The following is a 55,548-nucleotide window of genomic DNA, read 5'->3' as shown; positions in this document are numbered from 1 at the left end:
ATCATTGGCTCAACTGTGCCCTCAAAACACTCTGACCGGGGTTCATCTGCCCAGATCAGGCTTGGCTGCAGGCGTAGAAAAGTGAAGCAATGCTGCCAGGCATCGTCCGCTACGGTGGCACTCCATACCGCTTTGCCTTCCGGAGTAGCATCCACCAAACCGTGTGATTGCAGCTCATCGAACAACGAGATATTGGAGAAAGGGATACCGTCGACTCCCTGAGCCAGCAGGTAGGACCGAAGCTTGTCACTGGCGGTCTTGCTGACCAACCACAGATGGTCCTCTGTAAGCCAGCCGGCGGCCCCGGGCTGGTTGAGCTTGAACTCGTTTTTAACCAGGTGGCGTAAGCCAGTCAGCAGGTGGTGCTGCAGCGAGTGTTTAGGTGCCTGTAAGGCCTTGGCAGGGTTGGTGCCGATGTTCTGCGCGGTGGACACCCGGTCAGCTTGCAGCACCAGCTCCCCGAGGGTGCCGGCGTGCTCGTAGTGATTGGAAAGCAAAAAGAGCAGAGGGCCCCACAAGGCTGGATAGCTGCTGAGCCAGTCGAGGAGTGGGGGCGTCAAGATTTGCGTGTACAGCAGCCCCGCAGCGGCGCCGTGTAGCTTGTAGTTGCGACCTACCACATAGCGAAAGCGATAGGGCTTGTTCAGGGGGCCGTGCCAGGGGTGCCAGACCTCACCATTCTGGTATTCCACCTGGAGGTCGACGGCAATCTTGCCAATGTCATGGAGCATGGCTCCATAGGCGATGGCGGCGCTCCAAGCGTCGGTCTGCGCGGCCTGGTCTTCGGGCGCGGCGCCGCTGGGCAGCAGGTGCGATTGGCGCAGCTTCAGGCTGCAGGCCATCAGCTCCAAACCGTGGTCCAGCATGCCTCCCGGATAGGCGTGATGATGGCTTTCACTAGCAGGTAGTTGCTGTACATATCTGGCGTAGCGGTGGATCGGATCGAGATAGAGCTGATCAAACTGAGGCTGGGAAAGGGCGGTGCCTTGCCAGATGCGCTCGAGCAGCCTCTTCCGGTGGTCGGCGGCAAGGAGCGATTCTGATGACTCAGGCAAGAGGTAACCTTCGGCGACAAGCTCTGACGCGGGGCTGGCAGTGTTGCCTTTTTCATGTTTGAGCCACCAGCGCATCATCGCATTACCTGCTTTGCATCTGGGAGGTCCTTTTGCCTTTTCGGATAAGCCTCTTACCTTTGCAATCCCTTCCATTGGCGCTATTACCCTTTACTGCTTTTGTCCTTTTCGCGAACGCGAAAATCCGAAGGCGGGCGCGTCAGGTTAGTCGGTCGACCAGGATAGCGGACCCCTTTTACAGGGGTTAAACTGGCCGGCATCATCTTTGGAAGCAGGGGCGTTGATGACGCTTACCGATGCAGTGTTGATCGTGTTACTGGTCGACCGGATTCATGGGACTGACGTTGCCATTCGCTCAGCTGCTAAGCGCTGCGCGAAACAGCTGCCACGTAGTCAGCGCGATATCTTGTTAAAAATTGGGAATAGCCCTGCACCTCGGCAACTTGTTGGCCACCTGTGCCAATACTTGGCAGAGTGAATAGATCGAACAGATCTGTTAAAGCTGGTCACCAGACGAGCCGCAGTGAGGATCAGGACCTCGGCTAAAGTGCGGGTCTGAGCTACTATTCCCACACTTGTCTCATACCTAGGAAAACCCATGTCTAAGCTTGCCGAATTCAAAGCGCTGGAAGCGCAACTGGCCGCGCAACTCCAACAGCTGGATGCGATGAAAAACGATTCCGGGCTGAAGCAGGAAATCGAGTTTGAACAAAAGCTCAAGGCCTTGCTGGAAGAGTACGGCATGAACCTGCGCCAGGTGATCACCATTCTTGATCCATCCAAGGGGGGGAGCGTAGGTACCGCCGGCGCCTCCAGTAACGTCCAGCGCAAGCCTCGTGAGATCAAGCGCTACAAGAACCCGCACAGCGGTGAAGTCGTGGAAACTAAAGGCGGCAACCACAAAGTCCTCAAGCAGTGGAAGCTGGAGCACGGCTCCGACATTGTCGAGAGTTGGTTGCAGTAATCGGTCGTCCAGTCGCAAGGGAGGCTGATCGGCGCTGCAGGCAAAACAAAGGCCCCTTTTGGGGCCTTTTTGCTGCTTGAGTGAAGTCATGCCGTTAGCCGTTCTATCATCTCGGTGCCTTGATCCGGCTGCAGTGCTAGCAGGTATTCGGAGGCCTCTCGTGCTAGGCCGCTGGCGCGGAAGATTGCACGCTTATCCTCCTTGAGTATCTTCAGCCAGGACGCCAGATACTCTTCGTGACGTAACTCACCTTGGGTTCCCGTCAGAGCACAGAGGAACGCTGCACCCATTTCCGCTACCAGCTCCTCGAAGGCGTATTCCGCGGAACCAAATGCGTGACCGCCAGTAATACCATCGCGGTTGAGGCGCGAAAGGTGACCCGACCAATGTGTCAGCTCATGAAGGGCCGTCGCGTAGTAGCTGCCGACGTCTTCGAATTGACCCTTGGTGGGCAGCTGGATGAGATCCCGCACCGGCTGATAAAACGCATGATCTCCGTAGCGATGCTCGATGCGTGCCCCGCTCGCGACCAGCAGTTGCTCGGCTGGGGCATGATCAATGAAGGCCGGCTGATCGTGACACTCATCGTGTTTTTGCTCTTCGGCAGGCAAGTCTTTGGTCTGCTCGATGTTGAACAGGCAATGCGTCCGCAGTAGCGCGAATTGCACCAATTTGATACTGCCCTGTTCATCACGAACGACCTGACCGTCCTCATCGAGCGCCTCCTTGCTCATCGGTTTGTACAGCACCGCGAGGGTTGATTGCTCACCCTTGCGAACATGGCCACCAGCTTTACGCGCCTGATTGAACGTGAGCCAGCGATCCTGGCGGAAGCCACGCAGGCGCGCCTCGGCCCACAGTAGCGGAATGTTGATGCCGGCGTAGGGACGTCGGGTGATGGCGTTGATTGGGAAAGGGGAGTCAGCACTCGAGCTGGTGGTTGTCCAAGGCTTGATCCAAGGGATAACCCCTTGACTCAGGGCACTGACAATCTTGTTGGTGACGTCCAGGTAGATATCGGACATGACGTTCTCCGGTTGTGGAGGGGGAACGCTGCCCGGCCGGGAAGGGTTCCCGGTGGGGTAAAGGGGCATTCGATGTGTTGGCGGTGTCAGATGGCGGCAATGTCTACAACGATCTCACTTGACAGCCGGATGAGTAGAAAAGCCGGGCCACTGCGTGGAGTGATGCGAGCCAGCTGTAATGGAGATGAGTGAGCGACTACTGATGTGTCATCACTCTGCGGGTGATCGAACGGCAGATCGACTGGGAACTGCAGGACATGAGGGGCGAAAGTCAGGGCGCTGTTGAGCAGCGCTGCCAAGCGCTGTGCCGAACGTCCAACGGGGGCGTTGCCTGCGTCAGGGGAAATGACGTGTCGCCACGCACCAGGGCTCAGCACAACAGCAGTGGAAAAAAGCTTCTTCCTGGACATCGGAGCCTCCGGGTAGTTGATCCCACGACACCTCTGTCGAGGATTTTGTGCGGGCATATCACTCAGCGAGACATGAAGTGTCTGTGTATTAAAACGCGCTCGAACGTGGGGGCAATCTCCCATTCAGACCACATGCAAGCACGTCTATCCAGCGCGTTCCAAGGAAGATTATTGGCCTCAGGTTCCAGATAAACGGCGATCTCCAATCGGTTAGGAAGTGCCGCGAAAAATGTTCCAGAAAGGCTCGGATAGGGAGCCCCTCTGGAAATTTGACTGACAAACAGAGGCGTTCAGGATTTTGTCGTTGGGGCAACCTCGGCAGCTAGATACAGGTGGGTGGAAGTTGCCTCAACCACCAGCGACCCTGCTGTCCCGCGAAGACTAGCCAGGACTGGATCGTCGATGTCGAAGTACTCGGCAAAATCATCGCCCCCCAATTCATCTTGTGCGCGATTCCACCAAGAATCGAAGTCGTCGACGTTTGGGTCGCAGCCGGCGGCGTAGACCACGTGTTGTCGGTCGCCTCCATCCGGTTTGTTCTCGCCGATCTCGGACATAAGGTAGACACCATGGTCCTTGACCAACATCACTCTACAGCCATTGATACCGGCCTCGGCCAACACAGCGTGGAGTGCAGAGCCTGTGAAGTGCAGCATAATGAGATCCTCCAGAGGGTGCGGAGGATTGCCACCTGTGCGGGGGAATTCCCAGCACTGGAATGAATGAGAAGGGTTGCATCGAAGACGCAGGCTCAGTGAGCCTAGATATTAGAAGGCGTTCATCACCGCGGGAGCGATGACCGTGCGAGCTGCCGAACGCGAATCGCATTTGGGGAGAACCATCACGAGAGTGACGTAGCCTTGAAGGTTATGACTACCTGGGGTGCTGGAAACCAGCAATTGCACAGTCGGTTTATCAAGCGGAACGACGTAGTGTCAATGGTGTTTTTAGGGGGGAAGGAGCTGCTTCGATCCATGCAGTCCCACTGACGATCATCAGCGCAGTCCAGGTGATCAACGGTCATGGGAATCAGCGGAAGAGGAGTAAGCTAAAGCTTGGATCCAAATTCGTGGTAACTCTTTGGCCGTGAGTGCAGAGAAGGAAGGGAGGCACTCAAATGATTACTTCAGCTTCTTCTACATCCAGCCGTACCCCATTCGGTAAGTCTTCAGTTCGTGCAGCAGTCCGTGCGGGTCGACTGGTGAATCAGCTTGAAACGGGAATTTTGCACTCCCGTGTTTTGGCTGCCGTGCCCTTTAAGTATCGGCAAATCGGCTTTCAGAGTCTTAAGGTAATGTTTGTGATTGCCGCTGCGTCTGTTGCGATTCTCTTGGCGATCGGAATGATTGCTGTGTGGGTTATCACGGCACTGCCCGATCCGGTTGATGAGGAGGAACCTGGTATTCATGAGGTGAGCCACCCTCAGCATCAAATTAAGTATCCCGAGCTGTACGACGATAATGGAACGCTCAGGTAACACGCTATTTTAACCTCCGGGCTCCAGACATGAGCTGAGAGGAACCCTTCCCGGCCTGTGTCTGAGCAGCTTCTGTTCCTCGCGTGAGGAGCGTTTGGACACCACTACCGACGTTGTATCCCGTCCAGCTCATTGCGCCGAGAAAAAACATCGGCAGCACCACAAACATCGCGCCCATCACATACTCAATGACCTGCGCGGTTACTGTCCCATCCATGAAGCCAGATGTCGGCAATGACAAGAGTGTCTGGTCCGTCGCAGACACCTGGTTGTACAACGTGTCCAGCATGCTTGAGTCGATCCAGCGTGCCAGCTCCCACCAGAACGTCAGCATGTGCAGGGTGAACAGTGCGAACGTGACGGTCATGAGTGCCTTGAGCTGGTAGGTGCTGATCAGCAATACCAGCGGCAGGCTGATGATCGTGCCCATGATCAGAAAGGCCTGGACCATCGGTAGTGCTGCGCGCAATGCATTCATCGCCGGGAAATTGCTGAACGAACCCAGGGCCAGCCCGGTGTTCGTCGCCAGGTTGTTGAGTCCTTGCGTCAGTGATCCGCCCCGGGCGCTGCTCCCGTAATCCTGGAATACCTGTCCTGGTGCCATGCTCAACGATTGTTGCCGCGGGCTCACCAATTCGCGAAGGGTGGCGTCTTCGATCTCGGTAGTCGTACGCCCCGTCAGCCAGCCTCGCAGACGTGAAATCAGCGACGGATCGACCTCGGCGACCAAACGATCACGCAGCCCGACCGTTGCATCGCTCCACCATTCCTTGCAGGTGGGAAAGCCCGCGCCGTTATCGAGCTGGGGCAGGGAGGTATCCCGGGTCTCGTCGTACGGCCAATCAACCCTGGGCGTTCGCGAGCGATCGGTGTCGTAATAGCCTGGAGTGTTAAGCATGTACGTCGAGCCAATCCAGGACGCGTCGTAGCTCTGCGACTCGTCCAGTTCGGGGCGATTGGTGAACAGCCGCGAGCGCGAGAAGCCGTAACAATCCCGGGTAAAATCGGCGACTTCCTGCAGAAGCACCTGGTCGTTGATACGCGAGCTGTCGATCTCCATGCGCATCGCACGGATGTCGGGCGCGCACGGAATCGACGCGGTCGCAGCAGCTGTGATGCCTTTGCTCATGGCATGCACGAGAAACCACCACACCGGCACATTCGCTGATTTTTCGCCGATGGTGTTGAAGGTTGTGCCCCAGGCCGTTTCGGCGGGCTTGGCCATGGAAACGCCGCAGCGTTGGCTCGCCGTATCGTCGAAGGTCACGGAGGACAGATTCAAGGGGAAGAGCGGCATGCAGCCAAACAGGATGACCACGTAACTCATCCACAGCCGGTTCTCGACGCGAGGGATCGACAGCAAGCCCTTGTTGCCCTCGTCAGCGCCTTGTTGGCGAGCGGACAGCCATTCCTGCAGGATGATCGCACCAAAGGGCGCGGCGAACAGCCCGGTGTCTGCCAGTGTGTTCCAGATGCCGTTGTTGATGATCCAGGCCAACAGCGACAGGTAGTACTCGAGGTAGCTGCTGGTACTCATGCTCATGATTTGCACCTCACGCGCGCGACAGTTCGACCAAGATGATTGTGCTGAAGCCGATTAGTCCGAGGCGCTTGAGCCGTTGCTGGTCCGCAGGCGCCGGCCGCAAGCGCAACGCCGCAGTCCAACCTGCAATGATCAGGGCATACAGTAGGGCGCGCCAGGAGGCGAGGTAGGGTGTAGCCCTGTGCGCCTGTCCGAACCAATCAAGCTGGGCACCTGTCAGCTGCAGCGCCATCCAGGCAATCAGGAGCATCAAGGCCATGGCGCTGAGGATTAGCAGCACATGGGCAAGAGTGGACTTCACAGTAAACAGCTTCATGGTGTGCTCCTCCCCTGGTCCGCGCGGTGCAGTCGGTCCGACTCCGGATCGCGCTGATCGATGCTCCGGGAGGCGTCGGCGCCGCCGGCGTGGCGATCGAGGACCAGGCTGGCGGTGTTGGTGGCCAGCGACTGGCGTACCTGCAGCTCCGTTTGCAGCAGGCGTATCTCGCGCTCCAGCATTTCGACGTTACCGTTGAGGGCGTGGGTGGCGGGCTGCGCCGACGCGACATTAGGTTCATGACTGCCGGCAAGAAGTGTGCGCTGCAGCAGCATCGTCTTGTAGATAACGCTCGACAGCGCGGTCTCGCTGGCCAGGCGCCGGGCCAGCAGGTTCTGGTCGGGATCGTCGCGCAGGCCCTCGATGACGCCTCGTGAGACCTGCAGCAAGGGACTGGAGACTTTGTCAAGGTTCTCCGGCGTGGGTTGCTCGGCGCCCGACAACATTCGTTGCAGACCCTCGAGGTGTTCTGTGTAGGTTTCCTGGATCAGCGGCGAGAGGCCTGTCCCGGCGGTAACGCGCAGCGTCTCGCAGTCGTCGCAGGTCGCCACCTCGGTTTCACCAAGCACGCGGGTGGCCCATGCGGAGGCCTCTTCGGGGCTCGACCAAGCCTGGCAAATGGCACCATTCTGGCAACCGGAACCGACGGCCGATGCGTCCTCGACCGTTCGGTTGTGCAGTAGGTTGTAGCCTGCCTTAACGACGTCCGAGGTCACCCGTATGGGTTCCTGACCGTTACCCCCCGCTTTCTGCCCACCGACCCAGCTGACACCGTTGTTGCCGTTGTTCGATTCGGTATCCTTCACCGCCACCACAGCATCACCGTCGGACTGCTCGAGGTTTTTCTGCATCTCCTGGTTCTGCGCCAGTGCGCCCCAACCGGCCTGGTCCACCTTGTCGGCCATTTTGGCCGCCATCGCCTGGCAGGTGAGCTTCGAGCGGTCAAAGTCGATGCGCCCCTGCAGTACGCCGTTGCTCAGCAGCTCATACAGACCGGGATTGGCGCGCTGAATGATCATCGCCGGCAGAGACATCACGGCCTGTGTGGCATTCTCGATCACATTGCCCATGATCTGCTGGAAGCCTTGGGTGGCGCCATTGAGCTGATTCTGCAAAGTGTTGGAGAGGTTCATGTTTCCGCACATCATGTTCGCGCGCCAGGACATGCCCACGCCAAGGCCATTGGGGCGGTAGAGCGAGGAGGGGGACCCCGTCGCCGATCCGCCGCCAATGGTGTACATAACGCGGTCATCCAGGACCTGGGCCTGGTCACCAAGGTGGTAGCCGTTTTCTGCGGCATGGCCGACGGCACTTACGAGGGCGCACACCAACCCGAGCGAGAGGGTATTCATCATTGGCCTCCATCAAAGTCGATGCTGAACAGGAAGGTCTGGCCCATCCGCTGGCAGCAGCGGTAAGGGCGCCAAAGCGACCAGGCATAGGCGCCGTCGGCGCTCTGGATCGTCGGGCTGGGGAAGATGGCGCAGGTGGTCTGGATCACCGGGGCGAGCAATTGCCAGCGGTGGTTGTTGATGTTGTTCTCCATCACCGGCTGCGGCGGCCAATAGCCGGGAGATGGCATCGGCTGCAGCGGCAGGTAGACATGCGGCTGGCCGACGCGCGTGATGAAGTCGCTGGCACGCTGGGCCATGACGGCGGATGCTTTGAAGTCGTCAGGCTGCACCAGAAATCCGTGCCGCGGATAGACACTGCCCCACATGTTCCCAAGTGCCTGGCTGCCAATCTCGCGCAGGCCCGGAATGAGCGCTTGTGGGTAGATGGATTCGGGAACGGCCTGACGCCAGGCCAGCGGGTCGAGCGTGCTGAGGTAGTATGGCGCAAGGGGAGTCGCCCCACTTGGGCACGCATAGCCGAAGCCATGCGCAAGGGCTGTCAACGCCGAACCGCCGGGATGCCCGATGCCGTCGACATTCTTGAACCGGGGCAGATTATCGCGCTGCGACGAAGGCGTGATCAGGTTGCCACCCCCTTGTGACGCCGGCGTGGGCATCGACAGTGCGGACATCTCGCCCCAAGGATTGCCGCCGGTGTCGGAATAGCTCGAAACCACCAACTCGGGAATGAAGTGGCGGACCTTGGGCGAGGTCCTCACCGTGCAGCCAAACGGCGTGCAGAGCAGCCAGTAGCAGATCCCGACAACCCGGTACTCCAGGCATTGCAGCGAAGTGACGGAGGCGATGATGGTGGGGGTGGTCAGTGCCAGGCACTGCTCGGCCGCGACGAGCAGAACGGCCGCGGTGAAGGCACGGCCACGGCCAGTTTTCCAGGGCTTTAAAGATCTGCATCGGGTGATGGCGGTCAGGTTCATGGGCAGCGCTCGGCATGTGGCAGCGGTGTGCATCCGTGCGCCAAGCTTCAGCATCCCGGATCCGGCCGAGGAGGAGGACGGACAAACCGAGGTCTGGGTGATCGGTTTCATCAGGTGCCGGGTTGAGGGCCGCGAATTGTGCAAAATCGCCGAAGGAGTACAAATGTACTCATGTCGATTTTTGTTGATTGAAAGGTCTTTGAAGATCGCCACTGCTGGGGTGTTCACGACATGCCGCGGAACCGATCGATCTCCGCCGCGACTTGGAGGGCGGCGTCCAGCTCGGACTGTTGGTGCTCTTCCATCAGTCGCCAGCGCTGAGCTTTTTCCTCGGGCTCGGTCATGGCCAGGGCGAGGTACAGGCTCGGTGGCACCGCGCGAAACAGCGTTTCCAGGTTCTTCGACAGGACCACGCCCTCGGTGTATTTGCCCGAGGCCTTACTCGCGGAAAGCAGCAGGGCCTTCTGTGCCGGCGTGAGCTTTTTGAAGCGGGCGATCTCTTCGATTTCTGCCGGCGGCATGTTCAGGCAGATCCACCACTCGATCATGTTGAGCATGGTTCGCGCCGCATCGGGGAAGTCGGCCAGATTCTGCGTCGCCATCCAGAACCACGCGCCGAGCTTGCGCCACATCTTGGTGCCCTTGACCACAAAGGGTGCCAGCAGTGGGTTCTTGGTGATGATGTGGCCTTCGTCGGTGACCATGATGATCGGACGACCCAGGTACTGGTCGCGTTCGGCGAGGTTGTTCACCGTGTTCATCAGGCTGATGTAGCTGATCGACATCTGCGCCTCGTAGCCCTCACGGGCATAGGTGGCGAGGTCGACGATCGTCACATCGCTTTCTGGCCAGGGCGTGCCTGGCCGGTCGAAGAGAGCGCCCTCGAAACCCTGACAGAACAGGTCGATGGACTCGGCCATTTCCTGCGCCCGCTCGCGGCGCTTGTCGGGCAGATGGGTATCGCTGGCGACCTGGCGTAGCGCGTCGCGAACGTGGCGCGTCATGACCTGCTGTTCGGTGGCCGCGCAGTGTCTGGCGGCATCCAAGATGCACTCGCGAATCAGGCTGCGGTCTGCCCGGGTCAGCCGCGCTTCTTCCTTGGCTTCGCCGCCGGTGATCATTAGGCGGGCAGTGATTTCCAGCTCGCCCAGCACGTCGCGTTGCTCATCACTGTCCGTCACGGTTTCATCCAGGTCCTCGGTCGACAGGCTGGCCACCTGATCTGGCTGTTCGATCAGACGACGAGCATCGGCGAAAGGCGCCAAGCTCAAGCCACTGCCGGGTTTGAGCTGAACCTTGTTGACGGACAGCCCTAGGGTGGCGAAGTAATCGCCCTGCAGGCCAAAGGAGTTGCCTGCTTCGACGATAAACAGCCGCGGTCGATACACGGCCATGACCTGCATCAATATCGAAACCAAGGTGGCCGACTTGCCGGCGCCGGTCGGTCCGAATAACAGCAGGTGGCCATTCATGGAGCGGTCGAAACGCGACAGCGGGTCGAACGACAGGGGCGCACCACCACGGTTGAAAAAAGTGATGCCCGGATTGCCGGTGCCGATGCTGCGTCCCCACAGGGGCAACAGGTTGGCGACATGCTGGGCAAATAACAGTCGGGTGTACCAGTTGCGCGTGTCTCGAGCCGGGTTGTAGACCATCGGCAACCAGCGCAGGTAGCTGTTGCACGCCGCGACTTCGTCGCCCTCGCGCACCGGCTGCAGGCCGGCGCCGAGCAGCACGTTGGCGGCCTGGGTCGAGCGCTGGCGCAGTTGCTGTTCATCGGCACCGCGCAGGTACAGCGCCAAGGTGCCGCGGTACAGCTTGTGCTGGCGGCCGATCAGCGCGCGGGCCTCTTCCACGTCCTGGCGGGTTTGGGTCGAGGCGAGGTTCTCGCCGATGGCTTTGCGCGCCAATCGATTGAGCTGCTCCTCGAGCACATCCTGAGGCGTGATTACCAAGGTCAGGCTCATGACTGCCTGCTCGGGCAACTGATCGAACAAGGCGTTCAAGGCCTCGCCCTTGCGGGTTTCGCCGGTGAGCTGACCGATATGGGGCGGCTTGCGCAGCTTGTCGACCACCATCACCGTGTGCGGTTGCTGATCGAAATACCACAGACCCTGGTCGCTATCCGAGCGCGGCTCCTGGAAGAACAGTCGCTCCACAAAGTCGTGGTCGAACGGCAGCGGGAGACCATCGCCGTCATCTTCCTCCGGGTAGGGCACGCGTCGATAGAACGCTGCGGGCGATTCGCCGGTGAGGGCAGGGGCCGGGTTGAACCAGGGCAGCATCCAGGTGTAAAAGTCGCGCCCGGTCACTCGCCGAGGGCTAACCCCGCAGGCCTGCAATGAGGCCACCAGGCGGTCACACGTCCTGCTCAAAAGCTGAACCGGGCTCTGCGTGTCGTCGTCGCTTTGGTCTCCCAGCCAGCGATAGACCACTAGCCGAATTCGCCGATTGCTGCCGCGCCAGGGCAGGTGAGACACGACATGGTCGTCGAACAACCCGCCCGGTTTGGCGATGGCATCGAGGTGGCGCTGCATCGACGTGAGGAAGGACTCGGTGAACGGCGTGCCTTGAGCCCGCGGCGCGATATAGCGCTCCAGGCGTTCGAGGTACGGGGAAAAGTCACTGTCGTCCTGGCAGAAGAACTGCACCACCCAGGGCGCCTGGTCGAGCTCGTCGAAGCTGTCCTGCAGTGCGTCTTCCAGGGCGTCGCGCGCCGCCATCAGCCACTCGGGCTCACGGCCCTCAGTGCCGATCGGCTGCAGCTCAAACACGGCGCCCACCGAGCGATTGTCGTCGAGGAGAAAACACTGCTCGTCCTCAAGGTATTCGACCCAGGGCAAGTGGTCGGTGAAACTGGGATTGTTAGCGTACTGAGCGGCCTCATCGGCAAGGGTGGTGCGCCGATGCTGCGCTGCGCGCCAGGGTTTCCAGGGCAGCGGGTCGCGACTAGCGTCATCAGCCATCACAGATCTTCCAGGCGCTCGCCGGGCAGCGCGTACTGGACCTTCTCGTACAGCGGGAACACGGTCGAGTAGCCGGGTACCGGCGTCTGCTGAGTGCCGGCCAGGTGCGGATAGACGTACATCACCAGGTCGGGGTTGGGCAGGCGCGGGAACTGGGTGCGGATCTCGTTGGCGGCCGTGCGCGTGTAGGCACTCTGGTCGCTGATCAACCGCTCCGGATCGAGCACCGGCCTGCGCAGTTCGCCGCGGGCCTCCTGCAGCTGTTGCTGTGTGCCGACCGAACCACTGCCATTCCAGATGTCCAGCATGGTTTGATCGCCATGAGGCAGCATTTCATCTTTGCTGGTGGAGCAACCGGCCAGGTGCAGGCTGAGCAGCAGGCTAATCCAGATCCAGTACCGAAATGGATGGGTTTTCATGATTCACTCTCCGGCCTTTGGGTTCGTAGTCGATGCTGATTTCATGGTCCAGGTGCAAGGCCACCTTGGCCCCGGGTGGGACGTAAATGGCCGCAAAGGCTTCACCGTAGAGCTTGTTGATCCAGTCACGGATGTCGCCAATGCCACCGCTGATGACTGAGTTCAACGCGCTGTTGCCGCTGTTCTGGGTCACGCCCAGGCTGCCGCTGGCCGAGTTGATGAAGGAGGTGTTGGTCTGCTCACTGCCCAGAGCCGCGGCGAAGCCGGCACCGGCCGCAGTGATCAGGCTCTGGCTCCCCAGGTACTGCTGGGCGTTGGAGCGGCGTTCGCCGGAGATGCACGGGATGCCGTAGGGATCGGAGATGTAGCCTAAGCCGCCCCGGATCTTCTCGGTGTCCGATGTCTGGGCGCTGCTGCGATTACGGCTGACGACTTTCTGCGGCTGCGGCACCGTGCGAACGGTGCCGTCGCTGAAGACAAAGGTGATCGACTCGACCTGTCCGCGCACGCAGGACAAGGTCCAGTCGCCCGCGGCGGTGCCACTCATGACCGCACCGACCACGTCGGGTAGGTCGATGCCGTTGGCGGTGAGGTTGTCCGGCCCCACCAGCACCTTGAACGGATAAGGATCGTGCACCGTGCCGTCCACCGGTACCCGGCCAATCAGGGCGGTCATGGCGATGGAACCCATTAAGGTCGAGTTTTCGGGGATGGTGTATACGGGCCTGGCCCCTTCAGTGCGATCCTGGTCGTTTTCCAGGTCGCGCTCGCCCTTGGTAACGGCACGCAAGTGGTCCTGGCCACGGTCGATCGCGTTGTTGTCCAGACCGTGCAGGTCCTTGAATTTCGAGGTGAGTGTCGACAGCGGACCGTCGGCTTTCGTGGCATCCTCTTGCCTGGCGCGCGCATTCGACGGTTCGATCCACTGCACCGCGTCAGCCGGTGCCTGAGCGCCTGAAAATTGCTGCTCGTCACCTGGCTCGAGACCAAAGCCCGCGGGCACGTCGGACTTTGCTGCGGGCTTGCCGGTGAGCTGGTCCTTGAGCCTGGACAGCAGCCCCTGGGTCTCGCGGTGCTGCTGCTCGGCCTTCTGCCGGGCATCATTGGTCTGCTGGCGCTGTTCGGTGACCTGCTGGGTGACGCTGCTCAACGTGCTCTGGATGCGGGTGTCGATATTGCCTTCACGCGTGCGCAGCCGGGTGTTCTCGGTCTTCAGCCCATCGTTACCCTTCTTCAACGACAGCATCTCGCTGCGCATCGCCTTGACCTGTCCGATCAGCGTGGCCACGGTGTCGCGCGGGGTGTCGCCGGCGATGCCAAGGGCCTTTGCCTGTTCCGGGCTGAGCGTTGCCTTGTCGGGATCGTGAGCAGGCTGGAGATCAGGCGCGACCACCCAGGATCTGCCGATGATTAGGACGATCCCCAGCAGGACGCCGGGTACCAGCCACTTCAGCAGGCTGTTAGCTTTCATGATCGGCAGCCTCCGGCGTCGGCGGGGGCAGCAGCAACGCGTGCTTCAGGTCGCCACTGCGGGTGACGAGGTAGGCCACGGTGGTGTCTTCAGGCGTGCCGGCGTGGCCGAGGTACGCGTGCTGGAACGTAGCGGCGTACAACGTGGCCTGCAGATGACGTGGGTCAAGCGAGACTTTGCCGGGCCCGCGATTCACGATCTTCACCGCCGTCACCCAGTAGTCGCCCAGGCGCCAGGCCGCCAGCCCCTTGATCGAAACCCGTTCGGTAGGCAATAGCGTGCTGAAGGCGATGGAGTCGCTCAGCGGCACCCGACGTACACCGGGCAGTGGCGCCACCGTACGCAAGGGTGCATACAGGTTTTGCGCTGCATAGCGGGTGAGCACGACCGGTACCGGGGTCGCAGCAGGTGCTGAACCCTGTGCTGTCTCTACCTCTGGCGCCTGGGCCTGAGCGACAATCTTGATCGGTTCCAACGACTCGCTGCCGTCACGTGCTTCGATGTCGATCAGAATGATATCCCCCGACTTCAACGACTGCAGCTGCAGTCGGGTAGGGGGAAGGGATTCCGCTGCGCGCAAGTACACCGTCCCGCCGACGGACTGCACGCGCAGTTTGCTGGCGATCGCACTCGGCAGCCCGACCCGGACATCCTCATCCAGCATCAGGATGCGCTCTTGGTCAACCGTGAGCGGGACGGCCAGCGGTAGGCGGTCCCAGTACTTGACCTCGATGGCGCTTGCGGTTGAGCACCAGCCGGCGACCGACAGCAGGATCAGGATCAAGACACGCATCATCACGCACCTCCAGGCAGCGTCAGCTTCTGCGGTGTGCCTTCGTAGCAGTCCAGGGCCAGGCCCCACTTGTTGTGCTCGGGGTCGACATCGAAACGCACCACCCGCAGCGGATAGCGCACCACCACGCGTTTCACCGGCTCAGCGGTGTAGTACTCGTCGGCGTTGAGGTCGAGCTTGACCAGCCAGCTGTGCTTATCCAACTGCTTTACTCGCAGGTTGGGATCGTCGCTGTAGCCGCGGCCCAGTACCTCGTACACACCGCGCACTCGGCCGCGCAGTTCGCCTGCCGCCTTGCGGTACTCGAAGTCGCCGTCGAAGAAGGACTTGCACGCCGGGGTGAGGTAGGGCTGCAAGGCGAAGATGGCGCGGTGGTAGTCGACTTCGCCATCGGTGGGCCAGCGGTTGAGTTGGCCGAAGATGTACAGGGCGAAGGCATAGATATTTTCGGGCGGTACGTCCCACCATTTGCGCGTACTGCCGGAGCGCAGGTCGGGCGGCACGTGTATGGTCAGCACAGAGGGGGCAGTCTGCCAGCCGTACCAGAACCCCGTGCACAATAACGCCAGGATCGCCACGGCCAGACGCAGGCTGAGGATATGCGCCTGCTGCGCGTCCACCTTGTTGCGGAAGCGGCTCATGTGGCGGCCCTCACATGCCGGCGCGTACGCCGGACGGTCCAGGGGCCGGAATGCAGGATCAGATGGCTGGTTCCGATGCCCCAGTGCATTGCCAGATACCACTGCAGACGCCGGTACAGCCAAGTTTCAGGGCGGGCACGCTTGGCCTGGCGCAGCAGCTTGCCACCACTGAGCAACACCAACGCCATGCACAGGAACATGCAAGTGGGGAGGGTGGCGATGGAGGCGGTGGCTACCGCCAGCGGCGCTCCGAGGATCACGCCCAGCGTGGCGCCGACGATCAGCGCGACCCACATCTCGTCGTTGGTGAGGCCACGGAGGACGGCCGGGTCACGGTTGAGGCGCTCCGGCAGGAAGGTTAGCGTGCCGTCAGGCAGGGTGGCAGGGGTGTCGGACATGGTGACCTCACAGAATCGTGGCGGCTTTGGTCAGGAACCACAGGATCACCACCACCAGCAGTGCGCCGACACCGACCACGGCACCGAGGTCTTTCCAGGTCTTGCGCTGGTTTTGCACGTCGGCGTAGACAGTGAGCGAATGCCAAGCCACGCCCAAGAACGCGAGGGTGGCGATCAGCAGCCCAAGCAGAATGCCGCCGTCGTAGGCGTAGTTCTTGATGGTATCGATCAGCCCCGAACCTTCGCCGCGGGAGGGCGCTTCCATGGTCGGTAGGTCAGCCCAGGCGAGCGTCGTGCTCAGCAGAACCAGGCCGCCGAGCAGGGCTTTCGAACACGTATCCCGCAGCATGGCGAGCGGGCGGTGGCAACCACGGGAGAAGTTCATGGCAAGGTCTCCTGATTTACGACAGCATGAAAAACATCAGCACGATCAAGGCGAGGGCGAGACGCAAAGTGCTGCCGCCAAGCGCGCCGAAATTAGTGTTGCCGGCCGCCCAGCCGCGGTAGCCGGTCCACAGCGCCCAGGCGCACCAGAGCAGCGCCAGCACCAGAACCGAGGAGCGCCACAGCACCGAACTGAGCTGCGGGGTAAATCCGGCCACTGCAGAGAACGCGGTGAGTTGCGCGTCAGTCATGCTCATCGGGCGAACTCGGGTGAGGCGCGTCAGCGCGATAGTCACTGGTCAGCTCGACTAGATCGGTCGGCTGCGCTCGGGAGGGCGACAGGTACTTGCTGATGCCGCGGCGCATATGCTCGAGGTCTGCTACGAACCTCGGGTAGTCGAAGTGATACCGAGACGTTTCGACATCGACCTGGCTAATGCGCGCGCGATCGGCCAACTGCTCGATGACAGTGATCTGCCGCTGCATAAGGCCTAGGTCCGAACGCTCGCGAGCATCCTGTGCGCCGGCAGATAGCGTCACAAAGCAAGCAAGCAGCAGCGGATAGCGTGAAGAGATCATGGTGAAATCCAGCCGAGAATCTGGCATTCACCTTGATGTATTAGGCAGGTGTTGACATGACCTTAATGGATTGGCGGGACATCGATTTACAGGGGGTTTGATAGATAGGTTTCGCGGCAAACCGGTGTGCAGGAGATTAGTAAACAGGCCAGCTAATTGACCGGAATGCGAATTTTTCTGTGCGTAACTGTGCGCTGGACACTGCAAACCTCAGATGCACTATTTCGTCAGCTTTTTGAGGTAAAAGGTGAGTGATCAGAGATATTTTTTGAAAGTCGCAGCAGTAATGGCGACCATGCAGCCGAGTAGCGTAGCGCATGGGAGCAGCACCCAGTTTGGATTGAGCGACCAAGGTAGAGAAAGATAGATTACCCAGGGGCTCACCGTCAGCGGCAGTAATGTCCGCTTCGCCCTGTGGTAAACAAAGCTGCTCTCCCGGTCGGCTCCGAACCTGCGAAGGTCGCGTCGCATCAAGCCATCGACGGCACCGGTGATCACGGCGAGCAGGAACAGGGGCATGGCCAGGGTGAGGACGGCTAGGCGAACCACGAAAGTGAAGACCGTGAACAAGGCTGCCAGCAAGTAGTCCTGCAGCACGACGTATGCTTGGGCAAACTGCCCCTGCAGTGACGCCTCTCGACTGAGCAGCTTCAGTTGGGCGTCGGATTGTGCCCACCCGGAGCGGACCACGACCCACTCGTTAAGGTGTTGAAGTACTTTGGCGGTTGCCTGCGCCGGTTCTTGCACGAGCAGGGAACTCTTGAAATGGCCGCTCAACCAGCCCAGTTCACTCAGCCACATGGCATGGCTGTGATGCCAGCCCTGTTCCGGCCAGAACCACAACAGGCCCACGAACTCCAGCACGACGGAGAACAGCAGCGAGGCGAACAGCAGGCCGAGCAGCCGCAAGCAGAGTTCGACCGTGCCGAATATGAGCCCCGGGCGCCGTTGTGCAGGCGGCGGGCTGGCTGGGGTGGTGGGCATATGGGCTCCACACTACTCGGTTAACGCCGGGGCGCTTACGATGCGCGTCTACACCCAGGCGGTGGCATCTCGGGATCGAAGTCGACAGTCGGCGCACCTCCCGCGCTGGTCCACCAGTTAGCCGCATTGGTGTTGTACGAGTCGCGCATGCACGCAACCAGGGTCTGCAGATCCGCCGGCATTGCATCGTCGCTGGCCGGTGTGGGCAGCGGCATACGCACCTTCCACAGTTGCCCGCCCTCTTGGAACGAAAACATCTGTCCCTTGGGCAGGGCGATGATGTGTGCGGGTTCGATCAGCGGCACCGCGGAGGTGGTGACACGGTCCTGCGAAGAGGAGGTGAAGTCCGTACGGGCCTCGGGATCCGCGGTGTCCGTCGCGCCAGAGACCAAATTCCGCGTCTGCACGTTGACCTTGGGCAGTTGATTGGTCAGCAGTTCTGCGGTTGCGGTTTCCCGTACACGGAGCATCTGCAGGGTGTTAAAGTTGCCGATGACCTGGCCGGCTTTGGCCCGGCTGCCGATGCGCGCTTCAATGTCGCTCAAGGTCTGGGTGTACGCGGTGACCTGTATACCTGCGCCGCCGCCCTTGTTGATCAGCGGAATGAACTCATCGCCCATCAGCTCGTTGAACTCGTCGGCGTGCAGGTTGATGGGCACCTTGTCCGCCACGCTGGAGGAACCGGGCAGGCCGTGGTCGATGCCGTGTTTGTAGATGTGGCCGGCGACGGAGACCAGGTCGGCAAACATCGAGTTGCCAACGGCGGCGGCGACTTCGGCATCCGACAATGCATCCAGACCGACGTAGACGATGCCACGCTTGCGGATGATCTGCAGCCAATCGAAGATCGGCCGCGGATCGTCCAGGTCGGCGTAGTTGGGGGCCAACAGTTGCGCCGTCTTGCCGCTGGTGAGCTTTTCCAACAGGGGCAGTAACGAGGCGACGATCTTGTCGAAGTAGGTGCGGTCATAACGCACGGCCGAGCGCAGACCATCCATCACCGGGTCAAAGATGCGCTTCGCAGCCAGGTACTGCTCGATGGCGACCACGCGCTTTTCCCGGCCAATCATGTGCCTTGGCACATTTTTCTCGTTGAGGCGACCTTCGATTTGCACGATCGTTTCCCAGGCCTGCGCGTCGTGGTGGGCGAAGAAATGTTGAGCGTATTCGATGAACAGCGCGTCGATGTTCACCACATGGCGCTGGATCTGCAGGTAGTCCGGACGCCGGCCCAGTTCGATCAGAGCCCGGGCAATGATGTTCACAAAACGCCAAGCGAACTCGCGAAACGCTGCGGAGTTGCCTTCGCCGCTTAGTTGGCCGGCGATACGGGTAGCAACTTCCGAGATGCGACCGAAGCGGCCGATGGCGTTGTAGCGTGCGGAGATTTCCGGCCACCCGAGGTGAAAGACGTAGAATTCGTGCTCGCGGCCGGCGCGCCGTGCCTCCACGTACATGCGCTTGAGCAGGTCGGCGTCGCCCTTGGGGTCGAAGACAATCACCACCTCTTGGGTTGGCCGGTGGATGTCCTGGGTGATGTAGACCTCCGCCAGGCGCGTCTTGCCGACCCGGGTGGTGCCCAGCACCAGGGTGTGCCCAACACGCTCACCCAGCGGCAAGGTGGCTTCCTGCTCACTCGGCTCGACGCCGTGCAGCAGCGGCGAGCCCCCGACCGGTGGCAGCGGACGTACCGGATTGAACGGGTTGTCCCAGGCGGTGAGGCGGGGCAACAGCGAGAGCCCTGGAGGTGCCTTTTCCAGCAGACACTCCAGGCGCCGGGCCCACTGATACGCAACCGATTGGTTCACATAGCAGGCCAGCGCCGGGTCCTGAGCCTCGAGCAGGCGCTGGGTGTGCAGGCGAGTCCAGCGGAAGCCACGCCCCATGAACAGACGCTTGCAGCTCACCGGAATCTGTCGGCTGGTCAGCGAGTAGCGCGGCAGGCGACGAATGTTGCGCCGATAGCGCAGGACAATCCGGGCCTCGTTGAGCCGCTTGATGCCGAATGCGGTGAAAGCCAGGGCCATGCCCATACCCACCTCAGGCGACAGCGCCACCGCCCAAGGCGAGTGCAGGCACAGGACGCCGGCACCGGCGCAGATACCCACGGTGTACAGCTCCACTGCAGGGCGCAGCAGAGACTCCATCGCATGATCGCCCATGAAGGCACCTCACTGTTCCAGGCCGGTGGGCATGATGAGCACCGGGTAGTGCTCTAGCTCCAACCGCTTGGCAATGTCATCGCCACTCACCGGCCAGATGCTCAACCCAGGGGCTGCCGCCTGGATGCGATGCAAGGCCTGGGCGTCGGCGACCTCAACGGCCAGACCGCTAGCGCTCAGGTCCTGCAGGGCCTGCGCATGCTGCGACAACCAGGCCAGCGAGGTTGCGTCCTGTCCGATCAGGAACAGTGGCGTGATGCCCGACAGGTCCAACGTTCTACGCGGCACTGCGCCCGGCGTGAGGCGCGCGCTGTGCACCGGCAGCACCCAGTTCAGCACGCGTGGATCTGGGGCCTTGTCGGGGGCGGGTGACTCGAAGGCGGCATCGGGCAGGGGATTGGCGGAGGCATCGAACGCGGCGAGGGACAGCCACTGAGAGATGGCCAGCGCCGCCAAGCGCGAGAGACTCATGGCTGTGACCCTCCGCGAAGGGACGCGATCGCTTGGATGCGCTGCCAGTGCCGACTGAACTGTGTGCGGTAGCGCGCCGCGGGCGCACCGCCGGCCGGACGGTGATAGCGGCCAGCAGCCACGACCCAGTCACCCACGTCGGCATAATGCGCGCGCAGTAGCTCGGCGGTGACGGCCAAGTTCGTCCGTGGATCGAGTGCATTGCAGGCGCTGGGGTAGCGGTCCGGGTGGTAGCCGAGGTTGGTCTGTCCCAGACCGACATCGATGCGCTTGGGGTCATGGCGTGTGAGTTCTAGCCTGAGCGCAGCACAGGCCTCATCGCGACTGGCAAAACGCTGCGGTGTGCCGGCGACATTCAAGGTCCAAGGCCAGGGCATGAGACGACCGCGTAGCGGAGTGCCACTCTCCTGTAGGGCGATGGCGAACAGTACCGAGGCGGGAATGCCGGCCCGCGCGGCGGCCAACTGGTACGCGGGCGGAGGCAGGGCGTCCGCCTGGACGACGCTCACGCCGGTCAAGGCCAGCGTGAGGATCAGTCGATGCGCTGCCATTTACCATCCACCTGCTGAAAGCGCGCCGGCAACGGGCGGGTGGCGCCCAGGGCGAACCACCGGCCGCGGTCGTGGTTTAGGGTGACCTGACCGCTGCTAACCTGGGCTGGAGTAATGCCTGCGCCACGCGCCCAGTTTCTGAGATTCGCGTCGTCACCCTGGCTGCCGACCAGGTACACGTCCAGGCGGGCGCCGGCACGGAGCCACTGCTGGGTGTTGGTCGCGCAGGCCGGGCAGCGTTCTTCCACGAACAGGGCATAGCGGGTGTTGCTCGACGTTGCGGACTCATCGGCCAGACCCTGCACCGGCAGCATTCCCGGGAATAGTCGTGCCCAGGCGGCGGTGTAGGCCTTCTGGTAAGCCAGCTCGCGTTCTGCGCGTTTGGCTTCGAGGCGAACCTGCAGTTCGGCGTAGCGTTGCCGCCCTTGCTCAGATTCGGCCTCCACGCCCAGGGTGGTGAGAGGGTCGAGCTGCGGCGACCAGTAGTGGCGGGGCCCGGCCTGCAGTTGCTTGAACTTGGTCCATTCGTCATCCGTTAGCCCCCAAACTTTGGCCTGCGTCGCGACCGAAGGCTGCCGATCCAGCGGCGCCTGCTCGCTGTACTGCTGGTCTGAGCCGAGCATGTTCGGTGCACTCCATCTTGGCTCTGCCAGCAGGCAGGTGGGGAGCAGGATCAGCGAGAGGACGGAGAGTCGAAGCATAAGCACCTCTTCACGGCAGGGGCAGTGTGCGATCGCCATGGCCGGGGACGTGGAACACGGCCTCGTCCTCGCGGATCGTGCGCAGCTGCCAACCGTTCAGGCTGTCGCCGGGCTGCAGCAGGTGCACGGTCGACAGCGAGTGGGCACCGGTGGGCAGGGCAGCAACGAACCTCACCACGCCTCGGGTCTCGATACCCAGCAGGGTCAACGGAGGCGCCGGGGCTTTGGCCTTGGCTTTCTGGCCCACGGGCGCCGCCGGTCGTGTGTCGGCCGCTGGCACGGAGGCTCGTGCCGACAGGGTCTCAAGCGCAATTTCTGTCCTGCCAAGCCTCTGTTCCAGTGCACTGAAGTCGGCGCTGCTCGGCCCACTCGGTGCCGCTTGAACGGCCTTAAGCGACGCGGCCATCTCATCCAACTGCTGGCTGAGCGTCGTCTGCGCCGAAGCGTGCTGACCTTGCGCGTCTCCCAGCGCCGCCACCTGCGGTTGCAGTGTCGCGAGGGTATTGCCGAGCGCATCGACGTCGCGCCGCAACGCGGGAGCGGGGTCGGCAGGGGCACTGCGGGCTGCGGCCTGGAGTTCGGCCAATTGCTGGTGTTGGTTGTACGTTTCGCCAGCAAGCACGGCGGCGCCCAGGCACAGGCCGCCGATCAACAGGGCCTGAAAGCGGTGGACCTTCATGGCGCGATCTCCGATGTCGAGAGTGGCGGTTGGGGCTGTGGCGAGCGAAGGGTATAGCAGACGGTCCGGTCGACCGGGTCGATGTTGATCCTCCAGGCCGGTCCGCCGATGATGGTCAAGGCGTCCAGCAGCGAAATCGGTCCGAGTTGGTGGTGCACGGCGGGCAGAGGGCGGCTGAACAACCGATCCACCGCTGTGCTGTCGGGGCAGAGTGAGTAGCCCGACCGTTGCAGCACGTGTCGCAGTGCCTCACCGACATTCGCGTGCAGAGCAGGAGCGATCTGCACGTTGATGAGCTGATACAACGGCTGGCGCTGCTCCAGGGTCGGCTGTGTATTAGCCAGGGTGTATCGGTCCTGGCGGACCCATTTAGGTAGCGTGGGTTTCTGCTTCTGCAGTGAGGCCGGCGATATTGATGGCGCTGCTGGGGCGGGCGCCGGTGGCGACGTGTTGCAGCCGGCCAGCGCGATCATCAGTCCGAGGGTGGAGAGTGTGGGGGTATGCATGTCCGGGTCTCGACAGAAGTTGCCGATACCTTGGCGAAAGTGCGAGCCGCGCTCCTACCGAAAAACCGAATCTGGCCGTCCGGATTACCGTGAAGCACTCATGAAAAAGGCGCCCTGTGGGGCGCCTTGGGTCAGTCTTCAGTGAATAGGGACAACTCCGGGAGTGGCGCTGCGTCGGGGTCAAAGATCAGCAAGCGGGTGTCGGCGTGACCTGCCAGGAGCAACAGCTGTACAACACGGGCGGGACATCGTCATCGCGCATGCGGGTGCTGACTTCGCTGGCGCTGCAGCCGCAGTGCCCTTCGGCCTGCATGCTCCAGGGGGTCGAGTACAGCTTGCACCCCACGGCATGGCTGCTGCTGAGTTCGAAGCACTCGAAGAAGCCTGTCGGTGAAGGGTGCCAAGCGCGCTCTTGCAGGTACTCGAATTCCGTCGTTGGCAGGTGGGCAGAGCTGATCTCCCAACTGTGGCTGTAGTGTCCCGTGGAAAAGGACAACAAGTCGATCAGGGTCCGTGCTGCCTCTTCGCTGGGGAGGTCGCCAAGATGCATCGGGCATCCAAGGTGATGGCCGATGGTTTGGTAGATCACGCTACTCCCCAGGCTGGCGCTCGGGCAGCGCATGCGGACAAATCTGGGCAGGCTTCGGCCGTCGGTGATGACCGCGCAGTTGTCATCGAACAGGCAGGGTTGGAAATTGATGGCCTCATTGGGCAGTTGGATTTGCGCCGGTGCCGAGGGCGGTAGCAGGGTGGACAATTGTCGGCCTAGCTGATTTGGACGACGCGTTCGTAGCTCAGGTCGCGGAAACCGCGAAGGAAGGGATTACGAAAGGATGGGGGCATGATGGTTCTCCAGAGGCGCAGAGGCCACCCCGAACTGGCGGTGACCTCCTGGGCAGGGATGGGCTGTCAGATCCAGCCATTTTCGGCGAGCGAAAGCGGGGTGCCTGCGCCGACGATGATGTGGTCCAGGACGCGCACCTCAACCAGGGCCAGGGCCTCGGTCAGGCGTCCTGTGAGCACTCGGTCGGCGGAGCTCGGTTCCGGGCAACCGGAAGGGTGGTTATGACAAAAGATCACGGCGGCGGCGTTGTGCTCCAGCGCCTTGATCACGACCTCGCGTGGATAGACGGAGGCGCCGTCGATGCTGCCGGTGAACAGTTCGTCAAAGCTCAGCACGCGATGGCGTGAGTCCAGGCAAAGCAGCGCGAACACCTCGTGTTGGTAAGGGGCGAGTCGCAGTTTCAGGTAGGCTGCAGCGTCGGAGGGGGTCAACAGCAGTTCGCCGCGCTGGAAGTAACGTTGATCCAGCAACTGCAGGGCTTCGGTGATCAGTGCATCCTCATGGGCGCGTTGGGCCAATGCCGGGTCGAGCGCGTCGACCAGGTTCAGGGCAGTGTTCATGGGCAATTCCTCGTGGGAGATGGAGCGCCCCCTGGGGGGAGTGCCCCAGGCTGGTGAAGTGCATGATTCACAGACGCGTGAAGCGATGACGCGCACCGTGTAGCGGGCTTTGGCATCCCTCGCACGCTCGGGTGGAAAAGGACTCGATGCCGGCGCCGGTCTGCGGATCGAAATCGGCGCTCAGTGGCATCAGGGCCTGCAGTTCGGTGCGCAGGTGCGCGATGCGTTGCTCGATTTCAGCCTCGCTGTAATACAGCGAAAGCGCGCTGAAATCGTCGTACGCGACCGCTTGCAGGCAGTCCTCGCAGAGCCAGAAACTTTCCATGACGGCCTCCGACGTGAGTGGATAACAGGCGCTCGTGGGAGCGCCTGTTGGTGGCGGTCAATGTGCCTCAGGCAGACTGACGTGCTGCGGTGGAATTGCGCGCGGGGGCAGAGGCGGATTGGTGCTGTTCGGCGACGGTGTCGGCTTGGTCCGATTCCGCTGCAGCGTCGATAGCGGCGGGGGAGTCGGTGCGAGCAGGTGCTCGGTAGCTGAACTGGCCATCGACCTTGATCCACTCGATGAAGATCAGCCGGCCTTTGAGGCTGGCACCGGGTTGGCCTTTACGCTCGCCTTTTTCGTAAAGAAAGGGGTCAACCCAAAGGTCGCCAATGCGAAACGCGATCAGGACCTTACGTTCAGCACGGACGTCTTCCAGGTGTTCACGGATCAGCCGTTCGGCTTCACCGCTGGCGACCTTGCAGTCGAAGCGGGTGTACTCGACGTCGTCCGAGGCCCCGTGCAAGGCGGCAATGTCGCAGGCCATGAACGGTTGCCCGCGACGTACAGGGACTTCGCGAACGCGGTTCAAGTAACCAATGCCTTGGGTGTGCAGGTTGAAGTAAGTGGTGGGAGCATTATGGCTTGCAGTCGTCATGGTGGAACTCCTGTTCAGCAGAAACGCGGATATCCACCGGCCCTGGCGGCTGGTGAGTTCCGCAAGGGGGAGGTGCAAAGAAAGCGTGGTCGGTAGAAGGGCGCTCATCACCGACAGGTGACCGTGCGAGCTGCCGAGCGCTGATCGCACTGAGGGAGAACCACCCGAAGCGGGCGTAGCCTTGAAGGTTCCGGCTACCTGAACGCTGTCAGCGACAACGGTGTGCAGTTCATCTATAAGACTACGCCAACGGCTCGTCAACAGTGGATTAGGGGCGGCTCGGGCGGGCGGAAGTGGGTGGCACTCAGTGGATTCTGGGTGACGAAAAAATAGCCCGACGGTCATCAGGCTAGGAAGAGCTAGACCACCCTTGACCCGGTAACGTGACACCGGAGTCCATCGCAAAACCTCCGCTGTCGATCCACCTGGATCAACCGACCCTTGTCGTGGCCTGGGCCGAATTCAACTGGCGCGCATCCGCGCACAAAAGGTGCCCAGTGTTTCGCCGGCGGGCACCGGTGCTGAGCATCGTCGCCGAAGCGGATGACCCCTGAGACCTGACACAAGCCGCACGGGTCATCCACCTTGGGGACCTGAAACGCTGGGGAGAAATCCGAAGAAAAAGTGAAATGCGGCTCCGAACTCTTCGAGTCTGACCGAGCTGCCCGGAGCGAATCGGTCTGGGTACGCCAAGCGGCGACGGACCTGATCACTACACCAGTGCTGCCGTACGCCGTCAAGTCACACATGCCCGCTCAGAAGGCGCCTGGCTGCTTGGTGCGCTTGGGTTTGGCGACCGGCTTGGTGCCCTTGCACTCCGGATAGCGGGTGCACGACCAGAAGCTGCCGGTGCGGCCTTTGCGCTGGCGCATGGCGCTGCGGCACACGGGGCAGCGCGGGCCTTTGGTAGCCGGTGGCTGCAAGGTGAGCGAGGCGTGGCCACGCACCAACCGGGTCAGCCATTCCGCCTGCCTGGCGAGAAAGGTTTCGACGCTCAGCTGTCCCGTCTCAATACGATCAAGCGCCTGCTCCCAGAGTGCGGTCAGCGCCGGATCGGCGACCTCCGCTGGCACGGCCTCGATCAAGGTGTGTGCCGCCGCCGAGGCGACCAGGCTGCGTTTTTTCTTGGTCAGGTACCCGTGATCGATCAGGCCCTGGATGATCGCCGCTCGGGTGGCCTCGGTCCCGAGGCCGCAGCTGTCCTTGAGTTTCTGTTTGAGTCGTGAGTCCTCCACCTGGTTGGCGATGGTTTTCATGGCCTTGACCAGTGTGCCTTCCGTGTAGGGCTTGGGGGGCTGTGTGCGCTGCGCGTTGATCGTGGTGTCGGTCAATGCCACCGCTGCCGATTCGCGCAGTGTGGGCAAGCGTTGGGTGTGCTCTACAGGTTCGTTGCCGTCGGCCTCGTCGATCACCGCCTTCCAGCCGCGTGCCTGGATTTGCTTGCCGCGCGCCAGCAACTGATCTTCGTAACTGTGCAACACCACCTGGGTTTTCAGGTACTCATGGTCGGGCAGAAATTGTGCGAGGTAACGGGCGCGAATCAGCGTGTAAACCGCTCGCTCGCGCTCAGAGAGCTGGGTCAGGTCTAGCGTCACAGCAGTGGGGATGATGCCGTGGTGGGCGGTGATCTTGCTGCTGTTCCAGGCCCGGGAGCGTCGGCTGGGGTCAGCCTCCTTCAGCCATTGTCCGAGTGACGGGGCGGCCGCCGCCAGGGCGTGGAGTACGCGCGGCACCTCATCCAGCATGCTTTCCGGCAGGTAGCCGCAGTCGGTGCGTGGGTAGGTCGTTGCCTTGTGGGTTTCATACAGGGCTTGGGCCACCGCCAAGGTTTCCTGGGCACCGAGGCCAAGCTTAGCCGAGCAGATCTCTTGCAGCGTGCCCAGATCGAACGACAGCGGAGGGCCTTCGCGCACGTGCTCGACCTCGATGCGGCGGATCTGGGCAGTCCCCAGCTGGCTCAAGCGCAGCGCCGCGCTCTGTGCGACCGCTTCGTCAATGCAGTGACCGGCTTCGTCACAGGCTGCGGTCGGTGGCTGCCAGCGCGCCTGAAAGACCGTCCCGTCGGCCTCCAGCTGCGCATCGACGGTCCAGAACGGCTGAGGCTCAAAGCCCGCTATCGCCCGATCTCGCTGGACCACCAGGCGCAGCGTCGGCGTTTGCACACGCCCCACCGGCAGCAGGCCGTCGAAGCCGGCGCGGCGCCCGAGCAGGGTGAAGAGCCGGCTCAGGTTGATACCCACCAGCCAGTCCGCGCGTGAGCGTGCCAAGGCGCAGTGGTACAGCGGCAAGGTCTGTTCACCTGGGCGTAGCGTGCCCAGTGCCCTGCGAATCGAGGCATCGTCGAGGGCGGAGAGCCACAGGCGCAGAATCGGTCCCTGGTACTGACAGCGCTCAAGGATTTCCCGGGCGATCATCTCGCCTTCACGGTCGGCGTCCGTGGCGATGACCACCTCGGAGCAGGAGCGCAGCAGTTGCTGAATGACCTTCAGCTGGCTGGCGACCTTGGGTTTGATCACCAACTGCCAGTGGGCAGGAATGATCGGCAGGTCCTCCAGCGACCAACGTTTGTAATTACCATAAGCCTGAGGCGGTGCTGTTTCCAGCAGATGGCCCACGCACCAGGTGACGGTGGCCCCCTGGCCTTGCAAACAGCCGTCGCCACGCCGGGTGGCCTGCAGCACGCGGGCGATGTCGCGGGCTTGAGATGGTTTTTCGCAAATAAACAGCCGCATACGTCGGCCCTCTCGGTGAGGTACCGATAGGGTGGCGGTGTGGCGTGAGAGAACCAGCGAAAACCTGAATGCGCCGAGTTCATATCGGCGGTTTAATGGAGGTGAATGGTTACTTTCTTTGCGCGAGGTGAGCGGCCAGCGTTTGCAGAAACTCCAGGGCAAATTTTTTATCTGCTTCGCCAAGCTCCTTGATCAGCGATGCAATTTTCTGGCCTTGGTCCTGCGGGCGAGGACTGATGGCTAGCAGCAGCTCATCGGCGGGACAGCCGTACATATCGGCCAATTGCAGCAGCTTGTTGACGGTTAGTTCGACCACGCCGCGTTCAAAGCGCGATACGGCTTCGGCGCCGATTTCCAGACACTCACCGACTTGCTCTTGGGTCAAACCACGTGCGCGGCGATACTTCGCCAACTGGCGACCGATGTGTTGTGGGCTAGGCTCTTTGACTGGCAACGGGGGCGCTCTCCAATTCGACCCATATGGTTGACCAGCAACCCGAATATATGAACGCCTCATAAGGTTGACTAGCAACCCTATGAGGCGTATCACCTGAATTGAGTGTGATAACCCGCCCGTCAAAACGGAGCTTACGACTTGGACGGATCTAACGAGCGTGAGGCAGATGCGTTAGCGATCAAGGCCTATGAGTTGTTCATGGCAACCCACCTGGAACCGGACAATCTGAAGGCGCGCGCGAGGTTGATCGCATGGGTTCAGGAAAGCCAGGCGCACTGGCGGGCATTCCTTGCGCTGGACCAGTACTTGGCTGAGGTGATGCACCTGCTGGATGCTGATCAGCGGGGAGAGGCCCGGCGGCATTGAACCACCTGCAGTATCCAGCGTTGCGCGCCGAACGGGCAGCGAGCCCTCAGGGGTATCGCGCTGCAGGCTGTGATTCCACTGAGGACCACCCGCTTAGCCGGACTTGCGTGGAGCCTTCTTGCTAGCCCCCTTGCGTCCGGAGCCGCTGCTTTCATTGGCCTTTTCGCGCATGGACACCGAGGCCAGACGGTGGGGTAGGATGCCGATGCGTCGGGCCTCCACCTTGAACGTGACCCGCGCATTGTCCTCGCTGTCCTCCCATTCATCCTTGACCGTCCGGCCCTCGACCAGGATACGCATGCCTTTCTGGTACAGGGTGCTCCAGTGCTCGGCGTCCCGGTGCCAGAGCTCGACGGGGGCCCAGTAGCCGCCGCGATCCTCGTAGCCGCCCTCGCGCGGTACCGGATTGTCGAAATAGACATTCAGCCGCAACAGGCGTCGCGGTTCATCCGGGGGGTTGTTGAACTCCTGGAACTCCGGGGCGCTGCCGATGTTGCCTTCACCAACAAAGAACGTGCTCATGCTTGCTACTCCTCGGTGGGGGAACGGGATAGATCGAAGATGGTCTCGGCGGCGTGCAGCTTGCTGACGCCGGTTTCGGCCTGGCGATACAGCGACTGCAGGCTACTCATCTGCAGGTTCAGGGTGACGCGGTTGACCTCCAACTGGTACAGCGCCTCCCGCAGCGAAGGCGCCAGATGCGGAAGTGCCATCGCCTGCTGCCACACCTGTACCCCCATGCGCTGGAAGTCCGGGCTGCGCCAGCGCAGGAAATCGGTTCCGGAGGCGCTGTGTTGGACGACCAATCGCAGGTCCAGGAGCGAGAAGGGAGGCTGCGCCATGATGGTCAGCATCACCCCCATCAATCCGGCGACCCGGGTGCGCAGGCGCAGGATCGTCTCGGCGAATTGCTGCAGTTCCCCTTTACCCTTAAAAGGCTTTAAAAGGCCTTTTAGGGAGGCACCTTGTTCGAACTCGCGATAGGCATCCGCTGACAAACGCCGGACGATCGCTTCGGCCAAGGTCATGCTTCACCCCCTTCGGATGGAATGTCCTGCGCGGGCTGAGCCTCTGTCTCTGCCTGATCTGGCTCATCGCGAATCGAGATCGTGGAACCGCGTGCGATGGGTGGGGCAAATTGGGAGCGGCGGCTGCCCTCGAGAATGTTTCGCGGTGGCGTGCCGAACTTGTCGATGGCCTCGCGGGCGCGGGCGTTGTTGGCGGCCATGTCATCCCGGCTGACCCCGGCCAGGCGGTAACGCTGCGCCAAACCGAACAGGCTGCGCAGCAGATGGGCGCCACGATCGATCCAGACTTCCATGTCGCTGCGGCCGATCAAGGCGGTGTGATGGGCGAGCAGCACGCGGCGCACCAAGGTGTCGTAGTCGGTCAGCAGGTAGACCGCGAGAAAGCCGAGCTGGCTGCCGATGAACAGCGGCAGGGTGACGGGATGGATGTTGAGGTTGTCGCTGACATCGACTTGGGTGGGCAGGTCGCGTTCCACCTGGCTGATCTGGCTGGTCAATGTGAGCATTTCAGCCTTGGCCTGCAGCAGCTTGTCTTCCAGCTGGAGCATGAACCAGTCGGCAAATGGGTCATCCTGGCTGCTCGCGTGCTTGAGCAGGTTGGTGACGCTGATGTAGCCGGCCATGCCCATGATGGGGTGCACACCTTCGCGGGCCATGCGGCCTTGCCACAACCGCGCGGCATGATGGGTGTGCAGAGTGAGGGTGATGCTGCTGCGCAGAGAGCCCAGATTGAGCTGATAGTGATCGACCATCGCCAGTACCTCGCCGTCGGAATGACGCAGACAATGGGCTGTTCAGTGAGGCGCGGCGCGGATCAACGCGAAGGTGGTCCGCTCGCATTTACAGGCAGTGGATTTCCCTGGATTTGATGGCACCGGCATTGATTCCGCTGGCGTCCAATCTTAAGGCGCTGCGCCTATGCCGCGACAGCGTTGCTTCAGTTCCTCCAGGCACGCCAAGGCGAGTGGAGAGGCCGTGCGTTCGCCGCTGCGCCGTGGACGCTCGCAGGGCGGTTCTGCCTTCGGATCGCGGTGGGACGTGGTCACTGGCGGAGTCGTCTCGGCACGGGCCGCCCACAAGGTAAATTCCCCTTGGCAAGCGCGCTTGATCAAGCCCATCAGGTAGGCAACCGGTTTGCGGATCTCGCCGCGGGCGCACCGCACCGACGCTTCGTTGATCACTGCTTGTTGCTGTTCAGGTTCGAGCTGGCGCATCGCCTGGATGGCCATGCGTCGCTCGGTTGGGCTTAGTGGTAGGTCTTCTGGCCATCGGGCTTGGCCGAACTCCACCTGCGCCAGTACCGTACTTGTTTTGCTTTTCTCTTTTTGTACTGTACGGCCGGCGTCGGCATTCCGAATCACAGTCGAAATCGGCGCGTTGCTGCAGGGTTCGGAATCCGCTGGCGATGCGCCTGCAGTTTGAATCTGGTGGCTTTTTCCAAGTTCGGAATTTTCCGCACCTTCGCTGGTTAGGGGTAGCGATTGCTGCTGAGCTGGCATAGCAGGTGAGGCGAGTTTCTCCTTATCGACCGCCGCCACTTGTGGGTCTGCGTAAATTTCCTCAATCACATGCTGCGCCACGTCACGCACGCCTTTCGTGGCGTGGGTGAGGTTCTGCTGGAGCAGCGATGCGTAGCCGCCGTCGAGCTCAAGCTGTTCGGCGGGAGTCAACGGGTCACCGTGCAGCACGTAAACGCAGCCCCGAAGGCAGCCTTGCGCATCGCGGGAGCGGTCGACCAAGCTGAGCCAGCGGGTAGTACGGAGTACGTTGAGCGCTCGGGCGATGGTTTCGCGTGATGCCTGGGAACCGCAGGGGCTGGTGGCCAGGTAGGGCTGCAGGTCCTGGTAGCGAGGCGTTTTCACCCGGCGTTCGGTGATCAGCCAGCGCAACACCTGCCAGGTGTTGCGCTCCAGCGGCGTCAGCCGGCGATCAAACAGCAACGCTTGGGGCAACGGATCATTGTCGCCATAGTAGATGGTCCGTAGCGGTGCCTCCGCAGTGGAGGCAGCCATTTGGGCCTGTGACGCCTGCCACTCCAAGCGTCGCCGGAGCGCGTCGTAGCACTGGCGCACCACATCTTGCCAGTCGACCTGGTAGAAGTTCAGCATGGCGCACCTCCGTACAGTTCAATCTGCTGCCAGATCAGGGTCAGGCTGATGTGTTGTTCCTCCGCCAGCATCATCATCGCGTCCAGTGGATCGTTGTCCGGATCGTCTCCCCGCAGTTGGCTCCAGCGGTTCCATACGGCATGCTCTTGCGCTTCGCTGAGCTGAACCGGCCGACCGCGGTGGGTCTCGATTTTAAGCACGCGACGACGCAGCGCGGTTTCCGAATGGTCCAGGCCAAAGCAGCGGTACATGATGCTGGAACTCGCGCCCAATTTGAGCGCCCGGTTGATCAGCCGCTCGTTTTGTTCATCCCGTTCGGCCTGGGCGATGAGGCGTCGCAGTACGGTCGTGTCGACTTTGACCTCCACCCAGGCGATGGAAGAGTGCGCCAGATGGGACAAGGTGGTGGGTGGCAGCGACTGCAGTACCTCGATGTCTTCATCGGCCAGCCCCAAGGCCTTGCACCGCTGCAGGCGTCCATGGCGCAGCTCATACAACACCTGGTTCAACATGGCATGGTTCAATAGGTTAAAAGTCGTGGTCATGAGGCAGTTCCTCACGTTAACGAGTGGGCGACAGCGTCATATCGATCAGCCGCCGGGCGTGGCGGATCAACGCAAATAGTTGCTCCAGCTGGGCATCGGGGAGCCGCTCGAGGCCAACTGTCAGAGAGGGGCGTTCGGCAAATGGTAGGTCGTAGGCCCCGATCAGCAGCTGACCAAACAACGCGGCCGGCAACTGCTGACGTTGTTCCCAGATCACGTCATCTTGCAAACGCAGCAGCGCTGAGAGCAGAAGCTGAATGCCGGTGTATCGCGGGCTGAGCCGCTCGCGGTGCTCCAGTGACAGGGTGAAGCCCAGGCCGTCAGCTTGCGGCCTGACCAATGCACTGGCGTCGGCATATTTGGCTAGATCGGTCGCCAGTGCAGCGCAGGTCTCGCGCAAGCCACGGATGCCATCCAGCACGGTGGTGTGTGGTGTAGCTGAGCTCACCGGTGACTGAACGTCATGAATACCGCCGGGATGCTTCACAGCCGGCAGCTCGTCACTCAGCGCCTGTCGAATATGGGAAAGGCGGGGTTCTTTCGCCGACGAAGGGTCGCCGCCACTTCGCCGTTGCTCGGGACTAGACGACTCGATTGATGTTTCGGAGGCGTGCACGTTTTCTGGTGACGGGTGTGGAGGATCGTCTTCCACGCTTTGAGGCAGAGGGTGAGCGTTGTTTGATGCGTGCGGCGGCACACGCTGTTCCTGGTGCATTTCCAGGGCCAGCAGGCGGGGTGTCTGGTTCAGGATCACTGCCATTTTGGCGATCAGCTCGTCCTGCAGCTCACTCGAATCCAGTTCGGATTTTTCACCTTCGAATGTCGACAACACCTCTAGCCACAGCAGAGCGAATTGTTGGGCATCACCAAAATACTGGTTCCAGGTCGACTCCGCTCGGCGCCGCAGTGTGATGAGCCGCTCGATGGCGGGCTTGCCGAGACCTGCATAGAGGACCTGTGGAATTGCAGGTAGCAGATGCTCGAGCGCATCGAACATTCGGCTGATATGAGATTGCGAGACAGGGTATCCACCTTGGCTCAAGCGCGCGGAGAGCTCACGCTGGCTCAGGGGGGCACCAGGCTTCTGAAACATTTCCTCGAGCTTCGCCACAGCCAATGCTCGCTCAATGAACGTGAGCTGGCCATGCAAATCGCTCTCGGCCAAGTGCCCGAGCAAGGCATGCGATTCGGATTGCCAGGGACGGAACAGGCAATGGATACGAAAGAAACGCTCCTCGCGGGTTTCCTGCCAGAGCTCACCGAGGATGCTCAAGCGGGTGTTGCCGCCGTTGCGGATGATGAAATGCTGCTCATTCGGGCGACGCGTTATGGAAGGCGGCTGGTCCAGGCCGCGTTCGCGTATCGAGGCTTTGAGCTCGTCATACAGCGGGTTACGGATGACACGCGGATTGAGCTCGTAGGGATGCAGTTGCTCGAGGCTGACGACCATCGGCATGTCGCCGACAGGGCCGGCCGTGACCTCACGGCCCGGCTTCTGCGGGAAATGGACTTGCTGCAGTTGACGCGTGATTTCTTCGGAGGTCGGCGGCTTCATCACAGGTCCTCGGATCAGCCGCGACGGATAAGTCGGCTGTCAGCTGTTGACGATAGGCTAGGCCCGCTCCTCGGCGATGAGCTCAGCTGGTCGGTCCACTCTGGAAACAACTCGACCGCCAAAGCGCGCATTACGTCAGCTGCGCAAGGGCTATTGCTCCCGGATGGTGGGGCGAAGTCGACGCGGTGCACGGGCAGCCCCAGTGAGGCCGCATTGAGATAGGCCACTCGATCGGGAATCACCGTGGCGCAGACGCTGACATGAGGATCGGTCTCGAAGGATGCTTTCAGGCTCTCCATGATCAAGCGGGTATCGCGGCGATTGGCGTTGACCTGGTTCATCAACAGCTTCACCGACGGCAATGCTACCCCCAGGTAGCGGTACGGCTCCAATTCCTCAAACAGCCCAAGCGTGCCGCGCCTCAGCTCGCGCGCTGCAAGCATTTCCGGCGGGACTGGGCAAAGTGCACAATCGGAGGCGAGGATGGCCATCTCCACCACGACGCTGCGCGCGCCTTGGGTATCGACGATGAGCACATCGTAGCGACCCTGGAAGGCTGGCAGCAGGTTGCGCAGTCGAAGGCGGCCATCGTCCGCTTGCATCAGCAGGGCGTTAATATGCCCGGCGCGGTCGTTGGACACAATCAATTCAAGGTGTTGAATGACGGTGGTGGTGATCACCTGCTCGGGATCAGTGAGCCGTTGCGAGATAAGTTCGTAACTGCCGGCCTCTCGGAGCTCGCACAAGGCGAAGTAGCTGGACAGCGTCGGTTGGCTGTCCAGGTCCAGCAGCAACACCCGCAAGCCTGAGTCGGCGAGCAATCCACCAATATTGGCGGCGACGGTGGTCTTGCCGGCGCCACCCTTGGTCGAGATCAACGAAAGAACTTTCATGCCGCTAGACTCCTGTCGACAAGCGATCCTGAACCCACTGCTCAATCTCTAGTGAGTCCCAACCGACGGCACGCGTGCCGATGCGGCGGCATTGCGGGAAGAGTCCGGCTTTCATCAGGTTGTAGATGTGTGAGCGTTTGAATCCGGTTTTTTGTTCGACCTCATCACGACGCATGATGTGGCGATCGGCAGGGTTGATAGGTTGCACGGTGTCACTCCTTAGCGCCGGATAGCGCGTGGTGGGATGTGACACTCAGTGAAGGCCGGCAGAGGAGAGAAATCATTGCCAGGCAATGGCACCCATTGCCTGGCAATTCGCTCTTAGACCTGTAGGGCTTGGGCCAAATGCCGGCGAGCTTCGGCAAATTTCCGATCAAGGGTGCGTTTGCTCAGACCAGGAAGACCAGGGAACTGCTCGGTAATGGCCTCGACAACTGCAGCCTGGTTCTTGTAAATCGACCGCGGTTGGCCGCTTCTGGATTTGCCCAGCATGACCGCCAGTAGGGCGCCAATGATCGTGTAGTGCACGAATGCGGACGCTTCGGAGGGAACCTCAAATGCGCCAAGCTGCGCGGACAGCCCCTGGTGGTCGAGGGCGAGAGCCGCCGCCTCGTCGGCGATTGCCGAGTGCGCTTGGCGTAGTTTTTCAATTTCGCGGGCGCCGGTGTCTCGCTCCGCTTGCAGGGCCAGATACGCAGTCAGGCTTACGCATTCGGAATGGTCGATATTCTGGGAAAATAGGAATGCTGGCTTTTCTTCTGGGTAATTGCGTGCAAACCAAACCCGGAGATCAGAATGGCGAATGGACCAATAGACACGTTCAGCCTTGTCGTTAGAAGTGATTGGGCGTCCAAGGTAGGTCGCGGACAACTCGCCACAGAAGATAGCGTCGTAGATACATTCGGCGTAGGCGTGGAGAAAGGGCCATTGCGGGAAATGCTTGAGCAGACTACCGGGGTGAGAGAGATCTACCTGCAAAATTTCGCCTTGGTGGTCGGCGAGGTCGCACCAGAGGATCGCGGCATCGATAGGGTGGTAGGAGTTTCTGATCGAGACCATGGTAAACAGCCTCCTGCTGAATTTGTCCTAAATTCGCTGGCGGGGGCTAAAGCTCTAGGCCTCTGTCGAGCGAACCAGATTCCTAAAATCAATTTTGGATCCAATTATGGTGACAGCTCTACATGGGGATAGTTCGCTCACAATAGACGCGTTAGCGATAGTTTTTGGCGTAAGGCAGGAGGACAGCGCCAAACATTGAACACGCAGTTGCCTTAGAGGTATTGCAAACTCCGGCTTGAGCGCCTCGATCGCATTGCGACGCGGATGAGTCAAAATGACTGCGTAGCGACGATTTCGTACTGCACTACGGCCTACGTTACTACAGCTGTACAACGTGGTTGTTCGGCTGGTGAAGTCAGCGATTTAACATGTGTGAGAAGGGCAGAGCTGCTTGAAGAGCGAAGGGTCGACCGACTGACCGAGCCCTTCTTGAGCTCAAGTAATGATTAACCACCTTGGCGACTCAGCATCGGCCAAAAAGCCGCTGATCCTGAGCTATTAAAAGGTGAAGGGTCAGACTCGGTGACATCGATGTCGAGTCACGAATTGCTCGCAATGTTTCAGCCTTGTGCGAGCGGTATCCTGTGTATAAGGCGTGGTCACCGGCCTGGTGCTTCCTGCGTTGGAAACCGGTTCTTCGCCGATGTTCACAACCAGTGCTCTGTATCTAGGTATCTAGTAATTTCAGCACGGCGGGCCGATCACGTCCCGCCGTGCTGACCCGATCCGTTAACTGAACAGGCGGTGGGGGTCGATGACGAACTTCTTCGGCACGCCGGAATCGAACTCGCCATAACCCTGCGGTGCCTCGTCGAGTCAGATGACCTGTACGCCTACCAATTCGGCGATATTGATGAGATCCCACATGATCGTTTGCATCAGCTGGCGCTTGTACTTCATCACCGGGGTCTGTCCGGTGTGGAAGTGCGTGCTGCTCATGCCTATGCAAACGGGGCAAAGCGCAATTGCATTTTACAGGTACCAATGCGATAGCTCTGCTCGCGGATATTTTCAACCTTTGCATTTGCTCGGTGTCATGGTGGTTACGCGAGAGGCCATGTTGGCAACGGCGCCTTCGCCAAATCTGGCGGCCGCAAGCCATTCCAAGTGAAGGTATGTAAATGACCTTACACCGGCGAAGTCGTCGAAACGAAAGGCGGTAACCACAAGACGCTGAAAGCGTCCGGCCTACTATCCAGCGGTATTAGATGTATATCTACGGCTACCTCAATCGGATTCAGTCCAGCCGTCCGCGGTGCTGACAAAAAGTTTGGGGACGACATTGATGTTTCGTCGATCGCAGTTTCTTCTCGCTCGAAGACGATGGGCTTAAGGCAGGTGTCGCACCGGTATATGCCCTCGCGCAGCATTTTGTTGTGCTTTCGCTTGCTAAGGAGTCCCGCTCTCGCCGTTGCTGTCGAATATCCAGCTCAACGAACTCGACCGCGAGCTGGAGCGGCGGGGCCAATGGGCAGGGCCTATGGTGGAATCGGGAGCGTCACATATGAATCTTTGGGATCGACTCGGTTTGATCTCGATACTACATACAATAAACGGCTTAACCGCATAATCTGAACGGCCGTATACGGAACCGTACGTACGGTAGTGTGAGAGGACGACGAATGTAAAATCCGCCTACTACTCAATGATTCACGAACGTCCCGGGGCTTACGCCGTGGACGAGGCGGGTCACCTCTTCATCGTCGAGGGTGGCAATGATGAGGACGGCGCGAAATGCTGGGTAGTGGCGATCTTGTCTACGGTAAGGGGCATGATCACCTGGTAATTCCAGGAAACCAACGCTCGGTTACCCGTGAAAGGATCGCAACCCACTGAACATCCGAGAAGTCAAAACAGTCCGCCGCTGGTGTGCATCAGACTAGTGCGGCCAGCAACGAGTTCTCGTGCCTAGCCGTCTAGCCTTTAGAGTTCCTCGCGGTTGTCCGCACCGTATTGTGTCTGGAAACAGTTTGAAACCTATAAAACAAAATCTAATTAAAGCACTTAATGCTATCGCTCGACATATTCATATCCCAGAGCTAGATAAGTTTTTCGCTTGTTGACTTTATTTGATTCGTTGAATTGCCAGATATCTACAAAATCAACTTTGCGCGAATCCCCCTCTGCGCCCGTTCCAACAAAATTCCCTGTGACGATAACTATGCGGTGCTCTTCGCAGAGTACTACACGGTCTAGAATGTGCTCGCCTCTAATTTGGCGTTTGTTAATAAAGAAGTCGCTTATTTCATCTATCCCTCTGTAAGTGATATCTGCGCGTTCATAGATAGCATCAAGAGAAAACATCTCCAATATTTCGGATATTTGTTGGTTGTCGATCTTTGGGTAGTAACCAGCGATGAGAAATTGCTTGTTCATGGGGTTGCTCAACTAAAAGTTATTTGGTTGAGGTATTATCTTATCAATTGTAGGTATTTTCATTTGATATGTTATGCAGAAAATGATATATGTGGGTTATGTATTAATGTAGTTTTGTGAGATTTGGGTATGAACATAACCTTGGATGCTATAGACAAAAGCATCATTCGCATACTTCAGGAGGACGGGTCTCTGTCTATAGCGGATCTGGCTGAGCGCATTGGTATGACCGCTCCGCCGTGCTGGCGAAGAGTTAAGCGCCTCAAGGAGTCTGGTGTTCTCGAGCGGCAAGTCTGGCGCGTTTCACCTGAAGCATTAGGTCTGACAGTCGTCATTTACGCCACGGTTAAGTTGGTTGCGCATGACGTACAAGCAACTGTTGCGTTTCAAGAACAAGTCAGGAGCATGCCAGAAGTTCTTGAATGTTACATTTTGCTAGGCAGCATTGATGTATTGTTAAAAATCGCGGCAAAAGACATTAAAGGCTATGAGGATATCTTTTATAAAAAATTGTCCCAATTACCAGGGGTGCGAGAAATAAATTCCAGCGTGGTGATGAGTCACGTCAAGAATTCATTTGTGTTACCGCTGGATTAAAAAGCATGGAGCCGAATAAAGGCAGGACGATGTATCAGTAGCGCATAATTCAACGGGGCAGGCTAATATTAAAGGTCCTGAAATGGTCTTGAACCGTATGGAAGCGAGGACCAAAGTTTAACAACCGTTCCGATCAAGCGTCAGTTTTATTATGTCAAATTTCATTGTCCTAGGCTGGCGAGAAACATCGCGCAGCCTGTGACATTGTTCGCGTTGTCGAGTTTGTGACTGGTGCGTAAGGGGTTGTTGGGTGCGGGAGAGGTTTGCCTTTTTATGCGTACTAATAGCGCTGAAACAGAGCATTGGGGGAAAAGTCATGATTTGAAGACCGTAGAGGTCCGCTTTTCGACCAAGTCAAATTTTTGGGCCTCATGCGGAGAAAGCCTAAATAGCCCTTGGGTACTTCAGGTCTGCCCTAAAGCGCGCACCCGAGCGTGACGGAGCGTCAGATTTTGGATTGATGTATGCCAAGCATGGAATTCGCGACTGGTCGTTGGTGGGATGACCGAGCAGATGTGGACAGAATGGGTCGTTAGTACAGCCACCAGTTTCGGCGTCTTATGGTGGCGGGCGGAAGCCCGAGTCCCTGTTCGAATCGCGTTGTGGTGGAGCTGCTACGCTCGATTGTTAGGTCAAACACGGGGAAGTAGCGGTGAATGCAAAGCCAACCGTCAAATATTATCAGTTTCTATCCGGGATCCTGCCTTGAGCTAGTCCTAGTGACGCCCTTCGGTAATCTGCTGCGTCCGGGTGCACTGTGGTTTCCCCGTGGTGATGAGTTGCCGATGTACCTCCATAGTGAGAGCAACCTGTAATTGCTGAACTCTAGCGGCTATTCGGCGATCACCATCTTCGCATTCTGGTAAAGCTCCGTGGTCAGCGGTTTTCTGCTTGATCGTATTGTCCGCCGCAACAACATCGTGCTCTCCGCTTTATGTGCGTCATCACTGTGCAGCGTTGTGCGTTTCTCTTCGCCGAGGCCTCAGGGGGCTGTCGCATTCTGCTTGCAAGTTTTCCCTAGGCGTAGTCTCGACGCTGCGAACGCGTCAGAGCCCCCGTCACTGTCACTCGTCACCGGTAAGGAGAGGCACTCGCGCCTGTTGATCATTACCTCAGATAGGTGAAATTCACGACTAATACCTTATTAGTACGGATCACCAGCATCGATTTCCACGCTCTTATGCTCATCTGCTGGTTGAACCAGGTTGTAGCTAGATTCTTACCCTCGGTTAGGACGTTACGCTTGAGCAGCCCCTGAAACATTACAGTCGCATTGCCTGAGTCATGACGTCTGGTGAGGTCGATTTTCCTCTGTATCCAACTAGCTACCTGTAGGCGGCGCTGCGACAGGCGCTGGAGCAGTCGGGATGAGTTGTGATGACGGAGTGAGGGTGTCAGCCGCGTCGCATCCACGACATGACTCGACTGGGCGTGGTCGGCGTCGGCGTCGGCGTCGGCTATCACGCATTTTAGGGTACTGATTAGTCAATGGATGACGGAGGAATAATTCACTTATTTGTTGATGATTTTTGGTTTATTTGACCTTTTGTGCTGAAAAAATCAACTAAATAGGGAAAAATATTCTTCTGGTGCGAGCGTATCTTAGGTTTAGGAAAACGATTCGAACATTCGACCTACCGGGTATCGCGAGGAACACTTACCGCGGACGTCAGATCTCCAATGGCGTTATGCGGCGCATCCATTCCCGTGGATATTTCAACACTATGTCGGTATCGGTGGCCTTCCCTTTATGGGTGACGGCATATCACCCACATGCAATTGGATGCCTGGATGGTTGGTTCGCCACTGCGTTTTAGACGGGCTCCAACGCACGTCCCAAACAAGGGTTGTTGCGCTGAACCGTCAAGAAATCGATTGACCAGTGCGATCAACGCGCTGGCATTAACTCCAGAATGCCGGCCAGCGGTAGCGAGCTGGCGCAGATTAAAAGTATTAGTTTAAATCCAAGGACAAATATCTAATGCAGATTTACAACAAGGTTTTTCTCGTCACCGGTGGCGCTTCCGGCCTCGGTGCTGCCACCGCTGAAATGCTGGTCGCGGCCGGCGCCAAGGTGATGCTGGTGGACATGAACGCCGAAGCCGTCGCGGCGCAGGCCCAGCGACTGGGCGCGCTAAGCGTGGTGGCGGACATCAGCGACGAAGCCGCGGCCGACGCGGCAGTGCAGGCCACGGTCAAAGCCTTTGGCGGACTCAATGGCCTGGTCAACTGCGCCGGTATCGTGCGTGGCGAGAAGATCCTCGGCAAGAACGGTCCGCACGCACTTACGAGCTTCAGCCAGGTGATCAACGTCAATCTGATCGGCAGCTTCAACATGCTGCGCCTAGCCTCGGCGGCGATTGCCGAGACCGAAGCGGACGCTGATGGCGAGCGCGGCGTGATCATCAACACCGCCTCGGCGGCGGCCTATGACGGCCAGATTGGCCAGGCGGCCTACGCGGCCTCCAAGGGTGCCATCGTCAGCCTGACCCTGCCTGCGGCCCGTGAACTGGCGCGCTTCGGCATCCGCGTAATGACCATCGCCCCGGGCATTTTCGAAACGCCGATGATGGCCGGCATGACCCAGGAAGTACGCGACTCCCTGGCCGCCGGTGTGCCGTTCCCGCCACGCCTGGGCAAACCCGCCGAGTACGCGTCCTTGGTCCGGCATATCATTGAAAACAGCATGCTCAATGGTGAGGTGATCCGTCTCGACGGCGCCTTGCGCATGGCGGCCAAATAAGGAGGATTTGTCATGACCATAACCAACGATCCGATTGTTATCGTCAGCGCCGTCCGCACCCCGATGGGCGGTTTCCAGGGCGAACTGAAAAGCCTCACCGCGCCGCAACTCGGCGCCGCCGCGATCAAGGCCGCGGTTGAACGTGCCGGCGTTGCCAGCGATGCCGTCGACGAAGTGTTGTTCGGCTGTGTACTGCCTGCCGGCCAGGGCCAGGCCCCGGCGCGTCAGGCGGCGCTGGGCGCCGGGCTGGATAAATCGACCCGTTGCACCACCCTCAACAAGATGTGCGGTTCGGGCATGGAAGCGGCCATCCTGGCCCACGACATGCTGCTGGCCGGCAGCGCCGAGGTGGTCGTCGCCGGTGGCATGGAGAGCATGTCCAACGCGCCGTACCTGCTGGACCGCGCCCGCAGCGGTTACCGCATGGGGCATGGCCGGGTGCTGGATTCGATGTTCCTCGACGGCCTAGAAGACGCCTACGACAAGGGGCGCCTGATGGGCACCTTCGCCGAAGACTGCGCCGAGACCCATGGCTTCAGCCGTGAGGCCCAGGATGCGTTTGCGGTGGCTTCGACCACCCGCGCCCAGCAGGCCATCAAGGACGGCAGCTTCAAGGACGAGATCGTGCCGTTGACCGTCACCGTCGGCAAGGAACAAGTGACGATCAGCAGCGACGAGCAGCCACCGAAAGCCCGGCTGGAAAAGATTGCCTCGCTGAAACCTGCGTTTCGCGATGGCGGTACCGTGACGGCAGCCAACTCCAGCTCCATCTCCGACGGCGCGGCGGCACTGGTGCTGATGCGCCGTTCCGAAGCCGACAAGCGTGGCCTCAAGCCGCTGGCGGTGATCCATGGTCATGCGGCATTCGCCGATACCCCGAGCCTGTTCCCGGTGGCACCGGTGGGCGCGATCGAGAGGCTGATGAAGAAAACCGGCTGGTCGCTGAACGACGTCGATCTGGTGGAAGTCAACGAAGCGTTCGCCGTGGTCAGCCTGGTGACCATGACCAAGCTGGAAATCCCTCACGAAAAACTCAACGTGCACGGCGGCGCCTGCGCCCTCGGCCACCCGATCGGTGCATCTGGCGCGCGGATTCTGGTGACTTTGCTCTCGGCGTTGCGCCAGAAAGGCCTGAAGCGCGGCGTTGCAGCGATCTGCATCGGCGGCGGTGAGGCTACGGCCATGGCCGTAGAATGTCTCTACTAAGGCTTACCACATCCCTGTAGCAGGCTCGCTCCCAGAGGTTCAGTGCTCCAGCAAGGTATTTTGTACGAAGGCTTGATTTTTTAGGATTGACCATGATCCCCAATGACGACCAACAACAAATCCGCGACATGGCCCGGCAATTCGCCGAGGAACGGCTGAAACCGTTCGCCGCCGAGTGGGACCGTGAACACCGTTTCCCCAAGGAAGCCATCGCCGAGATGGGCGAGCTGGGCTTCTTCGGCATGCTGGTACCCGAGCAGTGGGGCGGTTGCGATACCGGTTACCTGGCCTACGCCATGGCCCTGGAAGAAATCGCCGCGGGTGACGGTGCCTGCTCGACCATCATGAGCGTGCACAACTCGGTGGGTTGCGTGCCGATCCTCAATTACGGCAACGACGATCAGAAGGAGCGCTTCCTCAAACCCCTGGCCAGCGGCGCGATGCTCGGTGCTTTTGCCCTGACCGAACCGCAGGCTGGCTCCGACGCCAGCGGCCTGAAAACCCGTGCGCGCCTGGAAGGCGATCACTACGTGCTCAACGGCTGCAAACAGTTCATCACCTCCGGGCAGAACGGCGGGGTGGTGATCGTGTTCGCCGTGACCGACCCGGCTGCCGGCAAGCGCGGCATCACGGCGTTCATCGTACCCACCGATTCGCCGGGCTATAAAGTCGCCCGGGTCGAGGACAAGCTCGGCCAGCACGCCTCGGACACCTGCCAGATTCTCTTCGAAGACGTCAAAGTGCCAGTGGCCAACCGCCTGGGTGAAGAAGGCGAAGGCTACCGGATCGCCTTGGCCAACCTCGAAGGCGGGCGTGTCGGCATTGCCTCGCAATCGGTGGGCATGGCCCGCGCCGCATTCGAAGCGGCCCGCGACTATGCTCGTGAGCGCGAGAGCTTCGGCAAGCCGATCATCGAGCACCAGGCCGTGGCATTCCGTCTGGCGGACATGGCGACCCAGATCGCCGTGGCACGGCAGATGGTGCATTACGCAGCGGCGTTGAGAGACAGTGGAAAACCGGCGTTGGTGGAAGCGTCGATGGCCAAGCTGTTCGCATCGGAAATGGCTGAGAAAGTATGTTCGTCGGCGCTGCAAACCCTGGGTGGCTACGGTTACTTGAACGACTTCCCGCTGGAGCGGATCTACCGCGACGTGCGGGTCTGCCAGATCTACGAAGGCACTAGCGATATTCAACGCATGGTCATTTCGCGCAGTCTTTGACTCCTAGTTTGTAGAAGTTCAGGTATTGAGTCTAAAGAGTGCGGGGAGTAGGACTGTGTTTCGAAGATTGTCCAGCATCAATGGTGCACCACGGAAACTTGATGCCGGCGTATTGTTCGGCAGTACACCTCGAGAGATCTGGGGGCAGTGGTTTCGGCCCGATCACGACAATCAGGTGGAACTGGTCTCGCGGGCGTTATTGGTCCAAGAGAACGGCCGCAACATTCTGGTCTTGGCCGGCAGCGAATCTCTATTGGCTCCGCAGCCAAGATCCTGCCGCTGTCAGAGTCAGGTCATTGGACTCCTCGACGGGCTGGCTAGGTTTGGATTGAGCGAGAACGACATTAATCTTGTTTTACTTACTCATTTGCATGCTTGGCCCTCCCCAGCACAATCCCAAGCATTTAGTGAGGGAGCAACACTGCGCTTGCTTTTCCCCCGGGCACGATACTTCACGGGTGAGCGGCATTGGCGTCGTGCACAACGTCCCCATCCCCATGATCGGGGACGGTTTGTATCTTGGATTCTTAGCCAACTGGAATGCAGCGGGCGCTTGCAACTGATAGAGGGAGGTCATTGTAGCGAACTTGGCAAAGGCTGGTATCTGCATGTCAGCGACGGTTACACCCCGGGTCAATTGTTACCGGAAATCAGCTTGCCGGGGGGGCCGTTATTTTTCGCGGGCGACTTGATCCCCGCTATTCATTGGCTGGATCTTCCAGTTACCAGCGGACTGGATCGCGATGCTGAAGGCATTATCGGTGAGAAGGAGTGGATACTTGACCATATGGTGCAAACCCGCGGTCGTCTATTCATGGTGCGTGATCCAAAGCATGCCGTGGTAAAGGTATCGCGCGACCGCCAATCGCGTTACAAACCGTACGAGTATTCTATGCTGTTAAGCAGCCAGGAGACATAGACTGGGTACATCTAGTGCGCAGGGCGTTTCATATAAGTATATTAAATTATAAGTTAAGGTGTTGTTGGCTTAGATGCCGAAAAGTATTTTAGTTCAGCAACATACCGCTTAAACGCGGCGCCAATATTTACGGCCAAATATTGTCTGTATCGACCCTCTGATGAACTAATTTTATCACCTTCACAAGGCCGCTTGCGCTCATGCAGTGTTCATATAAATCGACTTGGCTTGTTAATCAATCGCCAAGCTTTAACTCCCGCGGAGAGCCTTGCAGTTCACTCATTTCTGCATATGTACATCAGGCGAGTTGCATAACATTGGTGGGTTTCAAATCTCATACAACATCCTCTCGTCGCAAGAAAAAAAATTTCATTATTTACCGAGAGTTCGAATGTTGAGATGGCTCTATTTGACGAATTTAGAGGGTGGTTGTTACCCGGCTTAAAAATTTGTCACTTTGATCCTCGGCTTACTGCTGATCAGCAAAACTCTGAACGCCATACCAAAACCCAAGTAAGCCTCTCTCGTTTTTCGAGCTGAATGATGTGAAGGTAGGAGGATAAATTCACCTTTTTGTTGATTGTTTTTGGTTAAAATGACCTTTTATCGATGAAAATCAACAAAAATGAGAAAAAAATTCTTCTGCTTCGGGCGTATCTTAGGTTTCAGAAATCACCGTTCCATCGTTATCTAGCTGTCGCGCACATGAATATTACCTACAAGATAGAGCGTAGAAGCCATGAACCAAGCGTATCAACCATTGCGCCTGCACGTTCCCGAACCTTCGGGCCGTCCAGGTTGCAAAACTGACTTTTCCTACCTGCGTCTGACTGATGCCGGTACGGTGCGCAAACCCCCCATCGACGTTGAACCTTCTGACACAGCCGACCTGGCCAGTGGCCTGATTCGCGTGCTTGACGACCAGGGCAATGCCCTGGGGCCGTGGGCCGAAGGCGTGCCAGTGGAGGTCCTGCGTAAAGGCATGCGCGCCATGCTTAAGACGCGGATTTTTGACAATCGTATGGTGATATTCCAGCGGCAAAAGAAAATGTCGTTCTACGTACAAAGTTTGGGCGAGGAGGCTATTGGTACCGCCCAAATTCAAGCGTTAAAAGCTGAAGATATGTGCTTCCCCACTTACCGTCAGCAAAGCATCCTGATTGCACGCGATGTGTCGCTGGTGGACATGATCTGCCAACTGCTGTCCAACGAGCACGATCCGCTCAAAGGGCGTCAGTTACCTACCATGTACTCGGTACGAGATGCTGGCTTCTTTTCCATTTCTGGCAATCTCGGTACACAGTACGTGCAAGCGGTGGGTTGGGGCATGGCCTCGGCAATTAAGGGCGACACTAACATCGCCTCGGCTTGGATCGGTGACGGTGCTACTGCTTCATCCGATTTCTACAATGCTCTTACCTTTGCTCACGTATACCGCGCCCCGGTGATTCTTAACGTGGTCAACAACCAGTGGGCCATCTCTACCTTCCAGGCCATTGCCGGTGGTGAAGCCACCACCTTCGCCGGGCGTGGCGTCGGTTGTGGCATTGCCTCGCTGCGGGTCGACGGTAACGATTTTGTCGCGGTCTACGCTGCCTCCGCCTGGGCCGCCGAACGTGCGCGCCGCAACCTCGGTCCAACCTTGATCGAATGGGTCACCTACCGCGCCGGCCCGCATTCCACGTCGGACGATCCATCCAAATACCGCCCTGCCGACGACTGGAGCCACTTCCCGTTGGGCGATCCGATCGCGCGCCTCAAGCAGCACCTGATCAAGATCGGCCACTGGTCCGAAGAGGAACACAGCGCCGTCAGCGCCGAACTGGAAGCCGAAGTGATTGCCGCGCAGAAACAGGCCGAACAGTACGGCACTCTCGCAGGCGGCCAGATTCCAAGCGCCGCGACCATATTCGAAGACGTCTATAAAGAGATGCCGGAGCATTTGAAGCGCCAGCGTCAAGAGCTGGGGATCTGACATGAACGATCACACCTCTACCCTCAAGCTGGATACCGCCATGACCACGACCACCATGACCATGATCCAGGCCCTGCGCTCGGCCATGGATGTGATGCTTGAACGTGACGACAACGTCGTGGTGTTCGGCCAGGACGTGGGCTACTTCGGCGGCGTATTCCGCTGCACGGAAGGCCTGCAGACCAAATACGGCACCTCCCGCGTATTCGACGCGCCGATCTCCGAAAGCGGCATTGTGGGCGTGGCCGTGGGCATGGGCGCCTACGGTCTGCGTCCGGTAGCCGAAATTCAGTTCGCCGACTACGTGTACCCGGCCTCCGACCAGATCATTTCCGAAGCCGCGCGCTTGCGTTATCGCTCGGCCGGTGAATTCACCGCACCAATGACCGTGCGCATGCCGTGTGGCGGTGGCATCTACGGTGGCCAGACCCACAGCCAGAGCATCGAGGCGATGTTCACCCAGGTGTGCGGTTTGCGCACCGTCATGCCGTCCAACCCCTACGACGCCAAGGGCTTGCTGATCGCCTCCATCGAAAACGATGACCCGGTGATCTTCCTCGAGCCCAAGCGCCTGTACAACGGCCCGTTCGACGGCCACCACGACCGCCCGGTGACCCCGTGGTCGAAACACCCGGCCGCGCAAGTGCCAGACGGCTACTACACCGTGCCGCTGGACGTCGCCGCCATTACCCGTCCGGGCAAGGATGTGACCATCCTGACCTACGGCACCACCGTGTATGTCTCACAAGTCGCCGCTGAAGAAACCGGCATCGATGCCGAAGTGATCGACCTGCGCAGCCTGTGGCCATTGGACCTGGAAACCATCACCAAGTCGGTGAAGAAAACCGGGCGCTGCGTGATCGTGCACGAAGCGACTCGCACCTGCGGTTTCGGCGCCGAACTCGCCGCGCTGGTGCAAGAACACTGCTTCCACCACCTGGAAGCTCCAATCGAACGCGTCACCGGTTGGGACACCCCCTACCCGCATGCGCAAGAGTGGGCGTATTTCCCTGGGCCGTCCCGTGTGGGCGCGGCTCTGAAACGGGTCATGGAGGTCTGAATGGGCACGCACGTTATCAAGATGCCGGACATTGGCGAAGGCATCGCAGAAGTTGAATTGTCACAGTGGCACGTCAAGGTCGGCGACCTGGTCGTCGAGGATCAGTTGCTGGCCGATGTCATGACCGATAAGGCGATGGTGGATATTCCGTCGCCCGTGCATGGCAAGGTCATTGCCCTTGGCGGGCAGCCGGGCGAAGTCATGGCGGTTGGCAGCATCCTGATCAGCATTGAAGTCGAAGGTGCGGGGAACGTTAAGGAGTCGGCTGCGCCAGCGCCGGCCGCCATCAAGGAAGCGCCGGTAGTCACAGCACCGAAAGTTGAAGCGGTCGTGGCAAACAAGCCGGTGGCGGCACCGCGTCCGGCGGCCGTATGCCAGGGACCGATGGTCGCTCGCGAAGCCAATGAGCGTCCGCTGGCCTCCCCGGCCGTACGCAAACATGCGCTGGACCTCGGTATTCAGTTGCGTCTTGTACGTGGCTCCGGCCCGGCCGGTCGTGTGCTGCACGAAGACCTGGATGCCTATCTGGCTCAGGGTCAGTCCAACGCGTCGACCGTCAGCAACGCTTATGCCCAACGCAACGACGAAGAGCAGATCCCGGTCATCGGCATGCGCCGCAAGATCGCCCAGCGCATGCAGGACGCCACGCAGCGTGCCGCCCACTTCAGCTATGTCGAAGAAATCGACGTCACTGCCGTGGAAGAACTGCGCGCGCACCTCAACGAAAAATACGGTGCCACCCGCGGCAAGCTGACCTTGCTGCCGTTCTTGGTCCGCGCCCTGGTCGTTGCCCTGCGTGATTTCCCGCAGATCAACGCCCGCTACGACGACGAAGCTCAGGTCATCACCCGCTTGGGCGCGGTGCATGTCGGCATCGCCACCCAGGCGGATATCGGCTTGATGGTGCCTGTGGTGCGCCACGCTGAGGCTCGCAGCCTGTGGGACAGTGCCGCTGAAATCTCCCGTTTGGCCACTGCCGCCCGTAAAGGCAAGGCCAGCCGCGATGAACTGACCGGCTCGTCCATCACTCTGACCAGCCTCGGCGCGTTGGGTGGCATCGTCAGCACACCGGTGCTGAACCTGCCGGAAGTGGCGATTGTCGGCGTGAATAAAATTGTCGAACGGCCGATGGTGATCAAAGGCCAGATCGTGATCCGCAAGATGATGAACCTCTCCAGTTCCTTCGATCACCGCGTGGTCGATGGCATGGACGCGGCGCTCTTCATCCAGGCCGTGCGCGGCCTGCTCGAACAACCCGCCACCCTGTTTGTGGAGTAAAGAATGCAGACTCTTAGTACCACGCTGCTGATCATCGGCGGCGGCCCTGGCGGTTATGTGACCGCGATCCGTGCCGGCCAGTTGGGCATTCCAACCATTCTGGTGGAAGGCCAATCTCTGGGCGGCACTTGCCTGAACATCGGCTGCATTCCGTCCAAAGCGCTGATTCACGTCGCCGAGCAGTTCCATCAGACCCGGCATCACAGCCAGCAGTCGGCGCTGGGCATCACCGTGTCGGCACCCACGCTGGACATCGGCAAAAGCGTCGAGTGGAAGGACGGCATTGTCGATCGCCTGACCACCGGCGTTGCGGCGCTACTGAAAAAGAACAAGGTCCAGGTCATTCAAGGCTGGGCCAAAGTGGTTGACGGTAAAACCGTCGTCGTCGGCGACACGCGCATTATTTGCGAACACCTGGTGCTGGCCACTGGGTCCAAAAGCGTGAACCTGCCGATACTACCGATTGGCGGGCCGATCATCTCCTCAACCGAAGCGCTGGCGCCGACGTCTGTACCGAAGCGGTTGATCGTGGTGGGTGGCGGCTACATCGGCCTGGAGCTGGGGATTGCCTATCGCAAGCTTGGTGCCGACGTCAGCGTCGTCGAGGCTCAGGAACGCATCCTGCCGGCCTACGACGCGGAATTGACCCAGCCCGTACACGACGAACTGAAAAAACTCGGCGTAAAGCTTTACTTGAGGCATAGCGTGCAAGGTTTTGATTCATCGGCAAATACTTTGCAGGTAAGCGACCCTAATGGCGACACCCTGAACCTGGAAACCGATCAGGTAATGGTGGCCGTTGGTCGCAAGCCCAACACTCAAGGCTGGAACCTCGAAGCGCTGAACCTGGACATGAACGGCGCATCGATCAAGATCGACAACCGCTGCCAGACCAGTATGAGCAACGTCTATGCCATCGGCGACCTGAGTGGAGAGCCGATGCTCGCCCACCGGGCCATGGCCCAAGGCGAGATGGTGGCCGAGCTGATCAGCGGCAAGAGCCGCGAGTTCAACCCCACCGCCATCGCCGCCGTGTGCTTTACCGACCCGGAACTGGTGGTGGTCGGCAAGACCCCAAACGATGCCAAAGCAGCTGGGCTGGACTGCATCGTGTCGAACTTCCCATTCACCGCCAATGGCCGGGCGATGACGCTCGAGTCCAAAAGCGGCTTCGTACGCGTGGTCGCTCGTCGGGATAATCATGTGATTGTTGGCTGGCAGGCGGTGGGGGTCGGGGTCTCCGAATTGTCCACGGCGTTCGCGCAAAGCCTGGAAATGGGCGCGCGGCTGGAGGACATCGGCGGCACCATCCATGCGCATCCAACGCTCGGCGAGGCGGTGCAGGAAGCGGCGCTGCGTGCCTTGGGGCATGCGTTGCATCTTTGAGTTGGAGTAAGAGGGGGCGCTCGCTCGCAAATTCATTGTAAATGCGCCTGACGTCTGGGCTGACTTTTTGATGAATAGGTCACGCTGGCGCGCGATGTGAGTTGAGGGGGAGTGGCAGCCCTATGAGAAAGCTGCGTCCGCCTCGTAACAAACCCGGCTAGACCTCTACGCGGAATTCAAATATTTGTTGATTTTTCAACAAGGGGTCGACATAATCAGTGCTATCTAGGACTAATATGGTAAAGCCGTTATGACGGTGCATGAAAATCTTCACTCGGCTGAGCGACAACTGACGATCAAGGTGCTTCATAGTGCTTTGAAAATGCTTGGCAGCGTAGTGGGAAGGCATATTGAAATCGTGTTGCACGATTTGACGATGCCCGAGCGATCGATCCTTGCTATAGCTAATGGTCATATCACAGGGCGTCGAGTTGGTGGGCCTGTTCTGGGCGGGCCACTCGATGACTTAGGGTTAATCGCAGTTAGACAAGCGCTTGAGGATCGTTCCAGTACCGAACCTTTGCTGGTAGAAAACTACAAAACCATCGCGCCTGGCGGTCGCCAGTTGATCAGTTCTTCCGTGGTATATCGGGACAGTGGTGGTCTGCCTTTCGCTAGCCTGTGCATTAATGCTGATATGAGCGGAATTGCAGCCGCTCACGCTTGTCTCGGTGGACTTCTCGGGCTGATCGCGGCGCCGGAAATGCCTAGTGATGATCCTCAGGATATGGAGCGATTGATGGCGGAAATCATCATTAGCGCCTGTCCGACTGGAGCTTTAAGGTTAAAGAAATCCCAAAAACTTGAAGCAGTTCGCTTAATGCAGAACCGCGGTTTGTTTATTGTCAAGGGTGGGATCGAGAAGGCCGCTGCCGCGCTCGGCGTTACTCGTTACACCATTTACAATTATCTGGACGAGATTCGGGTTTTAGAAGCATCCAGTGAGAAGGAGTGAGTGCTGTGATAGTTGATGGTGCATAGAAAAACTTATGAGCTTTATCTGGGGGCTCGGATGGAATTGGGTCCCCTCTAGCTTGCCACTGAAGTTATCCTTAACTTAGGTTTTGCTGTTTTTAGTCGCGCGATTAAAATCGCGGTCGGAATACTTTTGCTCAAAAAAGGTGTCAATTAGAATAAAAAAACATAAAAAAACCAAGTGCAATACGTGTCAACTGCCAAAAAAACAAAAGCACGGATACGCCAGCATGATCTTCCGATTCATGCTCTTTATCCAATAAATAGTAGTTGGAGGACGTTATGAAAAAAGTTCCAGATCTTTCGCGCACCTGTGGGCGAATTCGGGCGCGCAATGTATTTCTGATCGCTGCGTTGTCAGCTATCGCCAGTTATTCATTTGCTGCGGACACTATAAAAATTGCACTGGTAGGTCCGCTTAGCGGTCCGGTAGCACAATATGGTGAGATGGAGTTTGTTGGCGCCAAAATGGCCATTGAGCAAATCAACAATGCTGGAGGAGTTAACGGTAAGAAGCTCGAAGGTGTTGTTTACGATGATGCTTGTGACCCTAAGCAAGCGGTAGCAGTTGCAAACAAAGTGGTTAACGACGGCATAAAGTTTGTGATTGGTCATGTCTGCTCAAGCTCTACGCAACCTGCGTCAGACATCTATGAGGACGAAGGAATCCTAATGGTCACGGGCTCGTCGACTAATCCGGAAATCACAAATCGTGGTTACAAGATGATTTTCCGGACCATCGGGTTGGATAGTATGCAGGCCCCTACTGCGGCGGCTTACATTGCAGAGCGTGCTAAGCCTAAGGTTATCGCTGTACTTCATGACAAACAACAATATGGTGAAGGTATCGCCACTGCTGTAAAGAAAAGTCTCGAAGGTAAAGGTGTAAAGGTCGCGATCTTCGAAGGCATTAATACCGGCGAAAGGGATTACTCTGCCATCATTGCCAAGCTTAAGCAGGCGAATGTTGATTTTATCTACTATGGTGGCTATCACCCGGAACTAGGCTTACTAATACGCCAGTCTTCTGAGCGCGGTCTGAAAGCACAGTTTATGGGGACTGAAGGTGCAGGGAATAAGGAGCTTTCTGCAATCGCGGGCCCAGCTTCTGAAGGGCTCCTGGTGACCCTGGCAGAACCTTTCGACGAAGATCCAAAAAATAAATCAATCGTTGATGCCTTTAAAGCAAAAAATCAAGATCCAAGCGGTATCTTCGTTTTGCCTTCGTATGCTGCACTATCAGTTGTTGCCGATAGTATCAAAATATCAAAAAGCGAAGATCCCCTTAAAGTCGCTGACGCACTGCGTAACAATGCCTTTGATACGCCTACTGGTAATTTGTCCTTCGACGAAAAAGGCGATCTTAAACACTTCAACTTTGTTGTTTATAAATGGCACCAAGACGGTTCTAAAACCTTGGTTAAATGATAAGTCTATAATTCAAAGCCCATTGTGGATGCAGTGGGCTTTGCCAACGACTTGCTTGCACGGACACACTTGTGCCTCCCAGTTCGGCTCACTTTTGTGGTCGAGGAGCCCCCCTGATGCCTGATATTTATCACTTCTTCCAGCAGTTAGTTAACGGTCTGACCGTTGGAAGTACATATGCCCTGATTGCCATTGGTTATACGATGGTTTACGGCATCATAGGAATGATCAACTTCGCCCATGGCGAGGTGTACATGATTGGTTCCTATGTAGCCTTTATTGCCCTTGCAGGGCTGGCTGCCTTTGGATTGCAAAGCCTCCCGCTGTTGATGATCGCTGCTTTCGTGGTGAGCATTGTCGTTTGTAGCGCCTACGGTTACAGCATCGAACGGATCGCCTACCGCCCCTTGCGTGGCAGTAACCGCCTAATTCCATTGATTTCCGCCATCGGTATGTCGATCTTCCTGCAGAATACGGTTCTGCTTGCGCAAGATTCCAAGGATAAATCCATCCCCAACATGGTTCCGGGCAGTTTCACCTTCGGGCCAGGTGGTGCACATGAGGTGCTGGTCTCCTATATGCAAATCATGGTGTTCTTAGTGACCCTAGTTGCCATGCTTGGTCTGACGCTGTTCATCTCCCGCTCTCGCCTGGGCCGCGCCTGCCGTGCCTGTGCCGAAGACATCAAGATGGCCAATCTACTCGGTATCAACACCAACAACATCATCGCCCTGACCTTCGTCATCGGTGCTGCCCTTGCGGCCATCGCGGCCGTGCTGCTGAGCATGCAATACGGCGTGATCAACCCGAACTCCGGTTTCCTGGTCGGCCTCAAGGCCTTCACCGCAGCGGTACTGGGCGGTATCGGCAGCATTCCGGGCGCCATGCTCGGCGGGCTGGTACTGGGCGTGGCGGAAGCCTTCGGTGCCGATATCTTCGGCGACCAGTACAAGGACGTCGTGGCTTTCGGTCTCCTGGTTTTGGTGTTGTTGTTCCGGCCAACTGGCCTGCTGGGTCGTCCGGAGGTTGAGAAAGTATGACTAGGAATCTTAAACAGGCGTTCTTCAGCGCCCTCCTGGTATGGGCGGTTGCTTACGCGGTGCTGGGCTTGAAGCTGACCATCGTCGGCATCAATCTGGAAGTGCACAATACTAATCCGGCCATTCTGGCAACCATCGCTGTATGTTCAGTATTGCTGTTCTTGCGGGTGCTGTTCAGCCACCAAATTAGCTTGGTCTGGCGTTCCTCGCCTAGTTTGCCACTGATTCCGGCCAAGGCCAGTAACTTCCTGACCCTACCGACCACCCAGCGCTGGATCATCATTGCGCTGGTCGCCGGTGCACTGGTGTGGCCGTTCTTCGGTTCTCGCGGCGCGGTGGATATCGCGACGCTGGTGCTGATCTACGTGATGCTGGGTTTGGGCCTGAACATCGTGGTCGGTCTGGCTGGCCTACTCGACCTCGGTTACGTCGGTTTCTACGCCGTCGGCGCCTACAGTTATGCGCTGCTTTCGCACTACTACGGTCTGAGCTTCTGGATCTGCCTGCCGATTGCCGGCCTGATGGCCGCCACCTTCGGCTTCCTGCTCGGTTTCCCAGTGCTGCGGCTGCGCGGTGACTACCTGGCGATCGTGACCCTGGGCTTCGGTGAAATCATCCGTCTGTTCCTGCGTAACCTGACCGAAATTACCGGTGGCCCGAACGGCATCAGCAACATCGAGAAGCCGACGTTCTTCGGCCTGACCTTCGAACGCAAAGCTGCTGAAGGCCTGCAAACGTTCCACGAGTACTTCGGACTGGAATACAACTCGATCAACAAGGTGATTTTCCTCTACCTGGTTGCGCTGTTGCTTGCCCTGGGTGCGCTGTTCGTCATCAACCGCTTGCTGCGCATGCCCCTGGGCCGCGCATGGGAAGCCTTGCGTGAAGACGAAATCGCCTGCCGTGCATTGGGTCTGAACCCGACCATCATCAAGCTCTCGGCGTTCACCCTGGGTGCCAGCTTTGCCGGTTTCGCCGGTAGCTTCTTCGCTGCCCGTCAGGGACTGATCACGCCGGAGTCATTCAACTTCCTGGAATCGGCAACCATCCTCGCCATCGTGGTGCTGGGTGGCATGGGCTCGCAGCTGGGCGTGATCCTGGCCGCCGTGGTGATGATCCTGCTGCCGGAAATGATGCGTGAGTTCAGTGAGTACCGCATGTTGATGTTCGGTGCCTTGATGGTGCTGATGATGATCTGGCGTCCTCAAGGTCTGCTGCCCATGCAACGTCCTCACTTGGAGCTGCGCAAATGAGCCGTGAGATCCTAAAAGTAGCTGATTTGAGCATGCGCTTCGGCGGTTTGCTGGCGGTCAACGGCGTTGCCTTGAGCGTCAAAGAGAAACAAGTGGTTGCACTGATCGGCCCCAACGGTGCCGGCAAGACCACCGTGTTCAACTGCCTGACCGGCTTCTACAAGCCAAGCGGTGGCACCATCA

At 59.3% G+C, this 55,548-nt stretch carries 57 protein-coding genes and 3 pseudogenes (1 of these 60 only partly in view); 20 read left to right on the top strand and 40 right to left on the bottom strand.

All coding sequences use genetic code 11. From position 1 onward, the window contains the following. Window positions 1–1,133: the 5' portion of a MobH family relaxase gene (gene mobH, locus NPS56_RS21715; protein ID WP_274076524.1), read on the bottom strand. Its footprint begins 586 nt before the window's first position; 1,133 of the gene's 1,719 nt are visible here — the first part of the coding sequence; it begins with the start codon at window positions 1,131–1,133; its stop codon lies beyond the left edge, outside the window. A gap of 223 nt (window positions 1,134–1,356) precedes the next feature. Between mobH and NPS56_RS21710 the strand changes: the two genes are divergently transcribed. Both NPS56_RS21710 and NPS56_RS21705 read left to right on the top strand, forming a co-directional pair. Beyond that, complete coding sequence (locus NPS56_RS21710) at window positions 1,357–1,551, top strand: hypothetical protein (protein WP_274076523.1); 195 nt, start codon at window positions 1,357–1,359, stop codon at window positions 1,549–1,551. Between the two features lie 120 nt (window positions 1,552–1,671). Then, a complete protein-coding gene (locus tag NPS56_RS21705) occupies window positions 1,672–2,037 on the top strand; it encodes a histone-like nucleoid-structuring protein, MvaT/MvaU family (protein ID WP_274076522.1) in 366 nt (121 codons plus the stop codon). Window positions 2,038–2,123: 86 nt separating this feature from the next. Here NPS56_RS21705 and NPS56_RS21700 read toward each other — a convergent pair whose 3' ends face one another. Further along, window positions 2,124–3,062, bottom strand: a complete 939-nt coding sequence (locus tag NPS56_RS21700; RefSeq protein WP_274076521.1) for an ArdC family protein — start codon at window positions 3,060–3,062, stop codon at window positions 2,124–2,126. Window positions 3,063–3,762: 700 nt separating this feature from the next. Beyond that, a complete protein-coding gene (locus NPS56_RS21695) occupies window positions 3,763–4,128 on the bottom strand; it encodes a DUF3085 domain-containing protein (RefSeq protein WP_274076520.1) in 366 nt (121 codons plus the stop codon). 461 nt (window positions 4,129–4,589) lie between these two features. Here NPS56_RS21695 and NPS56_RS21690 point away from each other — a divergent pair, with 461 nt between their 5' ends. Next, window positions 4,590–4,949: a hypothetical protein gene (locus NPS56_RS21690; protein WP_274076519.1), complete on the top strand. Its 360-nt coding sequence runs from the start codon at window positions 4,590–4,592 to the stop codon at window positions 4,947–4,949. 4 nt (window positions 4,950–4,953) lie between these two features. Here the strand turns inward: NPS56_RS21690 and NPS56_RS21685 are convergent, their stop codons facing one another. The 26 genes from NPS56_RS21685 to NPS56_RS21560 all read right to left on the bottom strand — a co-directional run bounded on the left by NPS56_RS21685 (window position 4,954) and on the right by NPS56_RS21560 (window position 28,352). Continuing rightward, complete coding sequence (locus NPS56_RS21685; RefSeq protein WP_274076518.1) at window positions 4,954–6,492, bottom strand: conjugal transfer protein TraG N-terminal domain-containing protein; 1,539 nt, start codon at window positions 6,490–6,492, stop codon at window positions 4,954–4,956. 10 nt (window positions 6,493–6,502) lie between these two features. Further along, window positions 6,503–6,808, bottom strand: a complete 306-nt coding sequence (locus NPS56_RS21680; RefSeq protein WP_274076517.1) for a hypothetical protein — start codon at window positions 6,806–6,808, stop codon at window positions 6,503–6,505. Then, entirely contained in the window at window positions 6,805–8,160 is a 1,356-nt protein-coding gene (locus tag NPS56_RS21675; protein ID WP_274076516.1) for an integrating conjugative element protein, read from the bottom strand. The genes NPS56_RS21680 and NPS56_RS21675 overlap by 4 nt, the downstream gene beginning before the upstream one ends. Then, on the bottom strand, window positions 8,160–9,137 hold the full coding sequence (locus NPS56_RS21670; RefSeq protein ID WP_274076515.1) for a TIGR03756 family integrating conjugative element protein: 978 nt from the start codon (window positions 9,135–9,137) through the stop codon (window positions 8,160–8,162). Before NPS56_RS21670 ends, NPS56_RS21675 begins: the two co-directional genes overlap by 1 nt. 224 nt (window positions 9,138–9,361) lie before the next feature. Then, entirely contained in the window at window positions 9,362–12,103 is a 2,742-nt protein-coding gene (locus NPS56_RS21665) for a conjugative transfer ATPase (protein ID WP_274076514.1), read from the bottom strand. Next, the gene (locus NPS56_RS21660) at window positions 12,103–12,522 is read right to left on the bottom strand and encodes a TIGR03751 family conjugal transfer lipoprotein (RefSeq protein WP_274076513.1); all 420 of its coding nucleotides are present in this window, start codon (window positions 12,520–12,522) and stop codon (window positions 12,103–12,105) included. Before NPS56_RS21660 ends, NPS56_RS21665 begins: the two co-directional genes overlap by 1 nt. Further along, window positions 12,485–13,993 carry a TIGR03752 family integrating conjugative element protein gene (locus NPS56_RS21655; protein WP_274076512.1) on the bottom strand — a complete coding sequence of 503 codons (1,509 nt, stop codon included), beginning with the start codon at window positions 13,991–13,993 and terminating at the stop codon, window positions 12,485–12,487. Before NPS56_RS21655 ends, NPS56_RS21660 begins: the two co-directional genes overlap by 38 nt. Beyond that, the gene (locus tag NPS56_RS21650) at window positions 13,983–14,789 is read right to left on the bottom strand and encodes a TIGR03749 family integrating conjugative element protein (RefSeq protein WP_274076511.1); all 807 of its coding nucleotides are present in this window, start codon (window positions 14,787–14,789) and stop codon (window positions 13,983–13,985) included. The genes NPS56_RS21655 and NPS56_RS21650 overlap by 11 nt, the downstream gene beginning before the upstream one ends. Further along, the gene (locus NPS56_RS21645) at window positions 14,789–15,427 is read right to left on the bottom strand and encodes a PFL_4703 family integrating conjugative element protein (protein ID WP_274076510.1); all 639 of its coding nucleotides are present in this window, start codon (window positions 15,425–15,427) and stop codon (window positions 14,789–14,791) included. The genes NPS56_RS21650 and NPS56_RS21645 overlap by 1 nt, the downstream gene beginning before the upstream one ends. Then, window positions 15,424–15,825, bottom strand: a complete 402-nt coding sequence (locus NPS56_RS21640; RefSeq protein WP_274076509.1) for a TIGR03750 family conjugal transfer protein — start codon at window positions 15,823–15,825, stop codon at window positions 15,424–15,426. The genes NPS56_RS21645 and NPS56_RS21640 overlap by 4 nt, the downstream gene beginning before the upstream one ends. A gap of 7 nt (window positions 15,826–15,832) precedes the next feature. Further along, window positions 15,833–16,210 carry a TIGR03745 family integrating conjugative element membrane protein gene (locus NPS56_RS21635; RefSeq protein ID WP_274076508.1) on the bottom strand — a complete coding sequence of 126 codons (378 nt, stop codon included), beginning with the start codon at window positions 16,208–16,210 and terminating at the stop codon, window positions 15,833–15,835. A 16-nt stretch (window positions 16,211–16,226) separates the two neighbouring features. Continuing rightward, window positions 16,227–16,466, bottom strand: a complete 240-nt coding sequence (locus NPS56_RS21630; protein WP_274076507.1) for a TIGR03758 family integrating conjugative element protein — start codon at window positions 16,464–16,466, stop codon at window positions 16,227–16,229. Then, on the bottom strand, window positions 16,453–16,788 hold the full coding sequence (locus NPS56_RS21625) for an RAQPRD family integrative conjugative element protein (protein WP_274076506.1): 336 nt from the start codon (window positions 16,786–16,788) through the stop codon (window positions 16,453–16,455). The genes NPS56_RS21630 and NPS56_RS21625 overlap by 14 nt, the downstream gene beginning before the upstream one ends. Window positions 16,789–17,043: 255 nt before the next feature. Continuing rightward, complete coding sequence (locus NPS56_RS21620; protein ID WP_274076505.1) at window positions 17,044–17,772, bottom strand: TIGR03747 family integrating conjugative element membrane protein; 729 nt, start codon at window positions 17,770–17,772, stop codon at window positions 17,044–17,046. Window positions 17,773–17,807: 35 nt separating this feature from the next. Beyond that, window positions 17,808–19,934, bottom strand: coding sequence for a type IV conjugative transfer system coupling protein TraD (gene traD / locus NPS56_RS21615; protein WP_274076504.1), 2,127 nt, complete (start codon window positions 19,932–19,934; stop codon window positions 17,808–17,810). A gap of 9 nt (window positions 19,935–19,943) precedes the next feature. Next, window positions 19,944–20,405 (bottom strand): integrating conjugative element protein, encoded by a 462-nt coding sequence (locus NPS56_RS21610; protein WP_274076503.1) that lies wholly within the window; start codon window positions 20,403–20,405, stop codon window positions 19,944–19,946. Continuing rightward, complete coding sequence (locus tag NPS56_RS21605) at window positions 20,402–20,956, bottom strand: transglycosylase (RefSeq protein ID WP_274076502.1); 555 nt, start codon at window positions 20,954–20,956, stop codon at window positions 20,402–20,404. Before NPS56_RS21605 ends, NPS56_RS21610 begins: the two co-directional genes overlap by 4 nt. After that, window positions 20,938–21,657 carry a TIGR03759 family integrating conjugative element protein gene (locus tag NPS56_RS21600; RefSeq protein ID WP_274076501.1) on the bottom strand — a complete coding sequence of 240 codons (720 nt, stop codon included), beginning with the start codon at window positions 21,655–21,657 and terminating at the stop codon, window positions 20,938–20,940. Before NPS56_RS21600 ends, NPS56_RS21605 begins: the two co-directional genes overlap by 19 nt. A 10-nt stretch (window positions 21,658–21,667) precedes the next feature. Beyond that, window positions 21,668–22,336 carry a hypothetical protein gene (locus tag NPS56_RS21595; RefSeq protein ID WP_274076500.1) on the bottom strand — a complete coding sequence of 223 codons (669 nt, stop codon included), beginning with the start codon at window positions 22,334–22,336 and terminating at the stop codon, window positions 21,668–21,670. Beyond that, window positions 22,333–22,842: a PilL N-terminal domain-containing protein gene (locus NPS56_RS21590; RefSeq protein ID WP_274076499.1), complete on the bottom strand. Its 510-nt coding sequence runs from the start codon at window positions 22,840–22,842 to the stop codon at window positions 22,333–22,335. The genes NPS56_RS21595 and NPS56_RS21590 overlap by 4 nt, the downstream gene beginning before the upstream one ends. A 187-nt stretch (window positions 22,843–23,029) precedes the next feature. Then, a complete protein-coding gene (locus NPS56_RS21585; RefSeq protein WP_274076498.1) occupies window positions 23,030–23,599 on the bottom strand; it encodes a hypothetical protein in 570 nt (189 codons plus the stop codon). Window positions 23,600–23,751: 152 nt separating this feature from the next. Next, complete coding sequence (locus NPS56_RS21580) at window positions 23,752–24,246, bottom strand: JAB domain-containing protein (protein WP_274076497.1); 495 nt, start codon at window positions 24,244–24,246, stop codon at window positions 23,752–23,754. A 67-nt stretch (window positions 24,247–24,313) separates the two neighbouring features. Continuing rightward, window positions 24,314–24,571, bottom strand: a complete 258-nt coding sequence (locus tag NPS56_RS21575; RefSeq protein ID WP_274076496.1) for a hypothetical protein — start codon at window positions 24,569–24,571, stop codon at window positions 24,314–24,316. A gap of 67 nt (window positions 24,572–24,638) precedes the next feature. Further along, window positions 24,639–25,166, bottom strand: a complete 528-nt coding sequence (locus tag NPS56_RS21570) for an STY4534 family ICE replication protein (RefSeq protein ID WP_274076495.1) — start codon at window positions 25,164–25,166, stop codon at window positions 24,639–24,641. A gap of 755 nt (window positions 25,167–25,921) precedes the next feature. Continuing rightward, the gene (locus tag NPS56_RS21565) at window positions 25,922–27,898 is read right to left on the bottom strand and encodes a DNA topoisomerase III (RefSeq protein ID WP_274076494.1); all 1,977 of its coding nucleotides are present in this window, start codon (window positions 27,896–27,898) and stop codon (window positions 25,922–25,924) included. A gap of 109 nt (window positions 27,899–28,007) precedes the next feature. Next, entirely contained in the window at window positions 28,008–28,352 is a 345-nt protein-coding gene (locus NPS56_RS21560) for a helix-turn-helix domain-containing protein (RefSeq protein WP_150752590.1), read from the bottom strand. A gap of 141 nt (window positions 28,353–28,493) precedes the next feature. Between NPS56_RS21560 and NPS56_RS21555 the strand changes: the two genes are divergently transcribed. Beyond that, a complete protein-coding gene (locus NPS56_RS21555) occupies window positions 28,494–28,721 on the top strand; it encodes a hypothetical protein (protein WP_274076493.1) in 228 nt (75 codons plus the stop codon). Window positions 28,722–28,814: 93 nt separating this feature from the next. Here the strand turns inward: NPS56_RS21555 and NPS56_RS21550 are convergent, their stop codons facing one another. The 10 genes and pseudogenes from NPS56_RS21550 to NPS56_RS21505 form a co-directional block, all read right to left on the bottom strand. Next, window positions 28,815–29,243, bottom strand: coding sequence for a single-stranded DNA-binding protein (locus NPS56_RS21550; protein WP_274076492.1), 429 nt, complete (start codon window positions 29,241–29,243; stop codon window positions 28,815–28,817). Window positions 29,244–29,248: 5 nt separating this feature from the next. Next, entirely contained in the window at window positions 29,249–29,749 is a 501-nt protein-coding gene (locus NPS56_RS21545; protein WP_274076491.1) for a DUF3158 family protein, read from the bottom strand. Then, on the bottom strand, window positions 29,746–30,501 hold the full coding sequence (locus NPS56_RS21540; RefSeq protein ID WP_274076490.1) for a PFL_4669 family integrating conjugative element protein: 756 nt from the start codon (window positions 30,499–30,501) through the stop codon (window positions 29,746–29,748). Before NPS56_RS21540 ends, NPS56_RS21545 begins: the two co-directional genes overlap by 4 nt. Before the next feature lie 150 nt (window positions 30,502–30,651). Next, window positions 30,652–31,857: an STY4528 family pathogenicity island replication protein gene (locus NPS56_RS21535; RefSeq protein WP_274076489.1), complete on the bottom strand. Its 1,206-nt coding sequence runs from the start codon at window positions 31,855–31,857 to the stop codon at window positions 30,652–30,654. After that, entirely contained in the window at window positions 31,851–32,402 is a 552-nt protein-coding gene (locus NPS56_RS21530; protein WP_069557631.1) for a DUF2857 domain-containing protein, read from the bottom strand. The genes NPS56_RS21535 and NPS56_RS21530 overlap by 7 nt, the downstream gene beginning before the upstream one ends. Window positions 32,403–32,418: 16 nt before the next feature. Next, window positions 32,419–33,957, bottom strand: coding sequence for a ParB family protein (locus NPS56_RS21525; protein WP_274076488.1), 1,539 nt, complete (start codon window positions 33,955–33,957; stop codon window positions 32,419–32,421). A 14-nt stretch (window positions 33,958–33,971) separates the two neighbouring features. Then, the gene (locus tag NPS56_RS21520; protein ID WP_150752583.1) at window positions 33,972–34,850 is read right to left on the bottom strand and encodes a ParA family protein; all 879 of its coding nucleotides are present in this window, start codon (window positions 34,848–34,850) and stop codon (window positions 33,972–33,974) included. A 4-nt stretch (window positions 34,851–34,854) separates the two neighbouring features. After that, window positions 34,855–35,025: an AlpA family transcriptional regulator gene (locus NPS56_RS21515; RefSeq protein ID WP_191628326.1), complete on the bottom strand. Its 171-nt coding sequence runs from the start codon at window positions 35,023–35,025 to the stop codon at window positions 34,855–34,857. A 146-nt stretch (window positions 35,026–35,171) separates the two neighbouring features. Next, the gene (locus NPS56_RS21510) at window positions 35,172–35,909 is read right to left on the bottom strand and encodes a hypothetical protein (RefSeq protein WP_150752581.1); all 738 of its coding nucleotides are present in this window, start codon (window positions 35,907–35,909) and stop codon (window positions 35,172–35,174) included. Between the two features lie 729 nt (window positions 35,910–36,638). After that, window positions 36,639–36,836, bottom strand: a pseudogene (locus NPS56_RS21505) (formaldehyde dehydrogenase, glutathione-independent); the annotation flags it as partial. Window positions 36,837–36,986: 150 nt separating this feature from the next. Here NPS56_RS21505 and NPS56_RS31210 point away from each other — a divergent pair. Both NPS56_RS31210 and NPS56_RS31380 read left to right on the top strand, forming a co-directional pair. Then, window positions 36,987–37,088: pseudogene (locus NPS56_RS31210) on the top strand (transcriptional regulator); the annotation flags it as partial. 1 nt (window position 37,089) lies between these two features. Beyond that, window positions 37,090–37,159, top strand: a pseudogene (locus tag NPS56_RS31380) (hypothetical protein); the annotation flags it as partial. 760 nt (window positions 37,160–37,919) lie between these two features. Here NPS56_RS31380 and NPS56_RS21500 read toward each other — a convergent pair. After that, on the bottom strand, window positions 37,920–38,285 hold the full coding sequence (locus tag NPS56_RS21500; protein ID WP_274076487.1) for a nuclear transport factor 2 family protein: 366 nt from the start codon (window positions 38,283–38,285) through the stop codon (window positions 37,920–37,922). A gap of 129 nt (window positions 38,286–38,414) precedes the next feature. Between NPS56_RS21500 and NPS56_RS21495 the strand changes: the two genes are divergently transcribed. The 14 genes from NPS56_RS21495 to NPS56_RS21430 form a co-directional block, all read left to right on the top strand. Continuing rightward, on the top strand, window positions 38,415–38,882 hold the full coding sequence (locus NPS56_RS21495) for an Lrp/AsnC family transcriptional regulator (protein WP_274076486.1): 468 nt from the start codon (window positions 38,415–38,417) through the stop codon (window positions 38,880–38,882). 1,981 nt (window positions 38,883–40,863) lie between these two features. Next, the gene (locus NPS56_RS21490) at window positions 40,864–41,625 is read left to right on the top strand and encodes an SDR family NAD(P)-dependent oxidoreductase (protein WP_274076485.1); all 762 of its coding nucleotides are present in this window, start codon (window positions 40,864–40,866) and stop codon (window positions 41,623–41,625) included. A gap of 12 nt (window positions 41,626–41,637) precedes the next feature. After that, window positions 41,638–42,831, top strand: coding sequence for an acetyl-CoA C-acyltransferase (locus tag NPS56_RS21485; protein WP_274076484.1), 1,194 nt, complete (start codon window positions 41,638–41,640; stop codon window positions 42,829–42,831). A gap of 92 nt (window positions 42,832–42,923) precedes the next feature. After that, on the top strand, window positions 42,924–44,051 hold the full coding sequence (locus NPS56_RS21480) for an acyl-CoA dehydrogenase (protein ID WP_274076483.1): 1,128 nt from the start codon (window positions 42,924–42,926) through the stop codon (window positions 44,049–44,051). Window positions 44,052–44,118: 67 nt separating this feature from the next. Then, entirely contained in the window at window positions 44,119–44,970 is an 852-nt protein-coding gene (locus NPS56_RS21475) for an MBL fold metallo-hydrolase (protein ID WP_337994676.1), read from the top strand. A gap of 739 nt (window positions 44,971–45,709) precedes the next feature. Beyond that, entirely contained in the window at window positions 45,710–46,945 is a 1,236-nt protein-coding gene (locus NPS56_RS21470) for a 3-methyl-2-oxobutanoate dehydrogenase (2-methylpropanoyl-transferring) subunit alpha (RefSeq protein WP_274076481.1), read from the top strand. 1 nt (window position 46,946) lies between these two features. Then, entirely contained in the window at window positions 46,947–48,005 is a 1,059-nt protein-coding gene (locus NPS56_RS21465) for an alpha-ketoacid dehydrogenase subunit beta (protein WP_274076480.1), read from the top strand. Beyond that, the gene (locus NPS56_RS21460; RefSeq protein ID WP_274076479.1) at window positions 48,006–49,283 is read left to right on the top strand and encodes a dihydrolipoamide acetyltransferase family protein; all 1,278 of its coding nucleotides are present in this window, start codon (window positions 48,006–48,008) and stop codon (window positions 49,281–49,283) included. It begins immediately after the preceding gene. 3 nt (window positions 49,284–49,286) lie between these two features. Continuing rightward, the gene (lpdA, locus tag NPS56_RS21455) at window positions 49,287–50,669 is read left to right on the top strand and encodes a dihydrolipoyl dehydrogenase (RefSeq protein ID WP_274076478.1); all 1,383 of its coding nucleotides are present in this window, start codon (window positions 49,287–49,289) and stop codon (window positions 50,667–50,669) included. A 250-nt stretch (window positions 50,670–50,919) separates the two neighbouring features. Then, window positions 50,920–51,624, top strand: a complete 705-nt coding sequence (locus tag NPS56_RS21450; RefSeq protein ID WP_274076477.1) for a helix-turn-helix transcriptional regulator — start codon at window positions 50,920–50,922, stop codon at window positions 51,622–51,624. A 302-nt stretch (window positions 51,625–51,926) separates the two neighbouring features. Continuing rightward, a complete protein-coding gene (locus NPS56_RS21445; protein WP_274076476.1) occupies window positions 51,927–53,072 on the top strand; it encodes a branched-chain amino acid ABC transporter substrate-binding protein in 1,146 nt (381 codons plus the stop codon). A 116-nt stretch (window positions 53,073–53,188) separates the two neighbouring features. Then, a complete protein-coding gene (livH, locus tag NPS56_RS21440) occupies window positions 53,189–54,112 on the top strand; it encodes a high-affinity branched-chain amino acid ABC transporter permease LivH (protein WP_274076475.1) in 924 nt (307 codons plus the stop codon). Then, window positions 54,109–55,365 carry a high-affinity branched-chain amino acid ABC transporter permease LivM gene (locus NPS56_RS21435; protein ID WP_274076474.1) on the top strand — a complete coding sequence of 419 codons (1,257 nt, stop codon included), beginning with the start codon at window positions 54,109–54,111 and terminating at the stop codon, window positions 55,363–55,365. The genes livH and NPS56_RS21435 overlap by 4 nt, the downstream gene beginning before the upstream one ends. After that, window positions 55,362–55,548: ATP-binding cassette domain-containing protein (locus NPS56_RS21430; protein WP_274076473.1), on the top strand; the 187-nt coding region annotated here is incomplete at its 3' end. The genes NPS56_RS21435 and NPS56_RS21430, both read left to right, overlap by 4 nt.

The organism is Pseudomonas putida, assembly GCF_028682635.1.
GTDB classification, from domain to species: domain Bacteria; phylum Pseudomonadota; class Gammaproteobacteria; order Pseudomonadales; family Pseudomonadaceae; genus Aquipseudomonas; species Aquipseudomonas putida_AE.
Note: the sequence above shows the minus strand (reverse complement) of the source record. Positions and strands in the feature narration are given on the sequence as shown.

Coding starts and splice junctions, on each gene's coding strand:
- NPS56_RS21520 (WP_150752583.1), bottom strand. CDS start 34,850: ATGAAAGTTCTTTCGTTGATCTCGACCAAGGGTGGCGCCGGCAAGACC.
- NPS56_RS21435 (WP_274076474.1), top strand. CDS start 54,109: ATGACTAGGAATCTTAAACAGGCGTTCTTCAGCGCCCTCCTGGTATGG.
- NPS56_RS21610 (WP_274076503.1), bottom strand. CDS start 20,405: ATGAGTCTCTCGCGCTTGGCGGCGCTGGCCATCTCTCAGTGGCTGTCC.
- NPS56_RS21600 (WP_274076501.1), bottom strand. CDS start 21,657: ATGCTTCGACTCTCCGTCCTCTCGCTGATCCTGCTCCCCACCTGCCTG.
- NPS56_RS21485 (WP_274076484.1), top strand. CDS start 41,638: ATGACCATAACCAACGATCCGATTGTTATCGTCAGCGCCGTCCGCACC.
- NPS56_RS21445 (WP_274076476.1), top strand. CDS start 51,927: ATGAAAAAAGTTCCAGATCTTTCGCGCACCTGTGGGCGAATTCGGGCG.
- NPS56_RS21575 (WP_274076496.1), bottom strand. CDS start 24,571: ATGGAAAGTTTCTGGCTCTGCGAGGACTGCCTGCAAGCGGTCGCGTAC.
- NPS56_RS21645 (WP_274076510.1), bottom strand. CDS start 15,427: ATGAGCCGCTTCCGCAACAAGGTGGACGCGCAGCAGGCGCATATCCTC.
- traD (WP_274076504.1), bottom strand. CDS start 19,934: ATGGGCGATCATGCGATGGAGTCTCTGCTGCGCCCTGCAGTGGAGCTG.
- NPS56_RS21655 (WP_274076512.1), bottom strand. CDS start 13,993: ATGAAAGCTAACAGCCTGCTGAAGTGGCTGGTACCCGGCGTCCTGCTG.
- NPS56_RS21620 (WP_274076505.1), bottom strand. CDS start 17,772: ATGCCCACCACCCCAGCCAGCCCGCCGCCTGCACAACGGCGCCCGGGG.
- NPS56_RS21490 (WP_274076485.1), top strand. CDS start 40,864: ATGCAGATTTACAACAAGGTTTTTCTCGTCACCGGTGGCGCTTCCGGC.
- NPS56_RS21605 (WP_274076502.1), bottom strand. CDS start 20,956: ATGGCAGCGCATCGACTGATCCTCACGCTGGCCTTGACCGGCGTGAGC.
- NPS56_RS21500 (WP_274076487.1), bottom strand. CDS start 38,285: ATGAACAAGCAATTTCTCATCGCTGGTTACTACCCAAAGATCGACAAC.
- lpdA (WP_274076478.1), top strand. CDS start 49,287: ATGCAGACTCTTAGTACCACGCTGCTGATCATCGGCGGCGGCCCTGGC.
- NPS56_RS21595 (WP_274076500.1), bottom strand. CDS start 22,336: ATGAAGGTCCACCGCTTTCAGGCCCTGTTGATCGGCGGCCTGTGCCTG.
- NPS56_RS21540 (WP_274076490.1), bottom strand. CDS start 30,501: ATGGTCGATCACTATCAGCTCAATCTGGGCTCTCTGCGCAGCAGCATC.
- NPS56_RS21695 (WP_274076520.1), bottom strand. CDS start 4,128: ATGCTGCACTTCACAGGCTCTGCACTCCACGCTGTGTTGGCCGAGGCC.
- NPS56_RS21640 (WP_274076509.1), bottom strand. CDS start 15,825: ATGTCCGACACCCCTGCCACCCTGCCTGACGGCACGCTAACCTTCCTG.
- NPS56_RS21670 (WP_274076515.1), bottom strand. CDS start 9,137: ATGAACCTGACCGCCATCACCCGATGCAGATCTTTAAAGCCCTGGAAA.
- NPS56_RS21515 (WP_191628326.1), bottom strand. CDS start 35,025: ATGCGTCGTGATGAGGTCGAACAAAAAACCGGATTCAAACGCTCACAC.
- NPS56_RS21510 (WP_150752581.1), bottom strand. CDS start 35,909: ATGGTCTCGATCAGAAACTCCTACCACCCTATCGATGCCGCGATCCTC.
- NPS56_RS21565 (WP_274076494.1), bottom strand. CDS start 27,898: ATGCGGCTGTTTATTTGCGAAAAACCATCTCAAGCCCGCGACATCGCC.
- NPS56_RS21545 (WP_274076491.1), bottom strand. CDS start 29,749: ATGACCTTGGCCGAAGCGATCGTCCGGCGTTTGTCAGCGGATGCCTAT.
- NPS56_RS21710 (WP_274076523.1), top strand. CDS start 1,357: ATGACGCTTACCGATGCAGTGTTGATCGTGTTACTGGTCGACCGGATT.
- NPS56_RS21650 (WP_274076511.1), bottom strand. CDS start 14,789: ATGATGCGTGTCTTGATCCTGATCCTGCTGTCGGTCGCCGGCTGGTGC.
- NPS56_RS21495 (WP_274076486.1), top strand. CDS start 38,415: ATGAACATAACCTTGGATGCTATAGACAAAAGCATCATTCGCATACTT.
- NPS56_RS21690 (WP_274076519.1), top strand. CDS start 4,590: ATGATTACTTCAGCTTCTTCTACATCCAGCCGTACCCCATTCGGTAAG.
- NPS56_RS21460 (WP_274076479.1), top strand. CDS start 48,006: ATGGGCACGCACGTTATCAAGATGCCGGACATTGGCGAAGGCATCGCA.
- NPS56_RS21535 (WP_274076489.1), bottom strand. CDS start 31,857: ATGCTGAACTTCTACCAGGTCGACTGGCAAGATGTGGTGCGCCAGTGC.
- NPS56_RS21470 (WP_274076481.1), top strand. CDS start 45,710: ATGAACCAAGCGTATCAACCATTGCGCCTGCACGTTCCCGAACCTTCG.
- NPS56_RS21705 (WP_274076522.1), top strand. CDS start 1,672: ATGTCTAAGCTTGCCGAATTCAAAGCGCTGGAAGCGCAACTGGCCGCG.
- NPS56_RS21625 (WP_274076506.1), bottom strand. CDS start 16,788: ATGATCTCTTCACGCTATCCGCTGCTGCTTGCTTGCTTTGTGACGCTA.
- NPS56_RS21680 (WP_274076517.1), bottom strand. CDS start 6,808: ATGAAGCTGTTTACTGTGAAGTCCACTCTTGCCCATGTGCTGCTAATC.
- NPS56_RS21550 (WP_274076492.1), bottom strand. CDS start 29,243: ATGAGCACGTTCTTTGTTGGTGAAGGCAACATCGGCAGCGCCCCGGAG.
- NPS56_RS21685 (WP_274076518.1), bottom strand. CDS start 6,492: ATGAGCATGAGTACCAGCAGCTACCTCGAGTACTACCTGTCGCTGTTG.
- NPS56_RS21665 (WP_274076514.1), bottom strand. CDS start 12,103: ATGGCTGATGACGCTAGTCGCGACCCGCTGCCCTGGAAACCCTGGCGC.
- NPS56_RS21480 (WP_274076483.1), top strand. CDS start 42,924: ATGATCCCCAATGACGACCAACAACAAATCCGCGACATGGCCCGGCAA.
- NPS56_RS21465 (WP_274076480.1), top strand. CDS start 46,947: ATGAACGATCACACCTCTACCCTCAAGCTGGATACCGCCATGACCACG.
- NPS56_RS21530 (WP_069557631.1), bottom strand. CDS start 32,402: ATGACCACGACTTTTAACCTATTGAACCATGCCATGTTGAACCAGGTG.
- NPS56_RS21630 (WP_274076507.1), bottom strand. CDS start 16,466: ATGAGCATGACTGACGCGCAACTCACCGCGTTCTCTGCAGTGGCCGGA.
- NPS56_RS21525 (WP_274076488.1), bottom strand. CDS start 33,957: ATGAAGCCGCCGACCTCCGAAGAAATCACGCGTCAACTGCAGCAAGTC.
- NPS56_RS21590 (WP_274076499.1), bottom strand. CDS start 22,842: ATGCATACCCCCACACTCTCCACCCTCGGACTGATGATCGCGCTGGCC.
- NPS56_RS21570 (WP_274076495.1), bottom strand. CDS start 25,166: ATGACGACTGCAAGCCATAATGCTCCCACCACTTACTTCAACCTGCAC.
- livH (WP_274076475.1), top strand. CDS start 53,189: ATGCCTGATATTTATCACTTCTTCCAGCAGTTAGTTAACGGTCTGACC.
- NPS56_RS21635 (WP_274076508.1), bottom strand. CDS start 16,210: ATGAACTTCTCCCGTGGTTGCCACCGCCCGCTCGCCATGCTGCGGGAT.
- NPS56_RS21450 (WP_274076477.1), top strand. CDS start 50,920: ATGACGGTGCATGAAAATCTTCACTCGGCTGAGCGACAACTGACGATC.
- NPS56_RS21675 (WP_274076516.1), bottom strand. CDS start 8,160: ATGAATACCCTCTCGCTCGGGTTGGTGTGCGCCCTCGTAAGTGCCGTC.
- NPS56_RS21660 (WP_274076513.1), bottom strand. CDS start 12,522: ATGAAAACCCATCCATTTCGGTACTGGATCTGGATTAGCCTGCTGCTC.
- NPS56_RS21700 (WP_274076521.1), bottom strand. CDS start 3,062: ATGTCCGATATCTACCTGGACGTCACCAACAAGATTGTCAGTGCCCTG.
- NPS56_RS21580 (WP_274076497.1), bottom strand. CDS start 24,246: ATGAACACTGCCCTGAACCTGGTCGACGCGCTCGACCCGGCATTGGCC.